Here is a 57,099-nt window from a genome sequence, read left to right as displayed (position 1 = left end):
CGCGCCACCACCGCCTCAGCCCTTCGCGCCAGTGCCGATGCCCGGAGGAATGCCCGCGATCTCGGCCGCCGAGTTCGTCCAGCGTTTCGCCAAGGGCGCTGGACTTTCGACCGATGCGCTCGGCTGGCAGGATCCCGGCGCCTTCGCCGAGCAGCTCGGCGGCCTGATGCGTCTCGTCGCGATCGAATTGAAGCAGCTGCTCGCCGCCCGCGCCGAGAGCAAGCGCATCGCCCGCAGCGCCAACCAGACGATGATCCAGGCGCAGGACAACAACCCGCTGAAATTCTCACCGACGGTCGACGACGCGCTGCAGCTCATCTTCGGCAAGCCGAAGAGCGGCTATCTCAGCGCGCAGAAGGCTTTCGACGAGAGTTTCCGCGACCTCAAGGCCCACCAGATCAAGACCTATTCAGCCATGCAGCACGCCCTGCGCATGCTGGTCGAGGATCTCGACCCGCAGGCGATCGCCGAGAGCACGGCGCAGGAGCGCGGCCTCGATTCGCTGCTCGGCTCGCGCAAGGCGAAGATGTGGGATTCCTATGTCGCTCGCTGGGAGGCCAAGACCGCCCCCTATGAGGACGGCCTCGTCGACGCCTTCATGCTCTATTTCGCCGAATGCTACGACCGCGGCGGGAAATAGCCACGGCGCGATGGCTCGGTCACAGACCAAGCTTCGCCGCGACCGCCGTGATCTCGATGTCGTGGCCGGGCGAGGCGAGCTTGGCCTCGACGGTGGCGCGGGCGGGCGCGGTGCCGGCCGGCACCCAGGCATCCCAGACGGCGTTCATCTCGGCGATCTTCGAGATGTCGGTGAGAAAGATCTGGACGCTCAGGATGCGCGTCTTGTCGCTGCCGGCAGCCTCCAGCGTCTCTTCCAGCAGCGCCAGGACCTCCGTCGTCTGCTCGCCGAGCGGGCGACCTTCCGTCTTCTCGGCGACATGGCCGGCCAGGAAGACGATGCCGTTGAAGATCGCGGCATCGCACCAGCGCTGCGTCACTCCGATGCGTTCGATGGCCATGGTCGGTATCCTCTGCTGAACTGGGGCGGGGCGGAGTTGCCCGCGCCGCGCTCGTCCTAAAGCATCGGCCCGAAAAGTGGCATGCGGTTTTCGGGCGAAGCCGATGCGGGAACAACGCCCCCCGTCAGCCGCCGATGATCACCGTGGTCAGGCCCATCGTGATCTTGTTCGGCGGCCCGACCGCCTCGATGATCGTATCGCCGACCCGGCAGGCCGAGAGGTTGTTGATCAGCACGGTCTGCGAGCCGTCGATGACGACGCCAGGCCCATGCGGCGGCGCTGGCAGGAGCGTCAGACAATTGTGGATGTCGGCACCGCCCGCGGCGCCGGTGATCATCGAGCCCATGCTGGCGGCCGCAGTGGCCTTCGCAGTCTCCTCCGCAGCCTTGGCCGCGGGTGCTCCCGGTGTGCCTGCGGCTGCGAGCGTCGCGGCCTCCGCCGTCGTGATCACGGCGTCCGAAACCTGTCGGGCTGCCTGGATCGCGGCCGCAGCAGCCGCCGAGACGCCGCGCCAGGCCGGCAGCCCGCCGATCAGCACATTGGGACTCCCCGGTCCCGGCTGGAGGATGCCCGGCAGCGGATGCAGCACCATGTCGAGAATTCGTGCGGCTGGACCTGTCGGCATCGTCGGCTCCTGCTGATCGCCGCCATCGGGACGCGGCCGCAGTCGGTGCAGCCATCCATGTTCATGTTGGCAACGGATTCGATCCTGATCGACTGCCCGCGATCGCGCAACGGCGCATCATTCAAGTTGATGACGGCGGCCGGTTTCCTGCGCCCTAGCATTCACTTGGTGACGCTTGTTGGTGACCCGTATAAGGTTGCCCACATGCCTTTGAGTGAGCGAGACCCGGATGTCGTGGTACAGCAAGGTCGTCTGGTCGGAAGGGCTGTTTCTCAGGCCGCATCACTTCCAGCAGAACGATCGGTATCTTGAGAACCTGCTGGAAAACCGCGTCCGGCATGTCACCCCTTACCCATGGGGATTCTCGGTGTTGGAGATCGACCGCGATCTCGCCCAGCAGAGCCGGATCGGCCTGCGTCGCGCCGTCGGCGTGATGCCGGACGGCACGCCCTTCGCCATGCCCGACAACAGCCCGCTGCCGCTGGCGATCGAGGTTCCAGAAAACGCCGCCGGCCAGATCGTCTGGCTGTCGCTGCCGCTGGCTTCGGCCAACACCCGCGAGGTCGAGGACGCGCTGAACGGCAGCGCCAGCCGCTTCGTTCCCGCGACCGAGATGCTGATCGATTCGACCGCCTCGCTGCGGATCGAGGAGGAGATCGACATCGCCCATCCGCGCCTGACGCTGGAACTGCGCAAGACCGCCAAGGCCGGCTATGTCGGCCTCGCGCTCGGGCGCATCCTCGAGGTGCGCGACCGCGCCATCCTGTTCGACGAGAAATTCGCGCCGCCCGTCCTCGTCTGTTCGGCCTATCCGGTGATCGAAGGCTGGCTCGACCGCGTCATCGGCTGGATCGACAACAAGCTGGAGGAACTCGCCCGCTACGCCGCCGACCCGACCGCCGGCGGCGGCCTGCAGAGCGCCGACTACTTCATGCTGCAGCTGTTGAACCGACAGATCCCGGTGCTGAAGCATCTGCGCCAGTCGCGCTATGTCCATCCCGAGCGGCTCTTCGTGACCTTCGTGGCGCTGGCCGGCGAACTCGCGACCTTCACCACGGCCGAGCGGCGCGCCCGCGACTATCCGGCCTATGACCATGACGATCTGGAAACCTGCTTCACGCCCGTCGTGCGTGACATCCAGGACTTCCTCTCGGCCAATCTCGGCCGCCGCGCCATCCGTCTGGAGATCACCGAGCGCGCGCCCAACGCCTTCATGTCGACGATCCGCGACCGCAGCCTCGTTCGCAACGCGACACTGGTACTGGAAGTCGCGGCGCGTCGCCCGCTCACCGAGATCCAGGCGCAGTTCCCGCAGCTCTTCAAGGTCGGCCCCAACACCAAGATGAACGAGATCGTGCACGCCCATTTGCCGGGCATCAGCCTCGTCCACCTGCCGACGCCGCCGCCGCAGATCCGCGCGCTGACGGACCATGTCTATTTCTATCTCGACCGGACCTCGCCGCTCTGGCCCGAATTCTCGACGGCGAGTTCGATCGGCATGCACTTCTCCGGTGACTGGCCCGATCTCGAACTGGAGCTCTGGGCCGTGCTCGAGGGCAGGCGATGAGCGATCCGGGTTCGCCCTCCGATCCGTTCGGCCGTTCCGACCGAACCATCATCAGGCCGAACCCGGCCGGCCGCCGTGCGCCCCTGCCCTCCCGCCCGGCGCAACCGGCGCCGGCGGCGCCGACGCCCTATGCGCCGCCGCCGGTCGCCTCGCCCGGCGTTCCCGGAACAGGCGAGGAATGGCTCTCCGCCGCCCCGCCGATCCCGCAGCGCCCGGCGCCACCGCCTCCACCCGTCTCGGGCGGGCCGATGCCGGGGCGCGAGCAGCTGCTGACGCCGAACGCGAACCCGCTGCTGCGCGCCGCCGGGCCGCTGCTGCTGCTGCTGGGGCGTCTGCGCTCATCCTTGAGCAGTGCTCCGCCAGCGCAGTTGCTCGGACAGGTTACCGACACGATCGAGGCCTTCGAGCACGAGGTCCGTGCCGCCGGCGTTTCCGCCGAACAGACGCGCACTGCCAAATACATCCTCTGCGCGGCGGCGGACGACATCGTCCAGAACATCCCGGGCGAGGACCGGCATGTCTGGACGCAGTACAGCATGCTCTCGCGCTTCTTCGGCGAGCGTGTCGGTGGCGTGCGCTTCTTCGAAGAGCTCGACCGGGCCAAGGCCGACCCGTCGGTGAACTACGACCTGCTCGAGATGATGCATGCCTGCCTGGCGCTGGGCTTCCAGGGCATCCATCGCACGTCTTCCGGCGGCGCCGCCAATCTGCAGATGATCCAGCGCAACCTGTTCGAGACGCTGCGGCGGGTGAAGCAGCCCGACGCCGAGCTGTCGCCGCGCTGGCGAGGCCAGGCGATCGCCTCTCAGGTGGCGCGCTTCAAGGTCCCGGTCTGGTCGGTCGCGGCGCTCGCAGGTGTCGCCGTGCTCGGTCTCTATTTCGTCTTCCGCTTCCTGCTCTCGGGCAATGCGGAAGCCGCTGCCACGGCCCTGCTCTCCGTCCACCCCAAGGGTGAGCTCGGCATCGTCCGCAAGGTCTTCTCGGCGCCGCCGCCGCCACTCCCGCCGCCGCCCGTGCCGCCCAAGGTCTGCGGCGCGGTACAGCCGCCGATCGTCTGCCAGGTCACGCCCAACGTGATCATCGTCAGACTCGTCGACATCACCCTGTTCGAGCCGGGGCAGGCCGCCGTGCGCGACGAGTTCCGGCCACTGATCGAGCGGATCGCGACCGTGCTCGAAACCGAGGGCGGTACCGTCAAGGTTCTCGGCCACACGGACAACGTCCCGATCCGCACCGCCCGCTTCCCCTCGAATGTCGAGCTCTCGCAGGCCCGGGCCAAGGCGGTGGGCGAGCTGTTGAAGACGAAGCTGAGCAAGCCCGATCGGATCAGCTTCGAGGGCAAGGGCGCCGACGTCCCGATTGCCCCCAACGCCACCCGCGAAGGACGCGCCAAGAACCGGCGCGTCGAGATCGTGATCCAGCGCAACGTCTGACGGAGGCTCAAGCGGATGAACCTCGCGACCTGGCTCAGGATCGGCGCGATACTGCTGGGAACGCTGGCGCTCGCCCTGCTCGTCTGGTTCGGCGCGCCCTTCCTTGCCGTCGGCGAGGTCAGGCCGTTCGAGTCGGTCTGGGTGCGCCTGCCCCTCGTCGTCCTGCTGGCGCTCGGCGCGCTCGCCTGGATCGCCGTGATCGTGATCCGCCGCCGCCGCGCGACCGCTGCGCTGACCGAGGCGCTGGAACAGCAGCAGGAATCGACCGGCGATGCCGCGGCCCTCTCCGGCGCCATGCACGACGCCTTGGCGACGCTGCGCCGTGCCCGCGGCACGAAGGGCGGCGACTACCTCTACGACCTGCCCTGGTATGTGATCATCGGTCCGCCCGGCGCTGGCAAGACGACGGCGCTGGTCAATTCCGGGCTGAAGTTTCCCCTCGCCCGCGGCGGCGCCACACCCGCCGCCATCGCTGGCGTCGGTGGCACCCGCTACTGCGACTGGTGGTTCGCCGAGGAAGCGGTGCTGATCGACACCGCCGGCCGGTACACCACGCAGGACACCGACACCAAGGCCGAGAAGGCGAGCTGGTTCGCCTTCCTGGACCTGCTCAAGGCCAACCGGCCACGCCAGCCGATCAACGGCGTCATGGTCGCGATCAGCGTCGAGGACCTGCTGACCTCGAGCCCCGAGGAAATCGCCGCCCACGCCGACGCGATTCGCAGCCGCCTGCTCGAGCTGAACGAGCGGCTGAAGGTCGATTTCCCGGTCTATGCCGTGTTCACCAAGTCGGACCTGATCGCCGGCTTCAACGAGTTCTTCGGCTCGCTGTCCGAGCCACAGCGCCGCATGGTCTGGGGCCACTCCTTCCAGACCACGGACAAGACCCGCAACATGATCGGCGACGTCGCGCCCGAATACGACGCGCTGATCGAGCGGCTGAACGAACGCCTGCCCGACCGGCTCCAGGACGAGGCCAACCCGACCGCGCGCGCCCAGATCTTCGGATTCCCGAGCCAGATGGCGACGCTGAAGCGCTCGATCGTCGATTTCCTCGGCCGCGTCTTCGAGCCGACGCGCTATCACGCCAATGCGACGCTGCGTGGCTTCTACTTCACCTCCGGCACGCAGGAGGGAACGCCGATCGACCAGCTGATCGGGGCGCTCTCGCGCAATTTCGGCAGCGACCATGCCAGCGCCGGCGCCTATTCCGGCCGCGGCAAGAGCTATTTCCTGACCGACCTGATCCAGAAGGTGATCATCGGCGAGGCCGGCTGGGTCTCGACCGATCTCGGCGCCGCGCGCCGGACAACGATGCTGCGCGTCGCCGGCTTCGCCACTGTCGCGATTGTTTCGCTGGTCGCGCTCGGCCTGTGGTGGATGAGCTTCTCGCGCAACAGCGACCTCATCACTGCGACGAATTACGGCCTCTCCGACTATCGCAGCAGCGCCGCCCCCGTGCTGCAGGAGACCACGATCTCGGACCGCAACTTCAGCCGCGTGCTGCCGCTGCTACACAAGCTGCGCCACATGCCGGCGGGCTACGCGACCCGTGAAGAGCCGACCCCGGTCTCCGCCACCTTCGGCCTCAGCCAGCGCGACCGGCTCCAGACCGCGACGGAGATCACCTACCAGCAGGCGCTGGAACGGATGCTGCGCTCGCGGATCATCTTCCGCCTGGAGGAACAGCTCGAGGCCAACCAGAACAATCCGGGCTTCGTCTACGAGGCGCTGAAGGTCTACATGATGGTCGGCGGGCAGGCAAAGCTCGACCGCGATCTCGTCACCGCCTGGATGCGGCTGGATTGGGCCGAGAACCTGTTCCCCGGCGCCGCCAACGCCAAGGGCCGCGAGGCGCTGGAGGAGCACCTCGTCGCGATGCTTGATCTCGACGACGGCGACACCGAGCCTCTGGTCAAGCTCAACCAGTCCCTGATCGAGAACAGCCAGCGCACGTTGCGCCGCCTCAGCATCGCGGAGCGTGCCTATGAGTTGCTGCGCACCCAGGCGCGCGCGCAGAGCCAGAAGGATTGGGTCGCCGCACGACGCGGTGGCTCCGACGTCCGCCTGGCTTTCGAAGGCGTCGCCGGCGAGGATCTCGACGCGATCCGCGTGCCCTATTTCTACACCTATGACGGCTTCCAGAACGCCTTCGTCGACCGCCTCGGCGATATCGGCGACCGGATCGAGAAGGAGCGCTGGGTGCTGGGCGAGAATGTCGACCAGCAGGCCATCATCGCGCAATACGCGACGCTGTTTCAGGACCTTCTGAAGCTCTACAGCCGCGACTACGTCGCCGCCTGGCAGCGTACGCTCGCGCGCCTCAAGCTGCGCCCGCTCAACGCTGACAAGCCGCAATATGTCGCGCTGAGCGCCATGGCCGCGCCGACCTCGCCCTTTAAGCAGATCCTCGAATCCGTCCGCGACGAAACGCAGCTCACCAAGGAACGCCCCTCGGCGAAGAAGGCGGCGGCGCAGGCTGCGACCGACGCCCTTGAGAAGCGCGCCAGCGATGCGCTCAGCCGGCTCGGCACGAACCTTCCGCTCAGCGCACCCGGTGTCGAGCGCGTCCTCGGCGGCGGCGGTAACGAGGCGCTCGGTGCCGACATCGAAAGCCAGTTCAAGCCGTTCCATGTCCTGGTCGAGGGCGATCTCGGCCGCCGACCGGTCGACCAGCTCCTGCAGATCCTCGCAGAGATCAACCAGAACCTTGCCATCGCCGCGACCAATCCAGCGCAATCGGCAGCCGCCAATGCCGCGCTCGTGCCGCTGATCGCGTCGTTGCGCGCGAACTCCTCGCGCTATCCCGCGCCCTTCGGCGCCATGGTCGTCTCTGCCGTCAACGATTTCGAGGGCGACGCGACCGGCGCGACCGTCGCCCTGCTGCGCCAGGCTCTGGGCGATCAGGTCAGCCGCGTCTGCACGGAGATCCTGAGCAACCGCTATCCCTTCGTGAAGGCGAGCGCGCGCGACGTGCCGCTGGCCGATTTCGCCCGGCTCTTCGCGCCCGGCGGCATCATGGACAAGTTCTACAAGGAGCGGCTGGAACCCTATGTCGACAGTTCCAAGGCGCAGTGGAACTGGCGTGTCGAGAGCCGCGTCGCCCGCGCGCTCTCGCCGACGACGCTCCGCGAGTTCCAGCGCGCCAGCGAGATCAAGGAAGCCTTCTTCCCGACCGGCGGCAACCTGCCCTCCTTCCAGATGATCGTGGTGCCGACCGCGCTCTCGGCCGACGCGGCCAGCGCCAAGCTCGAGATCAACGGCTTCACCGTGCAGAGCCAGCAGGGCGTCAACACGCCTGCGCCGGTGATGTGGCCGGGCGCCGGCATCGGCCGCACCGCGATCACGCTGACGCTCGGCGGCGGCAGTGCTGGCGGCGCCTTCGGCGGCGGCTTCTTCTCCAGCGGACCGAGCGCGCCCTCGGGCGAGGTCAAGCTGTTCGAGAAGGACGGCGTCTGGTCCTTCTTCCGCCTGCTTGATGCCGGTTCGGTGCTCAAGCAGGGCGACAATGTCGGGCTGACGCTCGCGGCCGGCGGCCGGCAGGTCGGGTATTCTTTCGGCGTCGGCTCGCTCAAGAACCCGCTGATCCTGCCCGCCTTGCGGGAGATCCGCTGTCCGACGGGGATCTGAGGCGATGGCATGCGGCCTGTTCGGAAAGCTGCCGGGCAAGCGCGACTTCATCGCCGTGAACGCGCCCGCCACCTTCCTCAAGGTCTATGAGGCCTGGCTCCAGGGCGGGCTGACCGCGAGCCGTCTCGAACTCGCCGGCGGCTGGCAGCAGGCTTTCCTGAACGCCCCGATCTGGCGCTTCTGGATCGGGCAGGCCTTCTGCGGCCAGACGGTCGCGGGCGCCTTCATGCCCTCGGTCGACGGCGTCGGGCGCTATTTCCCGCTGACCGCCTTCGCCATGGCTGAGCCGGGCGGCGCCATCCCGCACCCGGAGCTGGACCCGCAGGATGCGTGGTTCGGCGAGATCGAGGATTTCCTGCTTCAGGCACTCGACGCTGAATCGAGTTTCGACAGCGTCGCTCAGTGCCTGGGCCAGTTGCGCATGCCCAGCGACGCGCTGCTCGCCCCTCCCCCGACCGACATGGTGCGCCTCTCGGACGGTACCATCGTCACCGCGCTTTCGGCTTCCGGCTTTCCCGAGCGGCTGGCGGCGTTGCGCGTCGAGGACCATGCCCGCGCCTATGCGCATGCAACCTGTTTCTGGACTGTGGGCGGCGAGAATTTCGAGCCGCTCGCCCTGGTCGGCCACGGCCTGCCCGATCCCTATCTGTTCAGCGGCCTGCTGACCGGACGGTTCGATGCGTTCCTCCAGCAGCGGCGAGCCGCACCATGAACGACTTCGGCCGGACGACCGCCCCTTTCGAGACCGGCGCGGTCAGCCATGTCGGCCGCGTCCGCAGCGCCAATGAGGACAATCTGGTCGTACGGCCGGAGTTCGGCGTCTGGGCCGTGGCCGATGGCATGGGCGGCCACGAAAACGGCGCTCTGGCCAGCGCGACCGTGGCGGCCGCAATCGAGCGCATAGGCGCAACCCAGTCGGCTCCTGAGTTGCTGGCACGGCTGGAGGAAGGCGTGCTCGAGGCCAATGCCGAGCTGCGCCAGCGCATCGCCGACAATGGCGGTGCCCCGATGGGCTCGACGCTCGCGGTCCTGCTCGTCCACGACCGGCATTTCGCCTGCGTCTGGTCCGGCGACAGCCGCATCTATCTCATTCGCGCCGGCCAGATCGCGCAGATCTCGCGCGACCACACCGAGGTCCAGGACATGGTCGAGCGCGGCGTGCTCACGCCGGCCGAGGCCAGGAACTCGCCACGCCGCCACGTCATCACCCGCGCCATCGGCGTGCACGACATGCCCGAGCTCGATCTCGACTCGGGCGAGATCGAAAGCGAAGACGTCTTCGTGCTCTGCTCCGACGGCCTGACCGAGCATGTCGCCGACGACGAGATCCTGCGCGCCGTCGAGGATGCCGGTGCGCAACAGGCCTGCAACGCCCTGTTGGCGCTGACCTTGCAGCGTGGCGCGCGCGACAATGTCACGGTCATCATCGTCCGCTATCATCAGGACGATTCCCGGAACACGCAGTGGATGCCCAATATGCGCATGCAGGGGAACGACACGCCATGAGCGACTCCGAGCGCACCGTCATTGCGCCGCGCGCCGGTGCCGTCTCCGTCGGCACGACGCTGAACGGGATCTACGAGATCGAGCGCCTGATCGGCGTCGGCGGCATGGGCGAGGTCTACAAGGGCCGCGCCATTCAGACCGGAGACGCCGTGGCGATCAAGATGATCCGCCCGGAAATGGCACGCGACGAGGCGGCGCTGGCGCTGTTCCGGCGTGAGGCGGCAGCGCTCCACAACCTCTACAACGAGGCGATCGTCCGCTACTACGTGTTCACCATCGATCCGGTGACGCAGGCGCCCTATCTCGCGATGGAGTTCGTCGACGGGCAGCCTCTGTCGGAGCGCATCAAGCAGGGTCCACTCAGCCTGGAGGAGGCGGATGTGCTGCGCCGGCGCATCGCACCCGCCCTGCATGCCGCCCACCTGCTCGGCATCATCCACCGTGACATCTCGCCGGACAACATCATCTTGCCCGGCGGCAATTTGGCGCGCGCCAAGCTCATCGATTTCGGCATCGCCCGCTCCAGCATCCTGGGCGAAGGCACGGTGATCGGCTCCGGCTTCGCCGGCAAATACAACTACGTCTCGCCCGAGCAGCTCGGCCTCTATGGCGGCGACGTCACCGGCCGCTCCGACATGTACAGCTTCGGTCTCGTCCTGGCCGAGGCACTGACCGGCAAGGCGCTCGACATGGGTGGCACCCAGGTCCAGATCCTCGACAAGCGCCGCCGCGTGCCCGATCTCTCGCTCGTCGATGCGCGCATCCGCCCGCTGCTGGCGAAGATGCTGGCGGCCGACCCGGCAGAGCGCTTCGCCGACATGTCCGAGGTTGCCGCCTGGCAGCCGAAGGGCGCCCCCGCCAGGCCGGCGCCCAGCGGCGGCCTGCCGCTGCGCGCTCTGGCCGGCGTCGCGGCGATCGCCCTCATCGCCGCCGGCGGTTTCTATGGCTGGACGCTCCTCGGCCGCGAGCAGCGCCCGCCGAGCAGCCCGCCGCCGGCTCTCTCCGAGACACGCCAGGAGCCGTCCGCTCAGGCGCAGAGCAAGCCGCCGGAGTTGACCGAGCCGGCAACGCCGCCGACCTCGGCGGCTCCTCCGCCTTCGGTGACCCCGCCTCCGGCCTTGTCGGAACCGCCGGCCAGCCCGCCTGCGACGCCGCAGCCGACCCCTCAGATCGGCATGACCACAACGCCGCCGGCCCCGCTTCCGCGGCCGGAACCGAGTCAGCCCGCCGCTCCGAGCCTGCCCGATCCGCGCATGCCGCAGCCCACGAGCACCGAAGCGCCAAGGCCGCCCGCGACGCCGACGCCCCCACCGCAACAGCCGTCGTCACGGCCGGAGGCTCCACCGGCCAGTGCCGGCCGCAGCGAGCCGCCGCCCTCGGCCGCGACGGAACAGCCGCCCCGCACCGCGGCCGAGCGCATCCAGCGCTATGTCGCCACTTACGAGGGCGGGCCCTGCTTCTTCCTCTGGCCGACGGAGCTGTCGGAGCGGCGCGTCGTGCTGGAAGGTTTCGGCAATGCGACCGAACCCTTCGTCACCTTCGACAACGCCTTCAAGGCGGCGCACGGCTTCGAGGCGCAGATTCACCTGCGCCCAATCACGGCGGCGCAGTGCCCTATGGCGGATTTTCTGCGCCAGCTCGGCGACAATATCGACCGCACGCCGCGGCTGCAGATCAATGCCTTCAACATGAAGAGCGGCGACGTGCTGAGCGGCACGATCGACAATGAGGGCGGCCGCAACGTCGCCGTCGTGCTGATCGGCGATGACGGCCTCGTCTACAATCTCGGGAGCTATCTCCGGCGCGACGGCCGTCGCGCCAACTTCAATCTCAAGCTGGAGTCGGCGGCCGGCGGCGCGCCGCGCCCGCAGACTGTCCTGACCTTTGTCAGCGAAGCGCCGCTGCCGGCCCTGTCGGGCCCCAACCCGACGCCCTCGAGCGACTTCTTCGCCAGCCTGAAACAGGACGTGGCGCGCCAGGGCAGCAAGCTTGGACTTGGCGTGAGGTATTTCCGGATCGAGTGAAATTCAGGCGGCCGGGCTGAAGAACTCTGGGAAAACCCGGGCCATTTCAGCATTCACGACGCTGAGCAGCGCCTTCGGAAAGTCCGGAAAGTTGCGCATGTCCACAACGCTGAGGTCGTGCAGCCTGTAGACCTCCTCGTCGAGCAAATAGATCGTATAGAGCTTGCCGTTGTAGCTGTTCGTGTAGTTCGGCATCTTGTCGATGCAGCCGTCGCATGTGCAGGCGGTTCCGCGCGCCTTCATCGCGCGCTGGAACATCAGGATCTGCGCCTTCGTCTTGGGGCCGATGATGCCGTCCGTCGCCAGGGGCCGGGCAGCGGTGCCCTTGCCCTTGCGGAAGGTCACATTCGACGGATGCTGCAGCCAGAGATTGAGAAGATGCTGGACCAGCGTGACGTCGTCGCGGTTGTTCGCCCGGCCGGGCCCGACGCCCATGCCGACGCTCAGCCTGTGCTGGTATCCGCTATTGTCGATTTCGACGATCTTGACCATGGCGCCCTCGGGTGATCCGGCGACGGCTCGTGCCGTCACCACCATCACTAGAGGCGCGCCCGCAGGCGCGCTGTCCCCTGGGGGACAGGCGCCACATCCGCCGCTCAGTCGTCTTCGCGGTAGAGCACACCCCACTCGTCCTGCCAGAGACCCTGCGAATCCTCCACCACGATCGGCGCCTTGATCTCGTTGGCGAGCCCGATGGCCGAACGGAAGGCCTCCTTCGGCTCCATCTCGTCGCTGACGAAATCATTGACGAGATGCCCCCCGGCCAACTCCGCCGGGCAGGCGATGCGGCCGAAGGTCTCGCCGTCGCGCGCGCTCAGGCTGAGGGTGATCGCATCGGCTTGCGGTTCGTCGACCTGCTCGAAACGGTTTACGGCCATGATCCTGGTCTTCCTTTCAGGTGCTGCACTGCCGGCAACACCGGCAGGTCTCGAAAAGTCGTCGGTCATTTCTTCGCCGGCGGACGATTGCCGGCTTGCGCCCCGCCCGGCCTGACGGCGCTGTAGCGGTCGAGCCGGACCTTGATCATCTCGTTGAACTTCCGGTGGACCTCGGAGACCGAGAGCGTCTTGGTCTCGCCGCCTGCCTCGGCATAGAAGATCGGCCGGTTGGCCTGGGCGGGACGCGGCAGCAGGTCGGCCGCCTTGATGTCCGGCTTCTCCTCCATCGTCTCGATGAAAGTCTGGGCGGCATCCGGCCCAAGGAAATGGATCAGGTAGATCTCGCCGCCGGTGAGATGGCGCCCCATCGCCTTCTCCAGACGAAGCGTGTCGCGCTTCAGCATCTCGCCGGCTAGCAGCGCCGAGAGATAGGGCTCGCGCCTGAGGTCGAGGATGCGCTGGCGCTCGGCGGCGTCCGAGACGAAGAACTGCTTGCCGTTCTTCCCGATCAGCTTCGTCTCGGCCGCGAGCCCGTGCCTGGCGCCGAATTCGCTGACGACCCCGAGCCAGGTCTGCTCGATGAACTGGTAGAGCCCCGTCGCCGAGGAGGTCTTGGCCTGGACCGAGGTCGAGAATGAGGATTCCTTGTCCGCGACCGCCATCAGGAGCGTCGGGTCGGCGCCGACGACCTTGCCGGCCCGCACGATCGTCTCGACGAGGTGCCGGCGAATGCGGATCGGGCCGAAGGTCAGGAGCTGCTCCGGGTCACCGCCGCTGGTGATCGGTGCCTTCGGTATCTGCGAGCGAGGTCCCGGCCCCGCTTGCCCAGGAGACAGCTTTGGCGGCACCAGCAGGATATTGGATGGCGGCAGCGCTAGGGCGACCACCGGCACCTCTTGCGGAACCGACACCTGCTCCTTGATCTCCGCCAGGGTGGGATCGCTGTTGATGGCGAACTCCGTCGCCTGCCGCGCCGCTTCCAGATCGCTCTCGACCGAAGAGAGGATCAGCGACGGCCGTGCAGCCGCCTGCAAGGCCGGCGCAGCCAGGATCGCGACCATCTCCGGATCCGGCGGCGTCTCCTCCTGCCTGAGCTTGGCCAGTGCAATTCCGAGGACCGCAGCCGCGATGCAGCCGATACCCGCCACGACGCCGACCATCATCATCCGCCCGGACATCCCGCCGCGCGCCGTCGGCGCTGCCCCGAACGCTGGCGGCACAGGCTTTCCAACGGCCGCCTCAATGCTATCCGACCTCGCTTTGGTCGCCCTCGCCTGCCCGGGGGGTTCTGCAACCCTGGAGACCTTGGCGGCCGTTGCCGCTGCGGGCGCTCCCCTGTCCCCGGCGACGCGGCGATGCACCGCCTCGAACCAGCCATTTCCCTCGGCTTCGAGCGCCACGAGTTCGTCGACCAGCCGGCGCGCGGTGATCGCCGGCACCTTCGCCTCCCGCTCGATCAGGCCGGGAGCCGCCTTGCTGCCCTGTTCCGCGATGATCTTGAGGGCGAAGAACCAAAGCTGGAGCGGCGTGCGGCGGTTGTCGAGCACCGTGCCGGCGCCGGGCTGGATCATGTAGTTGCAGTGATTGCAGGCGAAGGCGCGCAGCTTCGGCCGCGGCTCGAACGTCGCCGGACGCCCGCAGGCCGGGCAGGTCAAGCTGCTGCCGCCATGGCGCGCGCGCATCAGCGCGTCGAGGCAGGCCTCTTCGGGAAATACGGCCTGGAACTGCTTGAAGCGTTCGCTCATCGGCCAGCCTCGACCCGGCCGGCCTCACGCGCGCGGAGCATCGGCGGCCTCGCCTGCCGAAGCCTCAGGATACGCGCGTGGCGTCGCCGGGACAATGTCGCCTCCTACCCGTCAGCCATGGAGCAGGCCCAGCCTCGCTACGTCCTTGAGATGAACAGCAATCTCCTCGGCCGTGGCGCGCCGGGGCAGGTCGTCGACATCCGCGCCCGAGCCATGTGCCTCGTGGAGAAAGGCGTTCAGATCGCTCAACAGGCGCTCGCGCGTGCGAGAGCCGTCCAGCAGGCAGACGAATTTGCGCACGATGACGCCATCGAGCCTCACCATGCGATGGCGCAGGTCGGTCACCTCGCCTGTCGTCGTCGCCTGCCAGCGCGCCACTTCGCTCGCCAGCGGACGCTCGGCGATGACGGTCGTCAGCGGCGGCGGCGCGAGCTTGACGTCGAGCAGGCCCGACCTGAAGATCGCCAGTAGGGCCTCGTCCAGCCTTGCGACCTGCGCGTCGAGATCAGGACCGAGCTCATCGCCGACATCCGCCACCGCCAGCGCGACGAGTTCGTCGAAGGCGACGCTCGCAGGCCAGATCTCGCCGAGCCGGCGCAACGCGGCCTTGCACAGATGCAGATCGACGGACAGCCGCACCCCCTCGCCGAAGTCGAAGCGGTCGACGCCCGGCTTGCACTCCTCTCCGTCCGCCGGCTCGACCAGCCGGACATGGGCCGCGACGTAATAGGGCTTCAGCGCGCCGGACTTGATGCCACGGCGCAGCGGAATGCCCTGCCGGCAGAGCAAGGTCTCGCGGAAAGCGCGGCCGATCAGCAGATCGAGCGTCTGCTCGCGCAACACCGCCTCCTCGACCGGGATGCCGGCCAGCATGGCCTGGGCCGGCCCCTTCGCAGCGCCGTACATGTTGGGAAAGGATGCCTCGGCGAGGAATTGCAGTCCGTGCCGCTCGGCTGCGCCCAGTACCTCGTGGAGGGCGAAGGCGCGCGCTCCCGGATTCAGGTCGTCATGGTAGAGGACGTTGTCGGGCGTGTCGTTGAGCTGCTCGAGCCGCTGCCTGAGCGCCGCGCCGTGGAAGGTCTGTGGGTCGCTCGCCTCGGCGAAGGCCTTGAGCGAGGCGCGGGCCACGCGGACACGCTCCTCCGGGCCGGAGATGTCGCGCGTCGCATACAGCATGACGTCGCGTGCGAGATCGCGCATCCGGCAGCCCGGCAGTGCATTGTAGCTGACATAGGCAATGCCTTGTGGCGAAAGCAGTTTGTCGAAGAGCGCGATGATCTTCTCGCGCACCACATCCGGCACCCAGGAATAGACGCCATGAACCAGGATGTAGTCGAACCGGCCGAGTTCCGAACCGACATCCATGATGTCGCGATGGTGGAACTCGAGGTTGCCGAGCCCGAGCTCGGCACTGGCGGACCGGGCGTGCTCGATCGCGCTTCCGCTGAGATCGATACCGACGAACCGGCTGCCCGGATACTGCGCCGCCATCGGGATCAGATTGCCGCCGCGACCACAGCCCAGTTCGAGAACGCGCATCGCCTCCGGCCCAGCCGCTTCCATGCCGTGGAAATGCGCGATCGTCGCAAGCCGGGCCGGGTGGGTCTGGGCGAAGGAATGCCCGGGATAGGCGACGGCGTCGTAAGGATTGATGGCCGTGTCGTTCATCCGCGTCGCGTGCCTCGTCGTCCCTGAATGGGCTCGGCTGCATGGGAGCCCGCCGGCGGGCGTCGCGCCTCATCCATTCGAAGGAGTGCGCTGAAAAGCGCCGGAGTCATGCCCAGGCTCAGCAGCCGATCACCTTGAACTCCACCCGGCGATCGAGTGCGTCGCTGGCGTCGTCCTTGCCGGTGCCGACGATGTTCTCCTTGAAGCCGCGGCCGGTCGCAATCATCCGGTTGCGGCCGTCCGGCATGCCGGTCAGCAGCAGGTCCATGATGAACTGCGCCCGCGAAACGGACAGCCGCTCGTTGAGGTTGGGCATGCCGGTACGCGAGGTGTGGCCGACGATCTCGAGGCAAGCCCCCTTCTGCTTGGCGCGCGTCGCGATCTGGCTCAGCCACATCGGATAGGGTTCTGTCGTCTGCGGGTTATCGACGAACTGGGTCGTGCCCGGCCGGAACAAGAGCTTCACCATCAACTGGTCGGTGCTCAGCCCGTAATCCACCAGATCGCCGAAAGCCTCAACGGAATCATCGCGCCGCCCGAGCTTGGCGCTGGCGAGATAGGTGCCGACCCGGACACGATGCTGGTCGCCGCCCGGCAGCCGCCGCGCCGTGCGGTAGAAGGCCAGCGCCTCGCGGAAGCGCTGCGCCTCGTACTCGGCGATACCGTCATTGATGAGGGCGTTGGCGGTCAGGCGGTCGACATAGGCCGGATCGAGCCCGCCGCCAAGCGGCGTGCCCTGGCAGGTCTTCACATAGGCATCGGTAGCCTGATCCTTCGCCCAGACCGGTGCGTCGCGATAGTACTGCGTCGGCGTGACATCGACATTGTCGAGCGTCGAACGCGCGACCCCTTTGGACACCACCGTGCGCGATTTCAGGTCCGCCAGCGTCAGGCAGATCCGGAAGGCGTCGCGGGGCCCCTCGCCACCCTGGTTGTTGATCGCCGTCAGCGTGCCGACCAGCACCACGGGGTCGCGGGCCAAAACCTCCGAGCTGAAGGGCTGCACGACGAAGCGCGGATAGGATTTCCGGACGATCTCGATCAGCGTCTGCTGCATCGCGCGCGTACCGGCCGACTGTGCGCCCGAGGACGCGTCGATCAGCGGGTCTATCACCAGTTCGACGCGATCCGCAGCGAGATTGGCCTTGCCAAAGAGGTCGTTCGCCGCCCGTTGCAGCGCCTCCGGATAGGGCACTGGCGTCGGCGGCGCCGGCTGCGCCTGAGCCGCAAAGCAGCCGACCATCGCAGCCGATGCGGTCAGGATTCGCAGAAGGCGAAGCCGGCGAGCGTCACGGCAAAGGCGAAACATCGACCACATGGGTTATCTGCCAGTCATGTCAGCGGGCCGGGGGGCCGGATGCGACGCTCCGACGTCGGAAGGACATGGCGATCGGGCGATCAGCGGCACAGCTGCAACTGCTCCTTCGCCTGGGGCGTCAGTTCGCCGAGCTGCGCGCGCAGCAAAATCTCGCTGCACATCGCGGCGCTCGGCGCGCGCGGATTCTGCGTCCGAACCGTCTGCGGCCGGGGGGCGACGACGGGAGCGGGCGCGGCCGCCTCCGCAGTCGGCCTTTCGTTCAGGGAACGCTCGGTCGGCGGTGGCGGGGCATTCAGCGAGAGGCTGGGCTGGACCGGCGCGGACATGGTCAGCGTACCCATCCGCGCCGCCATCGCCTGTTCGAGCATCAGGCGTTCATCGGCCAAACGCCGTTTCTCGGTTTCGAGCGAGGCGAGTTCGCGCTCGCGCCGCGCGACCTCCTCGGCCAGCCGCTCGCGCTCGGCCCTCTCCTGGACAGGAACTGGCGCCGGCCTGAGCGTCCCTGCGGCCGGCACCTGCGGTCGCGTCGGCGCATTTGGTTGGGCGACGGCAGCGGCCGGCGCCGCCTCGTTCTGGCGCTTTGCGAGATCGGTCGCCGCCTGCTGGCGGACCTTCTCGGCGCGCTCGACCCGCTCCAGCAGGGCCCGCTCGCGCTCGGCGAATTCGCGCGCCAGCAGATCCCGCTCCTGCGTCTCCGCGGCACGGCGCTCGATCAGGTCGAGCCGCGTGCGCGCATCGATCGTGAAGAAGCTCGTCGGATAGCGCTGGATGAAGGCGTTGAACGCCGCCGGGTCGTCGCTCGCCCGGATGCGGCGCCAGACGTCGCTGTCGGTCTCTTCCCGGTTGAGATAGAAGTCGCCCAACAGCGACAGCGACAGTTCCGGCGTCTGCCGACCGTTCGTCGCGTCATAGACGCTCTTCTGGACACGCCGGAACATCGTCGCGACCTCGAGGCCGGGCTGCTCGATCTCGCGCACGAGCGCGGCGGTGAAAGGACTGTTGCGGCCGATTCCGTCGGCCGCGACGTCGTTCGCCTGCGTGGCATAGGCGATCACCATGCCCTGCGCCCGGGCAACCGGGGCGAGGCCGTTGCCGACGGAGAAGCTGCGCGTCGCCTGCCGCTTGGCCAGCTGGCTGACGAACGGATTGTTGCGGCAGGCGTCGAGCACCATGATCTTGACGCCCTTGGAGAAGTTCAGGGCGGTCATGACGTCGTTGAGCCGCGTCGTCTCGTACTGGACGCTGACCTCATCCTCGACCCGCGCCTCGACCGGCACGAGATAGTTCTCGCCGTTGAACTGAAAACCGTGGCCGGCATAGTAGAACATCACAGCATCGGCATCCTGCGCCAGGCGCGCGAAGCGCGTCACCGCCTGGTCCATGCCGCGCTTGTCGAGATTGACGCCGTCGACCACCTCGAACCCGACCTTGCGCAGCGCTGCGGCCATGTCGCGGGCGTCGTTGACGGTGTTGGGCAAGACGGGGGCGTTGCTGTAGCCGGAATTGCCGATCACGAGCGCCACACGACGTTCGGTTGCTGCCGCCGGCACCGCCAGCAGCTGCATCGCGAGACCGATCAGCACACAGAATCTGGCGACGAGGCTCATGAAGTCCTTCCTTAGGTGAAGCTAGCGCAACACCTTGCAAAAATCCAGTCCGCGCAAGCTGTTCCGCGCGTGACTGGCATCGTTCAAGTTGTCGAGATCCGGGCTATTCGACTTGCCCCTGCGACACCGCACTGATAGCTTTTCGCAAGACTGGAATGCGTGAAAGGGACAAGCCGATGCGAAGGGTTCGGCTCTGCCTCGTGCCGGCCGTCCTAGCATGGGGTTTCGGAGCGCTCGCCACGGCCCTGCCCGAGCCTGCCTTCGCCCAGGAAAGGGCGCGGCCGCGCAGCCCCGCGCCAGCCAATGCCCGGCTTGGCTTCATCGACCTGGCGAACAATGCCCGCGTTCCCGGCAAGCTGACGGTCCGCTTCGCCCTGACCGGAATGGATGTCGCCCCGGCCGGCCCGCCGCAGCGCAATGCCGGCCATCACCATCTCCTGATCGACACGGAGTTGCCCCCGCTCGACCAGCCGATTCCGAGCGACTTCAACCATATCCACTTCGGCGGCGGCCAGACCGAGGCCGAGATCGCGCTGACCCCGGGCAAGCACACGCTCCAGCTCCTCTTTGCCGATCATGACCATGTCCCGCACAACCCGCCGGTCACGTCGGAGAAAATCACCATCGAGGTGACGGCCGAGGCCGACGAGAAACCGCGCTCGGTCGCGGCGCCGGGCGCCCGGGTGTTCTTCGTCGATCTGGCCGATGGTGCGACGATCCCGACCCGTTCGCGGATCCGCTTCGGCGCCGAGGGCGTATCCCTGACCCCGGCCGGGACGAAGAGCGCGAACGGCGGTCACCACCATCTTCTCGTCGATACAGAGCTGCCGCCGCTCGACCGCGAGATTCCCAGCGACTTCAACCATCTGCATTTCGGCCGCGCGCAGACGGAGGCCGAGCTGACGCTGCCGCCCGGCGAGCACACGCTGCAGTTGCTGATGGGCGACCACGACCATGTCCCGCATGATCCGCCACTGATGTCGCCGCGCATCAAGGTGCGGGTGGTCGAGGGCCAGCAGGTCGCCTCCGCCGTCCAGCCCGCCTCCCCCGCCGGCCCGGCGACTGGCAAGCCGGCGCTGACACCCGCGCCCAATGACGCGGTCGTCTACTTCGTCTATCCGCGCGACGGCGATGCGATCTTCCCGAACACGACCATCCGCTTCGGCCTGCGCAACATGGGCGTGGCACCGGCCGGCGTCGCCAAGGCGAACACCGGCCACCATCACCTCATCATCGACGCGCCGACGCCGCCGCTCGACCAGGCAATCCCGGCCGACCTCAACCATATCCATCTCGGCGGCGGCCAGACCGAGCGCAAGATCACGCTGCCGATGGGCGAGCACACGCTTCAGCTCATCCTCGCCGACGAGAACCACGTGCCGCATGATCCACCGATCATGTCCGAGCGCATCACTGTGCTGGTGGCGCCGGGCGGCAAGCGACCGGTGAGGCGTCGATGAACCTGCATCACTCCCTGCCTCACCGGATGCGTGACCGCGTTGCGAGACCGGCCCATCGCAGCGTCGCGGGATTGGCGCTGATTGCCCTGTTGCCTCTGTCCGGCACGGCCTGGGCCCAAGCCGCGCCGCGCCAGCCCGCTCCCAAGGGCGCTCAGGTCTATTTCCACTACCCGCTGGACGGATTGCGCGTGCCCGAGCGCTTCACGGTTCGCATGGGGCTGAAGGAGATGGGCGTCGCGCCGGCAGGAACCCAATGGTCGAACACCGGCCATCACCACCTGCTGATCGACACCGATCCCGGCCCGCCCGACCAGCCGATCCCGGCGGACTACAACAATGTGCATCTCGGCAACGGCCAGACCGAGGTGGTCGTCACCCTGCCAAAGGGCAAGCATACCCTGCAGCTTCTGCTGGGGGACCATAACCACGTCCCGCATGATCCCCCGGTGATGTCGCGCAAGATCACTGTCTATGTTCGTTGAAGTGATGACGATTCGAGCGAGGAGCTTCCCGAGCGGAATGAAGAGCGTCATGTCCTGGTTGCGCCATCTGTCGCTCGCCCTCTGCACCCTGCTGCTGGTCGTTGCCCCCGGCCTCTCGCAGGATGGCGCCGCCCGGCCGGACCGTGTCGCGCTGGTCATCGGCAATACCGCCTATCCACTGGCTCCGGTGGCCGATGCTGCATCCGACGCCCGCGCCGTGGCCGCAGCGCTGCGCGAGGGCGAGTTCGACGTCGTCGTCGCCGAGGATGCCAATGGCCCCGGCCTGCAGGATGCGATCGCGACCTTCGCCGGCAAGCTCAGGCACGGCGCCCATGCGATCGTGTTCTATTCCGGCCATGCCGTGCAGTTGCGCGGCCGCAACTTCCTCGTGCCCGTCGATCCGCGCCTGCGCTCCGCCTCGGAGATCTCCCAGGCGGCCGTCGATCTCGACATGCTGCTCGACGCGCTCATCGTGGCGAGGCCGGCGAGCGCGCTCGTCGTGATCGATGCCAGCCGCGACAATCCCTGGGAAGCTGAGCTCGCCGGCCAGTCCAAGGGTCTGGTCGCGATCGAGCGCATGGACGCTGTCAGCGTGATGTTCACCGCCGCGCCCGGCCGCACGGCCACCGATGCCGGCGCCCGCGGCAACCCGGCAGTCGACGAATGGGTCAAGGCGATCCGCACGCCCGGGCTCGATATGACGGCCGCCCTGACGCGGACTCGCGAGGCGGTGGCACGTGTGACGCGGCGCGGCCAGCAGGTCTGGATCTCTTCGGAGCCGCCGGCCGGCTTGGTCGTCACGCCGATCGCGCGCCCGGCCCAGATCGCCCAGACAAGCCGGGCGGTCATCCCGCTGCCGCCGATGGAATCGCCGGCCGCGCGGCAGGATGCCTATGAGCTCGCCTTCTGGGAATCGATCCGCTCGAGCGAGAATCCGGCCGAGTACCGCGCCTATCTCAACGCCTATCCCAATGGCCGCTTCGCCGGGCTGGCCAAGACGCGCGAACAGCAATATGCGGCCAGGCAGCCTGCCGTCGCCGCACCTCAGCCAGCGCCCGCACCGCAGCCGGCGCCGTCAGCCCCCGTCGCGTCGGTACGCGAGCCTGCTCGGCCGCCGGCCTCCGCGCCTTCGTCGCCAGCCTCCTCCCCGGCGAGGACCGTGCGCGATTGCGAGGGCTGCCCGGAACTGACGCTGATCCCGCCCGGAACATTCGAGATGGGGGCGAACGAGCTCTACGAGTTCGAGAAGCCCGTCCACGCCGTCGCGATCCGCAACGGCTTCTACATGGGCGTGCGCGAGGTCACCTTCGAGGAGTGGGACGCCTGCGTCGATCAGGGTGGCTGCACGCATCGGCCCAACGATCGCAATCTCGGCCGTGGCAAGCGCCCGGTCACCGATGTGCACTGGAACGACGCCAACGCCTATCTCGCCTGGCTCTCGACCAAGACCGGTCGCAGATACCGGCTCCCGAGCGAGGCGGAATGGGAATATGCCGCGCGCGCCGCAACCACGACGATCTATCCCTGGGGCGCCACCATGGTGAAGGAGCGAGCCAACTGCGTCGGCTGCAACGATCCGACGCGCCGGCAGGCGGTCGAGGTCGGCCAGTACCCGGCCAACGGCTTCGGGCTCTACGACATGGCCGGCAACGCGGCTGAATGGGTCGCCGATTGCTGGAGCGACAGCTACCGCGCGACGCCACGCGACGGCAGCGCCTTCACCGCCCCCGGCTGCCGCGAGCGCGTGCTGCGCGGCGGCTCCTTCAACAACGACCCGCGCTATCTGCGCTCGGCCGCGCGCTTCAAGTACGAGGCCGATGTGCGGTTCTACACCAACGGTTTCAGGGTGGTCCGCGAACCCTAGCGGGCAGCTGCCGAGCCCGGCTCCTTGAACCAGAGCCGCAGCGGAATCTGCCCCTCGCCACCGCATGTCACGAAGGTATGCGCCGTCTCGGACAGCGTGCCCGAGAACGAGCAGGACGAGCCGGCCAGCGACATCTGCGCGGAATAGCGCTTGCCGCGCACGCTCATGCGGATATGGCCGGCCTTCTCGGGTGTCTCGCCCGGCCCGCAGACCGCATTGTGCTTCATCAGCAGCGATCCCGCGAATTCCGCAGCCGAGGCTCCGCCGGCCTTCTCCTCGGACAGCACCGCAGCGACATCCCATTCACCGAGATAACCGAAGCGGCCCGCCAACTCCCGCGCCTCGACGCCACCGCCGATGCCGATCGGCAACAGCATCGCGATCGCCCCGGCCACCTTCATGCCGCTCTCCCTGCTGACGCCGGGGAGCCTATCATTGCGAGTGGCGCCGGCAACCCGCGCCGGCATCGTCCGGCGCGTCGACGCCTCCGGCCGAATCGGCCGCACGGACTGCCGCGGCGGCACATGCGTCGAACAAGAGTTGGGAATCCCCACCTGATCTGCAGTCGGGAAAGCTGGAACGGGGTAGAAGACACCCCGTCATGCCACTGCCGATAAAGGGAAAAATTGGAGCGGGTACCGGGAATCGAACCCGGGTATTCAGCTTGGAAGGCTGCTGCTCTACCATTGAGCTACACCCGCGCTCCCCCGAAATTCCCCAGCGGCGGACGGAAGTCAACCCGTCGCGCGCAGACGCCCCCGAGTTTCGTGCATCACGCGCCGCGCGACGCCTTGTCGCCGCGGAAATAGCCGAGCAGCCGCAGGGCATTCAGGGTGACCAGAACAGTGCCGCCGGTATCGGCGAGGATCGCGACCCAGAGCCCCGTCGCGCCGATCACCGTGGTGACGAGGAACAGCCCCTTCAGCCCGAGCGCGATCGCGATGTTCTGCCGAATATTCGCCATCGTCGCCCGCGCCAGCCGGATCAGCGCGGCGACATCCGCGACACGATTGTGCAGGAGGGCCGCATCGGCCGCCTCGAGCGCGACGCTCGTGCCGGAGCCCATCGCGATGCCGACATGGGCGCTGGCCAGCGCCGGCGCGTCGTTGATGCCGTCGCCGACCATCGCGATGCGCGTTGAAGCGGCCATCGACTTGATCGCCTGGGCCTTGTCGGAGGGCAGCATCTCCGCCTTCGTCTCGATGCCCAGCGCAACGCCGATCGCCGCGCCCGCCCGCTGGTTGTCGCCGGTCATCATGATCGGGCGGATGTCGAGTGCCTTCAGCGCCGCGATCGCGGCAGCCGAATCCGGGCGCGGCTCGTCGAGGAGCGCCACGATACCGACGGCTCGCGCGCCATCGACGACGACCACGACGGTCTTGCCCTCGCCCTCCAGCCGCGTGATCGCGCCCGTCGCGTCGGCCGACAGTGGCGCCCAGTCAGCTGCATGGCGTGGTGCGCCCACGAAGACGGCGCGATCCGCGATGGTGCCGGCCATGCCCTTGCCGGGCACTGCAGCGACATCCTCAGCCTCGATTTCCAGGAGGCCGTCGGCATCGGCGCGCGCGACGATGGCTGCCGCCAGCGGATGGCTGGAGTGCCGTTCGATCGCTGCGGCCAGCGAAAGCACCTCCCCTTCTCCGCCAACCAGCGCCACGACATCGGTCACCGCCGGCTTGCCCAACGTCAGCGTGCCGGTCTTGTCGAAAGCGACAGCCTGGATTCCCGCGAGGCTTTCCATCACGGCACCGCCCTTGATCAGCAAGCCGCGGCGGGCGGCGGCGGCCAGGCTCGAGGCCACGGCGGCCGGAACCGAGATGACCAGCGCACAGGGACAGCCGATCAGCAGCAGCGCCAGGCCGCGATAGAGCCACTCGCTCCAGTCGCCTCCCGCCAACAGCGGCGGCAGGACGGCGACGAGCACCGAGAGGCCGACGATGAACGGCATGTAGAGCCGCGAGAAGCGGTCGATGAAGCGTTCCGTCGGCGCCTTGGCGTCCTGCGCCTCCTCGACCAGCGCGACGATGCGGGCGATGATGTTGTCCTGCGAGGCGCGCTCGACACGAATCTTCAAGGCGGCGTCATGGTTGATCGTGCCAGCGAAGACCTCGGAACCCGGTTCCTTGGCACGCGGCACGGATTCGCCGGTGATCGAGGCTTCGTCGACGCTGGACAGCCCCTCGATCACCGTACCATCGGCCGGAATGCGGTCGCCCGGCCGCACCAGAACGATCTGGCCGATGGCGAGCGTGGCCGCCGGCACCTCGCTGAGGCGTCCATCGACTTCGAGCAATGCGGTCTGCGGCACGAGATCGCCGAGCGCGCGGATGCCGGCACGCGCCTTGTTGGCCGCGACGCTTTCCAGGACCTCGCCGACGCAGAACAGGAATACGACGATGGCGGCCTCCTCGGCTGCGCCGATGAACAGCGCGCCGACAACCGCGATCGTCATCAGCATTTCGATCGTGAATGGCGCTCCCGCGCGGGCCGAGGCGATGGCCCGGCGCGCCACCGGCGCCGCCGCGATCAGGCTGGCGGCAACGAAAAGCGGCTCATGCCAGCCGGGGGCGACGACGGAGGCCAGGTAGGCCAGCACGACCAGCCCACCCGAGACGATCACGAGACGGCCCTTGACCTGGCGCCACCATGCGGCGGGCGCCTCGCGTTTCGCCAGCGGCGCGCCGCCCGGCGCGGGCTCGAGACGGCTGGGCTTGTAGCCGAGCGTCCCGATCCGGCCCTCGATCGCGGCAGGCGGGGTCAGCCGCTCGTCGAGCACGAGGGCCAGCGTCTCCTTCGTGATCGAGATCTGGATGTCCGACACCCCCGGCAGGCGCTCGAGTGCAGTGCGGATCGTGTTGGCGCAGTTCCCGCAATCCATGCCCTCGACGCGCCAGGTCAGGGCGCCGGCCGCGAGCGAAGCCCATCCCGCGGCGGGCTCAGCAAGGTCATGGGCCCTCCCATGGCCGTGGTTGTGGCCGTGATCATGACCGCAGCACGATCCAGGGGCTTCCACGGCCGCCGCGGCAGGTTGCCCGGCGGCCTGAACCTGCGCGTGATCATGCCCGCTGCAGCAGGATGAACCCGGGCTGTGGTCGTGATGGACGCCGCGATCGTCGGATTTGGTCATGGGTCACCGGTGCTCTGTGTCTCGAACCGGTCCGGACCATAATCCCTGTAGTGACTACAGGTTCAAGCACTTTCTTGGATCGATCGACGCAGCCCGGTGGACGCGACCGGCCGCGCGCCGGCCTCCCGGCTGGCATGTGCCGCGAGCGGCGGGCGAAAACGCTTCAGCCGCAAGGCGTTGGCGACCACGCTGACGCTGGACAGCGCCATGGCGAGGCCGGCGAACATCGGCGACATCAGGATGCCGTAGGCGGGATAGAGCACGCCCGCCGCCACCGGGATCAGCACCGCATTATAGCCGAAGGCCCAGAACAGGTTCTCGGCGATGTTGCGGATCGTCGCCCGCGACAGCGCGACCGCATTCGCTACATTGCGCAGATCGCCCGACATCAGCACGACATCAGCGCTCTCGATGGCAATGTCCGTGCCGGTGCCGATGGCGAGGCCGACATCGGCCTGAGCCAGTGCCGGGGCGTCATTGATGCCGTCGCCGACGAAGGCAACACGGCCCCCACCCGCCTGCAGCCGCTTGATCACCTCGACCTTGCCGGCCGGCAGGACTTCAGCGAACACCTCGTCGATCGGCAGGCCAGCGGCGATCGCCTCGGCCGTGCGGCGATTGTCGCCCGTGATCATCACGATACGGATGCCCAGCGCCCGCAGCGCCTGCAACGCCTCGGGACTCGTATCCTTCAGCGTATCCGCCACCGCGAAAACACCAGCGAGCCGCCCGTCGATCGCTGCATAGAGCGGCGACCGGCCCTGATCGCCCAACCTCGCCGCCACCGCCGCGAAGGTCGAGATGTCGATCCCCTTCTCCGCCATCAGCCTGTCGGCCCCGACCAGAAGCGCCCGCCCCTCCGCGATCGCCGAGACCCCGAATCCCGGCTCGGCCGCGAAGTCGTTCGCCTGCGGGACCGCCAACCCGCGCTGCCGCGCCGCCGCGACGACGGCCTCGGCGATCGGATGCTCCGAAGCCGCCTCCGCCGCCGCGACGAGGCGCAGCACCTCATCCTCGGCAAAGCCGTCCGCCACGACGATATCGGCGAGCTCCGGACGACCTCTCGTGATCGTCCCGGTCTTGTCGAGCGCGATGATCGTGACGTCGCGCAGCGCCTGCAAAGCCTCGCCGCGCCGGAACAGGACGCCCATCTCGGCTGCCTTGCCGGTGCCGACCATGATCGAGGTCGGCGTCGCCAGCCCCATCGCACAGGGGCAGGCGATGATCAGCACCGCGACCGCATTCACGATGGCCAGCGAAAGCGCCGGGCTCGGCCCGAACACCATCCAGACGAGGAAGGTCAGGAGTGCAGCGGCCATAACCGCCGGCACGAACCACATCGTCACCTTGTCGACGATCGCCTGGATCGGCAGCTTCGAGCCCTGCGCCGCCTCCATCGTCCGGACGATCTGGGCCAGCAGCGTGTCGGCGCCGATCTTGGTCGCGCGGAACCGGAACGAGCCGGTCTTGTTGACCGTGCCGCCGATAACCGTATCGCCAGCCTCCTTCTGCACCGGGATCGGCTCGCCGGTGATCATCGATTCATCGACGAAGGACGAGCCGTCGACGACTTCGCCATCCACGGGCAGCCGCTCGCCCGGCCGGACCACGATGACGTCACCAAACCTGACCTCTTCGACGGGGACATCCTGTTCGCGCCCGTCGCGCAGGGTGCGCGCGGTCTTGGCCTGCAGCGTCAGCAATTGGCGGATCGCATCGCCGGTGCGTCCTTTCGCACGGGCTTCCGCATAGCGTCCGAACAGCACCAGGGTGACGATCACCGCCCCCGCCTCGAAATAGGTGTAGTCGAGCCCGGCCGGCAGCAGCGCCGGCATGAAGGTCGAGACCACCGAATAGAGATAGGACGTGGTCGTCCCCAGCATGACCAGCGAGTTCATGTCCGGCGCGCCGCGCAACAGCGCCGGCCAGCCCTTGCGGTAGAATTGCAGCCCGGGCCCGAACTGGACGAGGCTCGCCAGCAGGAACGCCATGATGCGGACATTGGCTTCGCCGATCGAGCCGGCCAGCCAATGGTGCAGCCCGTCGAACAGATGCGCGCCCATCTCGACCACGAGGATCGGGAGCGTTGCGATGGCGGCGACGATCAGGGCGCGCCGCAATCCGGCCAGCTCCGCCTCCCGCACCGCCCGGTCGCGGTCGGTCTGCACGGCGGCATCGATGATGGGCTTGCCCGGATAGCCGGCCTCAGCGAGCGCCGCGCTCATCGCGGCGACCGTCTCGGCACCGCCGACATAGCGCGCATGGGCGCGGCCGGTGGCAAGATTGACAGTGCTGTCGATAACGCCCGGAACAGCCTTCAAGGCTCGCTCGACTCGACCGACGCAAGAGGCGCAACTCATGCCCTCGACGGCAAGGTCGACCGTCTCCTCCCGCGGCTCGTATCCGGCCTTGCGGATCGCATCGAGCAGGGGCCGCGTCGCGCCGCCCTCGCCAAACGTGATGCTGGCGCGGCCGGTCGCGAGATTGACGGCGGCAGCCTCGACACCGGGCACGGCCAAGACAGCCTGCTCGACACGCCCGACGCAGGACGCGCAGCTCATCCCGTCGACGGGAATGACGATTCGTGCCGCCTGTGCACTGCCCTTGACCTCGCTGACCGCCCTTGCTTCGGTGACAACCATCTCGCCTTCCAGACCCATGCCCAAACCCTGCCCTATAGATAGGAAGGCAAGATGGGGCTTCCCATGATGGGAAGGTCAAGGGCTTGGGAAGACCGACAAGTCTCAGGTGATGCGGCGGACGCTGGCCGCGATCTCCTCCGGCTCGAACAGCCGCTTCCAGTCCGGCTTGAGGATCGTTTCCTTGCCGAAGACGATCGCCTTGTTGCAGGCGTCCGAGAACACGCCCTGAACCTGCTCGAAAGTGACAGCCGCGAGGATGTTCATGTGGCCGAGCAGGAAGTCGCGCGCCGCCTCGCGCGGCACACCACGGGCGATCGCCTCCTCCATCGCCTCGCGCATCGCATCCAGCAGCGTCGCGCAGACGGTTTCCGACAGCCCCGGCTCGAGGATCGCCATCTGTTCGACGGTGACGCGATGCGAGCGCATCACCGGCGCCCAGATCGCCCGCGCGACCTCCTCGCCCAGCGCATAATGTTCCTCCGGCCCCTGCATCAGCGCGCTGACGATATGCTGCTTGGCGGCGATGCCGCCGAAATGGTCCGCCTTGGCGGCCGGGTCGGTCTCGTCGTTGAAGATCGGCGGATGGCAGGGATGCGTCACGAAATAGGTGATGTCCGCCCGCTCCGGCAGATGGCCGGCATGGGGCGCGGCGGCGTCGAGGATGACGACGATCGTGCCCGATGCGAGCTTCGGCAGCAGCGTCGTCGCCACCGCCCCGACATGCGTATCGGGCACGGCCAGAACGACGACCTCGGCTCCCTGGATCGCGCTGTCGGCATCGACGCAGGCGACCCCGAAGGCCTCGCGGACCCGCTCCTGGCCAGCCGGGCTGACCTCGACATGGCGCGTGGTGAAGCGGGATTTGGCGAGGTTGCGGCCGAGCCGCATGCCCATTTTTCCACCGGCACCGAACAGGGCGACCACCGTCATCTCGCATCTCCATATCGGCTTGAACTGGTATGATGAGTTGATCCCATGCGCGTTTCATGCTGTCAATCTGGTATGATGACATCATGAGCTTGATGAGATGGAGACGACCGTGGATACGGGGCAGCGCGTCGAGGCGGACTACTGGCTGGAGACGCCGGGCGACCCGCGCCGTACCGCCGAGGCGATGGCCGGCGAGCAGTCGAGCGGCACCTTCATCGCGGTGCCCGGCGAGACGCCCGAGCTGACCGCGCGTGCCGCCGCGCGCGTCGAGCGCCTCGAACTGCTCGACCGCGCCGACGGGCGAGCCCTGCCCGGCGCGACCTCGGACATGCCGGCCCCGAAGGATGGATATCGGCGGGCCAAGGTTACGCTGTCCTGGCCGATCGGGACTATCGGCGCCTCGCTGCCGAACCTCGTTGCGACCGTCGCCGGCAATCTCTTCGAGCTGCGGCAGGTCAGTGGCCTGAAGCTGCTCGACATCCGCATGCCCAACGCCTTCGCGGAGGCCTATGCCGGGCCACGCTTCGGCATCGCCGGCACACGGCGACTTGCAGGTGTCGCCAGCGGTCCGCTGATCGGCACGATCATCAAGCCAAGCGTCGGCTTCGGGCCGGAGGAAACGGCGGCGCTGGTCGATACGCTGTGCCGCGCCGGGATCGACTTCATCAAGGATGACGAGCTGCAGTCCGATGGCGCGCTCTGCCCTTTCGAGGCGCGCGTCGATGCGGTGATGCGCGTGGTCGAGGCCCAGGCCGATCGCAGCGGCCGCAAGACCATGGTCGCCTTCAACCTGACCGGCGATCTCGACCAGATGAAGCGCCGCCATGACCATGTCCTGCGCGCCGGCGGCACCTGCGTCATGGCGAGCCTGAACTCGGTCGGCCTCGTCGGCATGATCGAACTCGGTCGCTTCTCGCAACTGCCGATCCACGCCCATCGCAATGGCTGGGGCTATCTCTCACGCAGCCCGGCCCTGGGCTGGGACTACACCGCCTGGCACAAGCTCTGGCGGCTGGCGGGCGCCGACCACATGCATGTCAACGGCCTCGCCAACAAGTTCAGCGAACCGGACGACAGCGTCATCGCCTCGGCGAAGGCATGCCTCGCGCCCCTCTTTACCGACCGCGCTGACGCCATCATGCCGGTCTTCTCCTCCGGCCAGACCATCCGCCAGGCGGAAGGAACCTGGCGCGCGCTGGGTACGACCGATCTGATCTTCGCCGCTGGCGGCGGCATCCTCGCCCATCCGGACGGCCCCGCCGCCGGCGTTGCCGCCCTGCGCGATGCCTGGGACGCGGCGGTCGCTGGCGTGGCTCTCAATGAGAAGGCCAAGGCCAGTCCAGCCCTCGCCGCAGCGCTGGGCCGTTATCGATGACGGAGGCGCTGCCGCCCGGCCCGCTGCTCGCCTACTACGGCGACGACTTCACCGGCTCGGCTGCCGTGATGGAGGTGATGAGCTTCGCCGGGCTGGATTCGGTGATGTTCCTCGGCCCGCCATCGCGCGAGCGGCTGGCGGCCTTCGCGGATCGGCGCTGCATCGGCATCGCCGGTATCGCCCGCTCGAAATCCCCGGAATGGATGGATGAGCAGCTGCCGCCGATCTACGAGGCGCTCGCCGGCATCGGCGCACCGCTGATCCACTACAAGGTCTGCTCGACCTTCGATTCCGCACCGCAGATCGGTTCGATCGGCCGCGCCATCGATCTAGGCGTCGCCGCGCTGGCCCCGGAATGGGTGCCGCTCGTCGTCGCAGCGCCCGCCATCGGCCGCTACCAGCTGTTCGGCAATCTTTTCGCAGTCGTCGCCGGCACCGGCCACAGGCTTGACCGCCATCCCGTCATGGCGCGCCACCCGGTCACCCCGATGGACGAGGCCGATCTCGCCCGCCACCTCGCGCGCCAGACCGCACGGCGGATTGGGTTGATCGACCTCCCGGCGCTCCAGCGGGGCGAGGCGCACTCGGCTCTGGCCGCCCAGCAAGGCGACGACGCGCCCGTCATCCTGTTCGACGGGGCAGACGAGCCAAGCCTCGCCGCCGCAGGCAGCCTGATCTGGCGCAACCGCGAGGCCTGCCGTTTCGTCGCTGGGTCGCAAGGAATCGAATATGCGCTCGTCGCCTACTGGCGCGAGGCCGGCCTGATCCCGCGCTCCCCGCCAACCCTACGGGCGAACCCGGTCGAGCGCATCGCCGTCGTCTCGGGCTCCTGTTCACCAGTGACGGCAGGACAGATTCACCATGCGCAGGCCCACGGCTTTGCCCCCATCCGGCTGGATGCCACCCGTGCGGTCGATGCAGCGGCGTGGCAGGCCGAATGCGGCCAGGCGACATCCGCCGCGCTCGTCGCGCTCGGCCGCGGCGCATCGCCATTGGTCTTCACCGCGCTAGGCCCCGACGATCCGGCCGTCCCGGCCCTGTCCGAGGCTTGCAACAGCGCCGGCGCCAGCATGGCGGATGTCAATGACAGGATCGGCGCGGGTCTCGGCGCGATCTTGGGCGCCGTGCTGGACCAATCAGGTCTCTCCCGCGCCCTCATCGCAGGCGGAGACACCTCCGGCCACGCCACTCTGGCGCTTGGCGTCGATGCATTGTCGGCCATCGCCGAGATCGCGCCGGGCTCGCCCCTGTGCCGCGCCTATGCCGCCGAGAGCCCCCGCGATGGACTTGAACTGGCGCTGAAAGGCGGCCAGATCGGCGGCGCCGACTATTTCTCGGCCGTCCGGGCGGGCGGCCCGGCCAACCTGCCCTGATGGACCGAATGAGCGAGCCCGTAACGCCATGAGCACAGAGCCGATCCCGCGCCGCAAGCTTTACCAGGAGGTGCTGGATCGCCTGATGACGCGCATCAATGCGGGCGAGTTCACACCGGGCGAGCAGCTGCCCTCGGAGCGCGAGCTGATGGATGCCTATGGCGTCGGCCGGCCCGCGATCCGCGAGGCGCTGCAGCAACTCGAACGCTCGGGCATCGTCACCATCAGCCATGGCGAGCGCGCCCGCGTGCTGCTGCCCACCGCAGAGGCCATGGTCGGCCAGATGGCGGAGGCCGCCCGCTATCTCCTCAGCGTCGAGCCGCGGACCCTTGAGCATCTCAAGGAGGCCCGCATCCTCCTGGAGGCCGGGGTTGCGCGCCTCGCGGCACAACGGGTCGATGCAGACGCCCTGGCCCTGCTGCGCGCGAGGCTCGACGACCATCGCCAAGCCAGCCTCGATGACTTCCTCAGGAGCGATATCGCCTTCCATCGCCAGATCGCCGTGATGAGCGGCAACCCGGTCTTCCCGGCGATCGTCGAGGCGATGCTGACCTGGCTGGGCGCCTATTACCGCACGCTGGTGCGTGCGCCCGGGGCCGAGAGGCTGACGCTGCAGGAGCACCAGCGCATTTATGACGCCATCGCGGCGGGTGACGCGGACGAGGCGGCACAGGCCATGTCCGACCACCTCAACCGCGCCAATGCGCTCTATCGGCGCGGCGCCACAGACGAGCTTACCGAAAACCGGCCCTGAGCCGAGGCGACCGCCACGCCTCAGCGCATCGGCGGCGCGTAGAGCACGCCACCCGTGTTCCAGAGCTGATTGAGCGCGCGCGGGATGGCGAGCTTGGTATCGGTGCCGAGATTGCGCTCATAGATCTCGGCATAGCTTCCGGTTGCCTTGACCGCGCGGACCGCCCAATCGGCATCGAGCCCGAGCGCCTTGCCGAAACCGCCCTCGGCCCCGGTGAACCGGCGCACATCGGGCTTCTGCGATTTCAGGGCCTCGTCGAGATTCGTCGCGGAAATCCCGAGTTCCTCGGCGTTGATCAGCGCGAAATTCACCCATTTAACCACGGTGAACCAGGGGAAATCGTCGCTGCGGACAACCGGCCCCAGCGGCTCCTTCGAAATCACGTCGGGCAGGACGATCGCATCCGCGGGCTTGGCGAGCTTCAGTCTCTCGCCATAGAGCGCGGACTGGTCGCGGGTCAGCACATCGCACTGCCCTGACTCGAACGCAGCAAAGGCTTCGGAGGACTTCGGAAAGGCCTTCTCCTCATAGGTCATCGAATTGGCCCGGAAGAAGTCGGCGAGATTGATCTGGGTGGTCGTGCCGGCCTCGACGCAGATCTTCGCCTTGTCGAGCGCCAGCGCGCCATCGACCTTGAGCGCGCGCTTCGCCAGGAAGCCCTGCCCGTCATGATAGGTGATGCCGGCAAAGGCGAGGCCAAGCTCCGCCTCGCGCCCGAGCGTCCAGGTGGAGTTGCGCGAAAGCAGGTCGACCTGGCCAGCTTTCAGCGCATCGAAACGCTGGCTGGCGGTGAGCGGGGTGAAGGTGACCTTCTGCGGATCGCCCAGCACCGCCGCCGCGAGCGCACGGCAGAAATCGACGTCGAAGCCGGCCCACCGGCCCTGCGCATCCTTCTCGGAGAAGCCGTTCAGTCCCTCGCTGACGCCGCAGGAGAGCGTACCCCGCTGCTTGACCGTCTCGAGCGTGCCGGCCCCTGCCGGCGCCGACAGGACAACCGCCAGCACGCCGGCGGCGAGGCCGAGCGAACGGAGGCGAAAACGTGAAGCCTTCGACATGACATGTCCTCTCATGGCCTGGCCTGCCCGGCATCGGCTGCGCGGGTGGCGCCTGCGTTACAATGTGGCTTTGTGGCGGATGATGACCTTTGTCCCGAGCGGCACCCGCTCGTAGAGATCGGCGACATCGCCATTGGCGAGCCGGAAGCAGCCCGACGAGATCGCCTGCCCGATGGTCTCCGGCTGGTTGGTGCCGTGGATGCGGAACACGGTCGAGCCGAGATAAAGGGCGCGGGCGCCCATCGGGTTGCCGGGGCCACCGGCCATGAAGCGCGGCAGATAGGGCTGGCGCTGCAGCATCTCCGGCGGCGGACGCCAATCCGGCCATTCCGCCTTGCGGCTGATCTGCACCTGCCCGGACCACTGGAAGCCCTCGCGGCCGACACCGATGCCGTAGCGCAGGGCACGCCCGTTCCCCTGCACGATGTAGAGGAAGCGTTCCGCCGACTGGATGATCACGGTTCCCGGCGCTTCATTGGACCGAAACAGCACCATCTGACGGGCATAGGGCCCTTCGGTAATGGAAACCTCTTCGGTGGAGACGCGGCCCGGCTCGTCGCCGATGTCCATAGTCTCCTGAATCGCCGCCGGCGGCCGGGATTGCGCGAAGGCGGGCGATGCCATCGAAAGGCCCGCGACCAGCGCCGCACCCATCAGTCCGAATGCCGGCAGGGTTGTCCAACGTGTCATCATCGGTTCTCCAAACTCAACGGCAGCGCGCATAGATGAAGGTGCCGTAGCGGCGATTGGCATCGGGATCGACGAAGCGCATCACCAGCATCGAATCCGTGGCCGACAGGATCTCGCGATCCTGCGGATCGCCGGCAGGCGCCTCGAAGCCGAGGAAGGTTCTGCCGCCCGGACCGGCCTTGAGCCGGAGCTCGTAGATCTTGGCATCGTCGGCGACATGCATCATGACGCCGTCATCCGGGCCCTTCTTGATGACATAGGGCTGATTGCAGCCAGCCTTGGCCTGCGCCTCGGTGCGCTTGCGATCCTTCTCTGTGTGGAAGGAGGCGATGCCCCAGCTCCCGATCAGCTTGTCGAGCCCGATATTGGTCGGCGCCATGATCGCAGATGCCACCTGTGTCTGTCCCGCTCGCGTTTCGTCGCCGCCGGATAGGCAACCGCCCAGCGTCATCGCGACACCCAGGGCGAAGAGCGGACCGGCCGCCGAATGCCAATGCTTGTACTTGTCTCTGCTCGACACCATCCACCCCCCGTGCAGGCTTGACCTGGCGCTATTTCGACCGACAGCGAGGGAAATAGGGCATGGTTTTGCCGGGAGGGCAATCGCCCTTCTGACCACGGCGGAGGCCGGATACGCGGATTGGTCCGTATCAGTGCTCGCGAAGACGTTGACGCCGAGGCCGCTTACGTGAGCCCGCCATCGACGTGCCAGACCTGGCCGGTGACGTAGGAGGCAGCCGGCGAGGCCAGGAAGGCGATCACCGCCGCGACCTCCTCCGGCCGGCCGCGTCGGCCGATTGGAATGATGCCTTCCATCCGCGCGATTGCCTCGGGGGAAAGCTTGCTGCCGCGTCCCTCATCCTTGCGAATCAGGCCGGGCGCGACTGCATTCACGGTGATGCCGTCCGCCGCCAGCTCGCGCGACAGGAGCCGAACCAGCGCCTCCAGTGCCGCCCGGCTGGTCGCCGTGGCCGCGAACGCATCGAGATCGTTGCGCAGGACATGTGCGGTGAATGAAGAGGTCGCGACGACGCGCGCATCGGTCGCCGTCGCGAGCAGCGGCTTGGCCTTGCGCACAAGGCGCAGGAAGGCGATCACCGCCTCGTCCATCACCCGGCGAAGATCGTCGTCGAGCATCGCCATGGGGCCGCCGCGATAGGCCGCGCCCGCAACCGGGATCAAAGCGTCGAGCCTGCCGAAGGCCTCCGCCGCTGTCGCCACCGCCCGTTCGGCGACGCCGTCCTCGCCGAGGTCGCCGAGGCAGGTCGCGACGCTCGCCCCCCGCTCCCGTGCATGAGAGGCGACGTCATCCAGCCCCTCCGCATTGCCACGGGTGTGAAGCATCAGCCCGATGCCGGGCGCGGCCAGCAGCCGCGCGGTCGCCCGCCCGATGCCGCTCGCCGCCCCGGTGATCAGATAGACACGCTGGAGCTCGGCCATGCGGATGATCCCCTCTCGCTGCTTGGCTCCTCCGCGGCGAGTCCGCGGCTTGCTGGAGCAGGACCCGGCCAAGTTGAATCAACCTGACAGGATCCCGCCCTAAACTCTTGATAGATAAAGCGCGCGCGGATCAAGCGGCGTTTCGGGTTTCCTCGGCAAAATCGAGCTTGGCCTGGTCGGCGCCGCGCGTTTCCTGCGCCAGGCGCGAGCCCGCCCGGGTGGCGAGGAAGTCGCGCAGCGAAGCGTCCTCCTGCCGCACGAATCCTGCCTGCGGCAGCTTGCCAGCCAGGAAAAGCTCGACCATGGCGACGCAGCCGGCGGCGGTGGTGAGCTGGATCGCGCTCATCTCCTCGTTGCCGTCATAGCGCAGGACGACGCTGTCCTCCTCCAGGCGCCCGGCCTTCTCGCCGATGCCGGTGACGAAGATCACGACCACATCCTTGCGCGTGAAGGGCGCGGCTTGCTTGAGGATGCGCCGCATCGTCTCCTTGTCGCCAGCCAGATCGAGGCCGCGCAGCAGGAGCTTCATGATCTCGGCATGGCCGGGATAGCGCAGCGTCTTGTAGCTCATGTCGCGGACCTTGCCGGCCAGCGTCTCGGTCAGCGTGCCGAGCCCGCCCGAGGTGTTGAACGCCTCATAGGCGACGCCGTCGATCATCACGCCTTCCAGCCCTTCGAGCGCCGGCACCAGGATCGGCTGGCCGTCGAAGACGATCTCGCAGGGATTGCAGTATTCGTTGATCAGCCCGTCCACCGACCAGGTGACGTTGTAGCGCAGCGCATTGGTCGGATAGAGCGGCAGCGCGCCGACGCGCATCTTGATCGTCTTCACCGTGTCGAAGCGCGCCGCCATGTCGGCGCCCAGGATGCAGATGAAGCCCGGCGCAAGCCCGCATTGCGGCACCAGCGCGACATTCGCACCGCCCCCGATTTCCTTGATGTAGGCGGTCGTCGCGACATCTTCGGTCAGGTCGAAATAATGCGTCCCGGTCTCGACCGCGATGCGGGCGATGCCCTTGTTCAGGAAATACGGACAGGCGCTGACGACGATGTCGCGATCAGTCAGGAAGACGCGCAGCCGCTCGAGATCGGACGCGTCGACCGTCTCGGTCGCAAAGCCCTGCCCCGCCGCCAGGGCAAGCTGGTCCGGCGCCGCGTCGGCAAGGGTGACCTGATGGCCCTGCTTGGCGAGCATTCCGGCAATGATCACGCCAATCTGCCCGGCGCCGAGCACTGCGGTGCGCTTGGTTTCCGTCTTCATCGTCCCGTCTCCGAATTCACCGCCCCGAGGTGTCCCTCTCCCCGGTCTCACCCTTTGGTTATTCGGGAGCCCGGCGGCGGCATAAAGTTTCAGAACGACGAACTGCGCAGGAGTATCAGCGCATTATGAGGGGGAATGCGCGATTTTATAGGAAAACTATAAATGCCCCGGGCGCGCGCCCGCTCCGGGGAGCTTGGAGCGCCAGCTTCCGCTGGCCGATCACCGCTCGAACTTGCGGGCCAGAAGGATGGAGGAGGTCGTGCGGCGAACGCCTTCCATCTCCGCGATCCAGTCGATGATTTCGTCGAGATGCGTCGAGGTCGTGCAGCGGATCTTGACGAAGAGGTCGAAAGGCCCGCTCAGCGTATAGCATTGAATGACCTCGGATCTTTTCCGCAGCGACGCGATCACGTTGGCCTGCTGCTTGACCTCGAGCTCGACCATGATGATCGCCGAGAGTGTGGTGTTGTGCGCGTCGTCCTTGCCGAGCACCGTCGTATAGCCGACGATCGCCCCCTCCCGCTCGAGCCGGCTAAGGCGCCCCTGCACGGTCGCACGCGAAACCCCGAGTGCCTTTGCGACCTCCGCCAAGGGAATGCGCGCATTGGCGGTCAGGATATTGATCAGTTCTTGATCTTTTCGGGCATCCGACGGCCTGGCCATTGACCTGCATCCCTCGCTGATTTTGCTCGGATACGCAGGTAAAACAATCCAGTGCGATTGGAAACAGCGGCACTCTCGCCAAGCGTTTCCTCGCGAGCGGACAACCTCGATCTACAGGGTCTGCGTGACCTTCCGGAGATGCGGCGGCCTGTCGGGATCCAGCCCGCGGGCGACGGCGAGCGCAGCGACACCGCCATAGAAGGCGCGCACCTGAACCAGCGGCGCCAGCGCGGCGGGAACGTCGGGCGGCATCGGCAAGGCAGTGGTGGCTGGCGCTCCCTCGCCGGCATAGGCGACGGCGCCGCCGAACCCCGCAAAGGCTGCGGCGACCGAGAGCGTGCTTTCACTCCCCTCATCCGCCGGATCGAGCACAAGCACCGGAAAGCCGGGGCCCGCAAGAGCCATCGGCCCATGCAGCACTTCGGCGGCGCTGAAGGCCTCGGCGTGGATACGGCAGGTTTCCTTGAACTTCAGCGCCATTTCCTGGGCGATGCCCAGCCCGAGTCCGCGGCCGATGACATAGAGGCTAGAAACCTGACGCAAAGCAGCCAGTGGGGTCGACCAGTCGCAAGCGCCAGCCTCGGTGAGAAGCCGTGGTGCCCGCTCCAGGGCGGACCGCAGCGCCGGATCCTCGCTCCAGGCCGAGACGAGATGCAGGAAGGCGATGCAGGTCGCAAGGAAGGTCTTGGTCGCAGCAACGCTCTGTTCCGCTCCGGCATGGAGCGGCACCAGCACGTCCACGAGCTCGGCAAGCGGGGACGCCTCGTCGTTGACGAAGCCCACCACGAGCGCGCCGCCGCGCTTCGCCGCTTCCGTCAGCCGCAGCGCATCGGGGCTGCGGCCGGATTGCGAGACCGCGATGAAGAGGGCGCCCGAGAGATCGAGGCTGCCGCCATAGACCGAGGCGAGGCTCGGCCCGAGCGAGGCGACCGGAAGGCCGAGCGTGCGCTCGATGAGGTACTTGCCATAGGTCGCGGCATGGTCCGACGAGCCGCGTGCGCATGTCGCCACGAAAGTTGGCGGCTTGCGGCGCAGGCGTTCCGCCAGCGCTTCCACCGTCTCCGAGTTGGCCGCGAACTGGCCGGCGGCGATATCGGCAGCTTCGGCGGCTTCGCGGGTCAGAAGGGCTTCAGGCATCGACGCGATCATGGTTTGCGAGCAGGTCCTGGCTGATTTCGGCGACGCGCTCGCGCGACAGCCTGACGCCGGCACCGCCTACACCCTGAACCGAAAGGGTGCCGCATGCGATCCCCTCCGCGAGGGAGCGTGCCGGCGACCGGCCCGCAAGCCACGCCGTCAGGAAGCCGGCGTTGAAAGCGTCGCCTGCCCCCGTTGTGTCGAGTACCGGCCCGCCCTGTGGCGCCGGCAGAGCGAGGCTCGGCTCGCACCCGTACAGCCGTGCACCCTGGTCGCCATCCTTGATGACGACCAGCGGGAAGTGCTGTGCGAGCCTGCGGCCGGCCTGATCGAGGTCCTCGCAGCCAGCAATGGCGCGTGCCTCCGCCGCATTCGGCAGGAATATGTCGGTACCGGCAGCGCGCCGGACGAGCTCGGGGTCGCGGATCCAGGCATCGTCCCAGCTTGGATCGAGCGAGATCGTCAGGCCGGCTTGCTTGGCGGATGCGACGAGGTCCGGGATCTCGGCGAGTGTTGCGAATTCGGCGATGTGAAGGTGGCGCACGGCAGGATCGGCCAGCGCCGCCTGCAACGTCGCGGGGCGGGCGGTGCCAGCTCTCCGGGACAGGAAGGCGCGCTCGCCGCCCTGCACCATCACCACCGTCGGCTGCGGGCCGGCGTCAGGCGCACGTTCGAGCCAGCGCAGCTCGACGCCGCTCTCGGCCAAAGCAGGCGCGATCACATCGGAGAGCGGGTCGGTGCCGACGCGCGAGAGCAAGGCCGCCGACGCGCCGAGCGAGGCCAGATGTGCCGCCGTGATGAAGCCGCCGCCGCCCGGCACCACCGAGACCTCGCGCGCGAACCGCTCCTCGCCGAGTTGCGGCAGCGCGTCGAGGCCCCGGAAGACGATGTCGCAATAGAGCCGACCGATACTGACGACGAGATGTCGTTCCGCGCTCATAGCGCGCGCTCGCTCGCGGCATCGAACAGGGTCAGTGCCGAGACGGGCGCACCAAGGCGCACGGTCTCGCCCACGGCTGGCGGCGTCTTGGTGGAAGCCGAGGCCAGGATGAGACCCCCGCCATGTTCGACATGCACGAAGGTCTCGGAGCCCAGCGGCTCGATCACAGCCACGGCGCCGCTCAGGACGAGGTCGGCCGGCTCATCTGCGGCCAGCACCCGCAATTGCTGCGGCCGAACGCCGACGAGGAGGTCGGCCGGGACTGGCCCCCTGGCAGAAGGCAGGACAACCGCCTGGTCGCCGAGGGTGAGCGTCGTGGCCCCCGCCGACGTCGCAGCCTTCGCCGGAAGCAGGTTCATCGTCGGCGAACCGATGAAGCGCGCCGTGAAGACATCGGCCGGCTTCTCATAGAGCTCCATCGGCGCACCGACCTGCAGGATGCGGCCGTCGCGCATCACCACGATGCGGTCGGCCAGCGTCATCGCCTCGACCTGATCATGCGTGACGAAGACGATGGTGCGACCGAGGCGCTGGTGCAGGCGCTTGATCTCGAGACGCATTTGGGCGCGCAACTGCGCGTCGAGATTGGAGAGCGGCTCGTCGAAGAGGAAGGCGGCGGGATCGCGCACCATGGCACGGCCGATGGCGACGCGCTGGCGCTGGCCACCCGACAACGCCGAAGGCTTGCGCTCCAGCAGCGCCTCCAGCCCGAGGATGCGCCCGGTCTCCTCGACGCGGCGACGCTTCTCGGCCTTGTCGAGCTTGGAGGTATACAATCCGAAGCCGATGTTCTCGGCGACGCTCATATGCGGGTAAATCGCGTAGTTCTGGAACACCATGGCGATGTTCCGCTCCTTCGGCTCGAGCCGGTTCACCGCCCGCCCGCCGATCGAGATCGTCCCGCCGTCGATCTCCTCGAGGCCCGCGATCATGCGCAGCGTCGTCGACTTGCCGCAGCCGGACGGACCGACGAAGACGATGAACTCGCCATCGGCGATCGTGAGATCGATGCCGTGGACGACCTGCGTCTTGCCGTAGCGCTTGACCAGGCCTTGAAGCTCGATTCCAGCCATCAGGCCGCTCCCATCAGATCAGCAAAGGCGGCATCGAGTTCATGCCGCGCCGAGGCCTCGCGCGCCGCAACCGCCGTCGCCGCGCGCTCGGCCGCGTCGAGTGCCTCGCGATAGCTCGCCAGTGCCGCTGCCAACGCCTGCGGTCCGGGACCTCCGAAACGCTCGCGCACGGCGACGAAATGCTCGGGCGAGACCGCCTGCGCGAACTCGCCCGGCGTCAGAGCCGGCTCGCGGCCGGCATGCCTGCGGAACGCCTCGGCGAAAGGCCCGAAACCGTCGCGCGGCAGGTCCCCATCCTTCGCCACGATGGCCCGCGCCACATCGGCTGCGATCTCATGGGCCGCGCGGAAGGAAAGGCCCTCCTGGCGCACCAGCGTGTCGGCGAGCTCGGTGATGGTGATGCAGGAGCGCCGGATGTTCTCGGCGACCCTCCGGCCGTCGACACTCATCGAGGGCAGCAGGGCCGCCAGCAAATCGAGCACGCGCTCACCGGTGGCGAAAGCCTGGTAGCCGGCCTCGTTGGTCTCGCCTTCGGCGTCGTTCATGTCGGTGAAGGGCGTGTTGTGGACGACGTCCCGCACCAGCCGCGCCCGCGCCACGCTCTGCGACGCGAGGTGGCGCAGATGCTCGATCGGCACCGGGTTGCGCTTCTGCGGCATGATCGAGGAGATCTGCACGAAGGCGTTGGGGACATAGAGCTGGCCGACCTCGAAGGCCGTCCAGACCTGAAGGTCCTGGATCAGCCGGCCGAGATGCAGGAAGACGAGCTCGACCGCCGAGTAGGTCGCGGTGACGTAGTCGATTGCGGCAATGCAGCCATAGGAGTTCTGCAAGGGCGCGGAGAAGCCGAGCAGATGGGCGACGCGCGCCCGATCGAGCGGGAACCCGGAGGTCGTGATCGCAGCCGCCCCCATCGGCGAGAGATCGAGCAGCTGGCGCGCCTGCACAAGCCGCTCATGATCGCGCAGCATCACCTCGATGGCAGCAGCGAGATAATGCCCGAAGGTCGTCGGTTGCGCCGGCTGGCCATGCGTGTAGGCGACGATCAGCGTCGCCTTCTCGCGCTCGGCGAGGCCAAGCGTGGCCATGATCAGCGCGCGCAGCTTGGCCGCGAGCCGGTCCAGCTTCGGCTTCAGGGCGAGCTTGAACAGGGTGTGGTCGATGTCGTTGCGCGAGCGGCCGGTGTGGAGGCGGCCGGTGTCGTCGGCAGGCAGGCGCTTCTTCAGCTCCGCCTCGATCAGGAAGAAGAAATCCTCGACTTCGCCGGTGTAGCTCAACGCGGCCGGGTCGATCTGCGCATCGATCTCGGACAGCGCGCGGGCGATCCGGCCTGCGGTTGCGCGCGGCAGGATGCCGGTCTCGGCCAGCATGACGAGATGGGCGCGGTCGATGGCGCGGAAGCCCTCGACATGGTGCGTCTTCGCCCCGTCAAAGAGCGGGCGCAGCACGGTCTCCTTGTAGACCGGATCGGGAAAGACGGACGCGTCGCGCGCCCTGGGATCGTCATGCTTGGTCATCTGGATCAGCCCTTGAGCCCGGCGAGCACGACGCCGCGCACGATGTAGCGCTGGAGCAGCAGGAAGACGGTCAGCGTCGGCAGCGTCGCGAGCGCGGCACCGGTCATGATCAGCTCCCACTGGACCTGCGATTCCACCGCAAAGCTCGTGAGGCCGACGGGGAGCGTGTAGAGCTCCTTGCTCGTGGTCACGATCAGCGGCCAGATAAAGGCGGTCCAGTTGCTCAGGAAGGTGAAGATCGCGAGCGCCGAGAGCGCGGGCGTCACCAGCGGCAGCGCGATGCGCCAGAAGATCGCGAATTCGTTGAGGCCGTCGATGCGCGCGGCTTCAAGGAAATCGTTCGGGACTGTCTCAAAGAACTGCTTCATCAGGAAGGTGCCGAAGGCCGTCATCATGCCCGGGAACATGATGCCCCAATAGCTGTCGAGCCAGCCGAAGTTCTTGGCCATGACATACCAGGGGATGACCAGCATCTCGGTCGGGATCATCAGCGTCGAGAGAATCGCGATGAAGACGAGATAGCGACCGCGGAACTGGAACTTGGCCAGGGTGTAGCCGACGAGGCTGTCGAAGAAGACGTTGGACAGCGTCACCACCGTCGCAATGCCGAAGGAATTCAGGAACCAGCGCAGGAAGCGGCCGTCTGACAGCACCGTGACGTAGTTCTCGAGCGTCGGATGCGCTGGGAAGAAGGCGAGATCGTAGATCTCGGAGGAATCCTTCAGCGAGGTCGCGAACATGAAGGCGAGCGGCGTCACCATCAGCAGGCCGCCGCCGAAGAGCAGCAGCCAGGCAATGACGCGGCCGGGCTCGAAGCGCAGCGCCATGGGGGATGCAAGAGCGCTCATCAACGGTCCCTCAGCAGCCGGAGCTGCAGCAGCGAGACGGCGAGCAGCACGAGGAAGAGCACGACGGTCTGGGCCGCGGCATAACCCATGTCGAAGGAGGAGAAGGCCGTCTGGTAGATCATCAGCACGAGCGGCTTGGTCGCATTCAGCGGCCCGCCGGGATCGCTGCTCGTCTGGCTGGTCATGTTGTAGACCTGATCGAAGATCCGCAGGAATCCGATCGACGAGAAGACGACCAGGAAGACGATCGTCGGCTTGAGCAGCGGCAGGGTGATCCGGCGCAGGATCGTCCAGTTGGAGACGCCATCGATGCGGGCGGCCTCGTAATAGGTCGTCGGGATCGCGCGCAGACCGGCCATGAAGATCACGACCTGGAAGCCGAGCCCCGCCCAGATGGCAGGCGCCAGAACGGCAGGCAGCGATTGCGTGGTCGAGCGCAGGAAGGGCTGCTGGGCGATGCCGAGCCAGGCCAGGATGTTGTTGAACAGGCCGATCGGCACCGGCTGGTAGAACCAGCGCCAGACCCAGGCCATCGCCGCTGCCGTCGTCAGGAACGGCAGGAAATACAGCGCCCGTATGAAGCCGTGCAGGAAGCGCACCCGGTCGAGGTGATAGGCGATGATAAAGGCGAGCAGCAGGCTGATCGGGGTGCCCAACAGGAGATAGAGCGCCGTGTTGCGGAAGACCTGCCAGAACACGGGATCGGCCATGAGCCGCTTGAAATTCGCCATCCCGATGAATGAGGGCTTGGTCAGCAGGTTCCAGTTGGTGGTGGCGATCCAGAACGCTTCCAGCGTCGGATAGAAGCGCACCACCGCATAGAACAGCACCGGCACTGCCAGGAACGACCAGGCCCAGAGGACCTGCTTCTGGCGCATGCCGAGGCCCGACCAGAGGCGGGCGCCGGACCGCGCATCGACACGAGACGAAGAGACGTTCATCGCGACAACCCGATCCGGCGTCCGGTCCGCATCACTTCTTGTAGAAGCGGTCGAGGATGGCCTGCTCGGCCTTGGCGGCGTCAGCGAGGGCCGCCTTGGCATCCTGGTTCTGCAGGAGCACGCGGTTGATCATGTCGAGCGAGACCTGGCGCTGAGCCATCTCGTCGACGAAGACCGTGGCGTGCGAATAGCCGAGCGCCTTGAGGAACGGCCCGTAGACCGGGTGGTTCAGGTTCTTCTCGGTCTCGGCTGCTTCCTTGCGCGCCGGCAATTCGCCGACGGTCTCGAGCCAGAGCTGCATCGCCTCGGGCGTGGTCACGAAGGCGAGGAACTTCTTGGCAGCTTCCAGCTTCTCGCCGGTCGGCTTGGTGGTGATGGCGTTGACCCAGTAGCTGGCGAAATTCGCCTTCTTGCCGTCGGCCGAGGCCGGGAGCTCGGCGACGCCCCATTCGAAGGCCTTGATGCCGCCGAAGGCGCCGAGACGGAAAGAGCCGTCGATGGTCATCGCGGCGCGGCCGGCGCGGAAGGCGGCCTGGCCCTCGTCCATGAAGCCGACCTGGCCGACCTTGTGGGTGCGCTGGAGATCCGCATACCAGTTCAGCGACTTGGCGCCGGCCTCGCTGTTGTAGGTCACGGTCTTGTTGTCGTCGCTATAAGGCTGGCCGCCATTCTGGCGCAGCAGCGTCTCGCGCCACCAATGATAGTCCTGGCCGGGGAAATCGAGCGTGATGCCGGCGGAGAGCATGTTGCCGGCGCCGTCGCGCTTGGTCGTCTTCTTGGCCATGTCGAGCAGTTCCTCGACGGTCTTGGGCGGCGTATTCGGGTCGAGCCCGGCCTCCTGGAACAGCTTCTTGTTGTAGAACAGCGCGAGCGAACGCACCGCGGTCGGCAGCGCGTAATACTCGCCGTCACGCTTCATCGCGGAGACGATCGGATAGAAGTCCTTCTCGATCATCGCCGGCGGAAAGGCGTCGCGTGGCAGCGGCTGGATGAACTTCGCGCCGACGAAATTGTCGAGCCAGCCATAGAAGAGCTGCACGACGTCCGGGCCCTGGCCGGCCGGCATCGCCGCGGCGATCTTGGTCTGGTAGTCGGCGTAGGGGAAGGTCGTCTGCTTGACCTTGATGGTCGGGTTGGCGGCCTCGAAGCGCTTGATCAGCTCGTTCATCGCCTTGACGCGCGCGTCGAAGACGTACTGCCAGTACTCGATCTCGACGGTCTGGGCCTTCGCGCCGGCGATCGCGCCGACAGAAACCATCAGACCCAACAGCATTCCGCGAAAGCCGCGCATGACCCTCTCCCCTGTTCTGGCGACGCCCTGCCCCTGCCGCAGCCATCGAGCCCGGCATTGAGGACGCTCGGCCATGATCGTCATCCCGCCGTCACCTCGCTGTCAACCGATTAATTCACTTGAGTTGGATTAATTGCCGGCGCAGGCTGACCTTCCGCAAGCTCACCTGCCACTCATGCCTCATCACCGTCAGCCACCGTCACCTCCGCCCTCGCGCAGCGTCGCCGTGGGGACCAATCCGGAACGGACGCGCAGCCACAACCGCCGCGTCGTGCTGGAGACGGTTCGACAGCACGGCCTGCTCGGCCGCTCCGACATCGCCGCGCTGACGCGGCTGACGGCCCAGGCGGTTTCGAACATCGTCGCGGAGCTGGTTGCGGAAGGCTTCCTGGTGGAACAGGGGCGGCGGCGTACGGCGCGCGGCCAGCCCCCGGTCGAGCTCGCGGTCAACCCCGATGGCGGCATGACCGCAGGGGTAGAGATAGCCACCGACCACATCACGACGGTGCTCGTCGATCTCGCGGGCAAGATCAGGGCGCAGCGCATCGCGCCGCTCGGCGATGTGACGATCGAGGGTGTCCAGAGGCTGGCCGCGACGGAACTGGCACAGGCACGCGGCGCAGCCGGCCTGCCGAAGCGCCTGCTCGGCTGCGGCGTGGTGATGCCGGGTCCCTTCGAGGTCGAGGGCATGAGCTCAGTCGGCTCGTCACCCCTGCCCGGCTGGGCAGGGCAGGATGCTGGACAGCTCCTGACCGAGGCGCTGGGCACGCCCGTGACGATCGAGAATGACGCGACGGCAGCGGCCGTCGGCGAGCATCTGCATGGGCTCGGGCGCAATCTTCGGCATTTCTGCCAGATCTATTTTGGCGCGGGCCTGGGTCTCGGCGTGATCATCGCCGGCCAGCCCTATCGCGGCGCTTTCGGCAATGCCGGCGAGATCGGCCATATCCCGGTGGTATTGCGCGGCCTCGCCTGCGCCTGCGGTCAAGAGGGCTGCCTCGAGCGCTACGCCTCGGTCCACGCGCTGACCGAGACATTGCGAGCGGCTGGGGTCGCGAATCTTGAGCCCGACGAGATCACGAAGCTCTACGGTCAGGGGCACCCGGCCCTCCTCGGCTGGATCGAGCAGGCTGCGGGGCTGCTCGCGCCGGTCATCGCGATGCTGGAGAATCTGTTCGATCCCGAGACGGTGATTCTCGGCGGCGGCATGCCCGAGGGCGTCATCGATGCACTGATCGCCGCGATGTCGCCGCAGCCGATCTCCGTCGCCAACCGCCCGGGCCGAACGATCCCCCGCGTACAGCGCGGTGCGACAGGGCGCCTGACAGCGGCGCTCGGCGCGGCAGCCCTGCCCCTGCTCGACACCATCACCCCGAAACTCGACCGCGTGGCCCTGGTTCAGGACGAGGCGACGGCCGACGGGACGGGACCCGCGGTCTGATCAGGCGCACGAAGATCGTCCGGTCCGATGGGACCGTGCCATCGTCGTGGAAGAGACTGGAAATTTGGAAAGGGCGGCTTGGCGCCGAGAAGAAACTGCGAAGCCGTGCCGCCTGGCGCGACGTGACTTCACAGTTCTGATTGGGATGGTGGGGGAAGCAGGACTCGAACCTGCGAAGGCATAGCCAGCGGATTTACAGTCCGCCCCCTTTGCCGCTCGGGACATTCCCCCGCCCGCGCCGCTTGCGGCCAGGCCGCAGGCGATCTCTCGTGTCACTTGCGTGACGGCGACAGGCGCGGCCGGACTTATGGTGACGGGGCCGCGCCCTGTCAACGGCAAAAAGCCGCCTGCCCCATGGTCATGTGGAATTCAAAAGGCAATTCCCTACTGGCCAAGCTAAGTTTGTCATGTCAGGGCATGCGCCCGCGACCAAGGAGAAACCCAATGCCCGCGCCGTTTCGACCCAGACCGGACCGAAGCGGTCGGCCGCGCCAAACGAGCCCGCGGCGCGCCGACGGCACGCTGCACCATCGCCCCGGCGATATCGACGAGGCGGTGCTGTACGGCGTCCACCCCGTCATCGAGGCGCTGCGCAACCCGAACCGGCGCTATCGTCGCCTGCTCGCCACCGAGAACGGCCTGAAGCGGCTGCAGGAGGAAGTCGGCGACCTGCCGCTCCAGGCCGAGATCGTGCGCCCTTCCGAGATCGACCGACTGCTGACACCCGATTCGGTCCATCAGGGCCTCTATCTCGTCTGCGATCCCCTGCCCTCGCCCGATCTCGACAGCCTGCCCGACGATGCGGTGGTGCTGGCGCTCGACCAGATCACCGACCCGCACAATGTCGGCGCGATTCTGCGCTCGGCCGCTGCCTTCGCCGCCGCCGCGGTGATCGTCACGATCCGGCACTCGCCGGCCGCGACCGGCGTGCTGGCGAAATCGGCCTCCGGCGCGCTCGAACATGTACCGCTGATCGCCGTGCGCAATCTCGGCGATGCGCTCGAACAGCTCGGCAAGCGCGGCTTCCAGCGCATCGGCTTCGATTCGGACGGCGACGTCGCCTTCGACGACGTCACGCTGACCCGGCCGCTGGTCATGGTCATGGGCGCCGAGGGCAAGGGCCTGCGCCAGCGCTCGCGCGAACTCTGCGATCAGGTCGCACGGCTGGAGGTGCCCGGCGCCATCACCAGCCTCAACGTCTCCAACGCCACCGCCATCGCGCTCTACGCCGCCAGCCGGCGCCGCTGAGCCACGCTCAGCGGCCAGGCACGATCAGCAGCAGCGCGCCCGTCTCGGCATGGGCGAAGCGGCTGCGGCGGATCTGCCGCGGCTCCGGATCGCCGATCCGGATGACGCGCGTCGCCGGGCGGTCGCGGCGCCCCTCGAGCCGATAGATCGTCGGCTGCGGCGTCGGCGCGCGGGCGATTCCCGTGCTGGCCGGCATGAACTCGAACGAATTGGGATCGATCGAGCGCTGCGGACCGTCATCATCGGACGGCGCTGCGTATGCGGAACCCTGGCCGGCCGGATAAGGCCAGGGACCGAAATAGCCCGGATAGGCCCAGGGACCGACATAGCCAAACGAGGTGAAACGGCCGCGGTCGTGCCGGCGCCCGAAGCGCTCGTCATGGACGCGAGCCCCATCGTTCCGAATCCAGGGACCGCGCGAAAGTCTGTGCTGAACGCCGGGAGACAGCCTTTGACGAATGCCGGGCAGGTGGTGGACGCCGCGGGAGGCCACGTTCACGGCTCTCGGCGCGCTCGCGAAGAAGCCGCTTCCGGGCCCTGCGGCCTCCGCCACACCGATCGGCATCAACAATGCAGCCAAGAGCAGGCCGAGGCGAATCGTTCCGGTGCGCGACATGGCGCTCCTCCTCATCCGCATCTGAAGGCCTCCGAGCAGGCAGTATAAGCAGATCAGCCGCATTGGGAAGCCGTTCCAACCGGCCGCATCGACAATCATACGAAAGTCGGCCCCACCGGAAAATGGGCCGCAACCATGCTCGCAACTGCAATATCCGGCCAAAAGCGGCGGTTTCTTAGACGAAGTGCTTGATTGCCGATTGGTCGCCCCGCGCGCATCACTTCGCGTCGGATCGGAATGCTGAGTCTGCGGACTTGAGCGACGAGCATGCTGGCATCGCGCCGTCAGAAAGCGAGCCAGGCAAAGGGCAGCGCGGATCGTCCCGCTGTCGGGGAAATCGCAGGGGAGACAACGCCATGAGCATGGCTGCAAACGTACCGGGGGCGAAGACCGCGCCACGCCCCATGACCAAGGAAGAAAAGCGCGTCATTCTCGCATCGTCGCTCGGCACCGTCTTCGAGTGGTACGACTTCTATCTCTACGGCTCCCTCGCCGTGATGATCGGCGCGCACTTCTTCTCGGCTTTCGACGCCAACACCCGCGCCATCTTCGCACTGCTGGCCTTCGCCGCCGGCTTCCTCGTCCGCCCCTTCGGCGCGCTGTTCTTCGGCCGCCTGGGTGACCTGATCGGCCGCAAATACACCTTCCTGGTCACGATCGTGATCATGGGCGCCTCGACCTTCCTGGTCGGCCTGCTGCCCAGCTACAACTCCATCGGCTGGATCGCGCCGGTCATCCTGATCGCGCTTCGCATGCTGCAGGGCCTGGCGCTCGGCGGCGAGTATGGCGGTGCGGCGGTCTATGTCGCCGAGCACGCCCCGGTCGGCCGCCGCGGCTTCTACACCTCCTGGATCCAGACCACCGCGACGCTCGGCCTGCTGCTCTCGCTGATCGTCATCCTGGTCATCCGCGTCAACATGGGCGAGGCCGAGTTCGCCGCCTGGGGCTGGCGCATTCCGTTCCTGCTCTCGATCTTCCTGCTTGCCATCTCGGTCTGGATTCGTCTCCAGATGCAGGAATCCCCTGCCTTCAAGAAGATGAAGGAAGAGGGCACCGGCTCGAAGGCGCCGCTCTCCGAGGCCTTCGGCCAGTGGAAGAACGCCAAGATCGCGCTGATCGCCCTCTTCGGCCTGACCATGGGCCAGGCCGTCGTCTGGTACACCGGCCAGTTCTACGCCCTGTTCTTCATCCAGAGCATCCTGAAGGTCGATCTCTACTCGGCCAACGTGCTGATCGCCTGGGCCCTGATCATCGGTACCGGCGGCTTCATCTTCTTCGGCGCGCTGTCGGACAAGATCGGCCGCAAGCCGATCATCCTGGCCGGCTGCCTGATCGCGGCGCTGACCTACTTCCCGCTCTTCGGCGCCCTGACCCGGGCGGCAAACCCCGGCCTTGCCGCGGCGCATGAGAACGTCAAGGTCCAGGTCGTCGCCGATCCCGCCACCTGCGGCTCGGTGTTCGATCCGGTCGGCGTGCGTACCTTCACGCAGCCTTGCGACATCGCCCGCCGCACGCTGGCCCAGCAGGCCATCGTCTACACCCAGGCGCCGGCTCCGGCGGGAACCCCTGCCAAGGTCACCGTCAACGGCAAGGACGTCGCCATCGACGCCACCTTCGCGGCGACGATCGCCAAGGAAGCGGTTGCGGCCGGTTATCCCGCCCCGGGCGACGCCCGCATCGTCAAGACCGGCTTCTTCGGCGCGCTCTTCGGTGGCCAGTCGCTGACGGTCATCGCGATCCTGACCGTGCTGATCGTCTACGTCACGATGGTCTACGGGCCGATCGCGGCGGCGCTGGTCGAGCTGTTCCCGACCCGCATCCGCTACACCGGCATGTCGCTGCCCTATCACATCGGCAACGGCTGGTTCGGCGGCCTGCTGCCCGCCACCTCCTTCGCGATGGTGGCCGGCACCGGCGACATCTTCTACGGCCTCTGGTACCCGATCATCTTCGCTCTCGCGACCTTCGTCATCGGTCTGCTCTTCGTGCCGGAGACCAAGGATCGCGATATCATGACCTACGACAACTGAGCCACGGCGCAGTTCCGTAAGACGACCGGGCCCCGCCTTTCCGAAGGCGGGGCCTCTTCTTTCGCGGCAGCCGGCCGACCGATGATCTTGCCCTGAGAGGCCCTGGCTGGTAACCGCTACCGACGCGACGCCGCAGGCAGCCAGCCGAGCGGGGGAAGCGGGTCATGCGCCTGGGTGGCGCAGCGATCACCAAATACCGAGTAGGGGCCGAAACTTGGGACCCACGGGCCGGCGTAGCACAGCGGTAGTGCAGCGGTTTTGTAAACCGAAGGTCGGGAGTTCGATCCTCTCCGCCGGCACCATCTCACCACCCCGTCCGTCCGCCCTGCACGAACCCTCGATATGCTTGCCGCAACCTGTGCAGGGGGCAGTTCGGCCTGTATCTTGCCTGACCGACGCAGCGATCAAGCGGATCGCCGGCCCAGAACACGCTCAGAATGCAAGAACCTGAACATCTCCTCGCCCTCGCCGATCGCTGCGAAGCCACTGCCAAGCCGGACCGGGCGCTTGATGCTGACATCTATGAGGCGCTGGGCTTCACCGTCCGCCGCAAGCCGAAGCATCTGGTCAGCCGGCGGGCGCCGGCGGGCGGCATCTACCTGCAGGGCTCGCTCTGGAAGGCGCTCGGCACCGTGAGCGGCAATATCGACGTCGCTGTCGGGCTGCTGCGGCAGAAGGCGCCCGACTGGCGCTGGAGCCTGCAGTGCATCGCCGATGAGGACAGCGCCGTATTCCAAGCGCTCGTCGCCGAATGCTCGGCGAGCGGCACGATCGGCGCATTGGCTCTCTGTGCGGCAATGCTGCGCGCCTTCGCCCGCAGCGAGGCTGGTCCAGGCAGCCGGTGACGCCCCCCTCGCGCGCCAGACTCCGCTGCTCACGAAAACTTGACCTCCGCCGTGACTGTGCGACGGCGCGCGGCGATTGAACCCGGCGCGCCGCCCGCTAGGGTCTCGCGCAGGCATCAGCCGAGCTGAGGGGAAAGCCATATGACCGATTTCAACCTGTCGCGCCGCGGCGTGATCGCGGGCGCCGGCATGGTCGCCGCTGCCGCCACTTTGGACCTGCCTGGGCTTAGCCCGGCCTATGCGCAAGGAGCTCCCGTGAACCAGGCCCCCGGATTCTATCGCTACAAGGTCGGCGACATCACCATCACCGCCATCAATGACGGCTTCGCCCGCCGGCCGCTCGAGGGCTTCGTCCGCAACGCCGAACTCGCCGACGTGAAGAAGGCGATGGCGGAATCGTTCCTGCCTGCAGACGCCCTCAACATCACCTTCACAACGCTGGCGATCCAGCATGGCGGCAAGCTCACGCTGATCGACACCGGCAACGGTGATTCGGGCGCACCGACCTCGGGCGCCTGGGCGGCCAATTTCAAGGCCGCCGGCTTCGATGCCAAAGATGTCTCAACCGTCGTCTTCAGCCATTTCCACGGCGACCACATCAACGGCTTCCGCCTGAAGGACGGAACCGCGCTGTTCCCCAACGCCGAGGTCATGGTGCCGGCGGCGGAATGGGCCTTCTGGATGGATGACGCCAAAGCGAGCGCCGCCCCCGAGGCGATGAAGGGCGCGTTCGCAGGCGTCCGCCGTGTCTTCGGCCCCGTCGCCAAGGACGTGAAGCAGTTCGAGGCCGGCAAGGAGATCCTGCCCGGCATCACCGCGATCGCCGCGCCGGGCCACACGCCGGGCCATACGGTCTTCGCGGTGGCCTCGGGCGCCGGCAAGTTGATGGTCATGTCGGATACGACCAACCACCCTGCCCTTTTCGTGCGCAACCCCGACTGGTCGGCCGTCTTCGATATGGACGGCCCGCAGGCCGCCGCGACACGCCGCAAGCTGCTCGACATGGTCTCGGCCGACAGGATGCAGGTCGCCTTCTACCACGCCCCCTTCCCGGCGACCGGCTATATCGCGAAGTCCGGCAGCGGCTTCGAGATGGTGCCGGTGCAGTGGAGCACCGCGATCTGACGCCGCACCGATAGCGGCAGACACGAGAAGGCCGGGGGCAACCCCGGCCTTTTTCGTCGGGCCGCGCCGGCGCTTTTCCGTCGCTGCCGGCTCGCGATCCGCCCGCCGCCCATGCTAAGGCACGGCTGCGCCGCCATGGCGCGCCGCCTCAGGACCAGTGATGACCGAGCGTTTCCAGGCCATCTCCTTCGTCGCCAGCGAGACTCCGGAGGCGCAGGCCGCACTGGCCAAGCTGACCGAGCGCTACGGCAATGCCGACCCAGCGACGGCCGACGTCATCGTCGCACTCGGCGGCGACGGCCTGATGCTGCAGACCCTGCATCGCTTCATCGGTACGGGCACGCCGATCTACGGCATGAATCGCGGCTCCGTCGGCTTCCTGATGAACGAGTTCCGCGAACGCGGCCTGCGCAAAAAGCTGTCGGAGGCGCAACGCAGCGTCGTCCACCCGCTGTCGATGAACGCGATCGACAAGGACGACAACGAAGTTCGCGCCGAGGCGATCAACGAGGTCTCGCTGCTGCGCCGCTCCTACCAGGCGGCAAAGCTGAGGATCTCGATCGACGGTCAAGTCCGCTTGAGCGAGTTGGTCGCGGACGGCGTATTGCTGGCGACACCGGCCGGCTCGACCGCCTACAACCTCTCTGCTAATGGCCCGATCCTGCCGCTGGATGCGCCGCTGCTGGCGCTGACGCCGATCTCCGCCTTCCGCCCCCGGCGCTGGCGCGGCGCGCTCCTGCCCGATCAAGCCAAGGTGACGATCGACGTCCTGGAGGCCGAGAAGCGGCCGGTCAGCGCGGTGGCCGACCACGTCCAGATCGACAATGTCGTCCGTGTCGAGATCGAGATCGACCGCACCGTCGATCTCGTCATGCTGCACGACCCCGGCCACAGCCTCGACGAGCGGATCCTGCGCGAACAGTTCGGGTATTGAACCGGCACGAGGCCCGGCTTCGCGGGCAGGCGCCCTTGCGCGGAGGCATCAACTGGCGGAAGCAGCCGCTCAGGCCGCCTGCCTGAGATCCTCGATGTCGAGTTCGACCAGCAGGGCCGGATCGGCCTCGACGAGATAGGCCAGGGCGGCGTCGTCGGCGAGCGAGTCCGCCATAGCCCTCGCCTCCTCGCGCGCAGCCTCCGCATCCATGCGGCGCAGCAGGCCCATCAGCGCCTCAGTGCCCGCGCCGTCCAGCGCCTCGCAGGCGATCAGCACTTCGCGCAGCAAGGAACGGTCGAGTCCGCTCCGCCGCCCACCGGCATCGAAGCCACGCGCGTTCAGCGCCATGATGGCGGCGGTGAAGGCGGGCTGGAGCGAATCGGGCAAGCCTGCCTTGCGGTAGAGCGCCTTGAGGCCCGCGCCACGACGATCGCGCAGCAACGCTGCGACACGCGGCGGCGGCAGGTCGGACAAGGCAACGAATGCCGCCTCCGCCAGAGCCGGCTCTCCGCTGAGCAGGGAGCGCAGCATCAGGCCGGGCGTCAGCCGCCCGGTGACCCGCAACACGTCGACGATGGCCGGCGCGTCGCTCTCCTCGCCCCCCGCGGCGAGCGCGACCGCGACGCGTTCGGTCGATTCGCGCGCGAGCCTCGCACTCCGCTCCGGCGTCAGCCAACCGCAGCCCGTCACGAAACTCGCCAGAGCGTCCGAGACCTTGGCGGCGATCGATTGCCTCAACCCGACCGGCAGATCGGCGCGGGCCAGCAGCGCTTCGCGCAAGGCACCGCAATCCCCGGCCCGCTCGACCATGCGCTCCAGCGAGAAATCCGCGATATCGGCGGTGCGGTTGCCCGCCAGCGTGACCAGCGCCTCCTCACCGCCGACCTCCGCCAGCGCCGCGCTGACGCCAGCAGAGAGAGCCGGGCGCATCGCAATCGCGCGCTGGGCCAGCACATCCCCGATCGCGGCTGCGTCGACGAGATCGGCTTCGGTCAGCACGGGCGAATGAGCCAGCATGAGGGCGGCGACATCGCTCTGATCCGCGATCAGCCCGAGAACGAGATTGCGCGGCGCGCGCGGCGCCGATGCCATCTCCTCGGCGATGGCGCGACGCACACGCGGCGACGGATCGTCGATCAGCGCGACCAGCGCGGTCTCTGCTTCGGCGCGGTCCTCATCGGCCATGCCGGAGCGCAGATAGGCCCCGGCCAGAGCGGCCGCGCCGCTCGCGCGATCCTCGGCATTGGCGGTGCGGGCCCAGAGCAGAAAGCGGCGAACGATCACGTGCCACTCCGCTGTGTCATGAAGGAGGAGAGATCGAGCGGCGCACGGCGCGACCGACCAGCCGGCCGCTCCTGGGCGGCAGCCGTGGGCTGCGTCAGCTCGACCGGCCGCGAGGGCGGCAACGGCGCGTTGACCACCTTGGCGGCCGGCGCGTTCGAGGTCGACGCGTTGGCTGCGGCGGCATCCGACGCCGTCGGAGCCGTCGCCGTCGCGTCGGATTTCGTCTGGCGCGGGAAATAGCGGTCGGCAGCATCCAGAGAGGCCGTTCGCGTGCCATCGGCACGCGGCGTCGCCCAGAGATTGGCAACGGCCGGCGAAACCGGCCCACGCGAGCCTTCGGTCGAGAACAGGCCGATCAGCCCCTTGGCCCGGCCGGGCTGGAGCGCCGCCGCGATCTCGGCTGGCTTGTCGCCCCCGTGCGCAGCACTCGCCCCCTGAGCCGCGGCGGATTTGGCCGACGTCGCTGTCGCCGCCGCAAGCTGCGTGTTGGCATGGCTCGCGGCGAGCACGCCATAGACCTCCTGGGCGCTGCGCGCCCGACCGGTCTTGTCGAAGAAGATGCCGCGATTGGCTGCGGCGGCTTCTGGAAAATCCTTCGCCGCGCTGCGTGTCGGGTCGTTGCTTGCCGCCTTGATCAGATCGGACGCGCCGCGCGCGCCGAGCACATGCGCCATGTAGAGCTCGCCGGCATGGGGCTGGCGGCCAAGCGCGGTCGTGAGCTGCTCGCGGTTCTTCTGGGTCAGGGCACCCGCCATCACGGCGGCGACCTGCGGGTCCTTGCGCAGCTCGAGAATCTTCTCGCGAGCCGCGGGGTCCGCGACCGTCAGGCGGCCACCCGTATCGCTGATCGCGTCGGCATAGCTGGAGAGCCCCTGCTTGGGCCCTTCCTGCTTCACCATCGACAGCCAGGTCTGCTCGATGAACTGGAACAGGCCGGTCGCGCTCGAGGTTTTGGCCTTGGCGTCGGGCTCCAGCGAGGATTCCCGCTGCGCCGTCTTCAGCAGATAGTCGAAGCCTGCTCCCGTCTTCGCCGCGCCGTCGCGGATGGCGCTGACGACCGGATTGGCCGGCTGGGCTTCTCGCGTCTGCGGGGTGGTGAAGAGGAACATCGAGACTCTCAGGCGAACCCGCCGCCAGCGGCCTGCCGCATGACGTTGCGGCGCTGTGTGGAGAGTGGCCCGATTATGGTAAGCGAACGGTTAATCGGGAGGAATCGCCGGCGCATTGCGCGAAGATGCGGAACCGTTTTTTTGCATCGGCAATGCTCTATGACTCCTGGAAGCGACCGCGCTTCGCAGCCGGACCGGCTTGTCCGAATGCGACGCGATCGAAGGCGGCCCAACTGCCGCGACAGCGTGACGGAGGATGTCGATGCCTGAACTGAAGCGCCACAAGCGCGGCGGGATCTATTTCGAGGATTTCGAGGTCGGCGCCATCATCGAGCACGGGCTCACCCGCACGGTGACGCAGATGGACAACATGCTGTTCTCGAACATGACCCTCAACCCGCAGCCGCTTCATATCGATGCGCATTTCTGCGCAACCGAGACGGAATGGGGCAAGCCGCTGATGAACTCGCTGTTCACGCTCGGGCTGATGATCGGCATCTCGGTCAACGATACGACGGTCGGCACGACGATCGGCAATCTCGGCATGACCGACGTCACCTTCCCAGCGCCGCTCTTCGAGGGCG

Annotated in this window: 48 protein-coding genes and 3 tRNA genes (2 of these 51 cut by a window edge); 21 read left to right on the top strand and 30 right to left on the bottom strand. The window is 67.7% G+C overall.

Annotation, left to right across the window (positions count from 1 at the left end):
* Positions 1–640: the 3' end of a type VI secretion system-associated FHA domain protein TagH gene (tagH, locus tag VGN82_RS25700; protein WP_327529903.1), read on the top strand. It extends 746 nt beyond the left edge of the window; 640 of the gene's 1,386 nt are visible here — the last part of the coding sequence; the start codon falls outside the window, past its left edge; the stop codon is at positions 638–640.
* A gap of 19 nt (positions 641–659) precedes the next feature.
* On the opposite strand, the gene VGN82_RS25695 is transcribed toward tagH, so the two are convergent.
* Both VGN82_RS25695 and VGN82_RS25690 read right to left on the bottom strand, forming a co-directional pair.
* Positions 660–1,019: a RidA family protein gene (locus VGN82_RS25695; RefSeq protein ID WP_327529902.1), complete on the bottom strand. Its 360-nt coding sequence runs from the start codon at positions 1,017–1,019 to the stop codon at positions 660–662.
* A 124-nt stretch (positions 1,020–1,143) separates the two neighbouring features.
* Positions 1,144–1,644 (bottom strand): PAAR domain-containing protein, encoded by a 501-nt coding sequence (locus tag VGN82_RS25690; protein WP_327529901.1) that lies wholly within the window; start codon positions 1,642–1,644, stop codon positions 1,144–1,146.
* Between the two features lie 229 nt (positions 1,645–1,873).
* Between VGN82_RS25690 and tssK the strand changes: the two genes are divergently transcribed.
* From tssK to VGN82_RS25660, 6 genes are read left to right on the top strand one after another with little or no spacing between them, the layout of a single operon-like run.
* The gene (gene tssK, locus VGN82_RS25685; RefSeq protein WP_327529900.1) at positions 1,874–3,211 is read left to right on the top strand and encodes a type VI secretion system baseplate subunit TssK; all 1,338 of its coding nucleotides are present in this window, start codon (positions 1,874–1,876) and stop codon (positions 3,209–3,211) included.
* Positions 3,208–4,644, top strand: a complete 1,437-nt coding sequence (gene tssL, locus VGN82_RS25680) for a type VI secretion system protein TssL, long form (RefSeq protein WP_327529899.1) — start codon at positions 3,208–3,210, stop codon at positions 4,642–4,644. The genes tssK and tssL overlap by 4 nt, the downstream gene beginning before the upstream one ends.
* A gap of 15 nt (positions 4,645–4,659) precedes the next feature.
* The gene (tssM, locus tag VGN82_RS25675) at positions 4,660–8,274 is read left to right on the top strand and encodes a type VI secretion system membrane subunit TssM (protein ID WP_327529898.1); all 3,615 of its coding nucleotides are present in this window, start codon (positions 4,660–4,662) and stop codon (positions 8,272–8,274) included.
* Between the two features lie 4 nt (positions 8,275–8,278).
* Positions 8,279–8,986, top strand: a complete 708-nt coding sequence (gene tagF, locus VGN82_RS25670; protein ID WP_327529897.1) for a type VI secretion system-associated protein TagF — start codon at positions 8,279–8,281, stop codon at positions 8,984–8,986.
* On the top strand, positions 8,983–9,780 hold the full coding sequence (locus VGN82_RS25665; protein ID WP_327529896.1) for a PP2C family protein-serine/threonine phosphatase: 798 nt from the start codon (positions 8,983–8,985) through the stop codon (positions 9,778–9,780). The genes tagF and VGN82_RS25665 overlap by 4 nt, the downstream gene beginning before the upstream one ends.
* Positions 9,777–11,804, top strand: a complete 2,028-nt coding sequence (locus tag VGN82_RS25660) for a serine/threonine-protein kinase (RefSeq protein WP_327529895.1) — start codon at positions 9,777–9,779, stop codon at positions 11,802–11,804. The genes VGN82_RS25665 and VGN82_RS25660 overlap by 4 nt, the downstream gene beginning before the upstream one ends.
* A gap of 3 nt (positions 11,805–11,807) precedes the next feature.
* Here the strand turns inward: VGN82_RS25660 and VGN82_RS25655 are convergent, their stop codons facing one another.
* The 6 genes from VGN82_RS25655 to VGN82_RS25630 all read right to left on the bottom strand — a co-directional run bounded on the left by VGN82_RS25655 (position 11,808) and on the right by VGN82_RS25630 (position 19,020).
* Positions 11,808–12,296, bottom strand: a complete 489-nt coding sequence (locus VGN82_RS25655) for a peptidoglycan-binding domain-containing protein (RefSeq protein WP_327529894.1) — start codon at positions 12,294–12,296, stop codon at positions 11,808–11,810.
* A gap of 104 nt (positions 12,297–12,400) precedes the next feature.
* Positions 12,401–12,682, bottom strand: a complete 282-nt coding sequence (locus VGN82_RS25650; protein WP_327529893.1) for a hypothetical protein — start codon at positions 12,680–12,682, stop codon at positions 12,401–12,403.
* Between the two features lie 65 nt (positions 12,683–12,747).
* Complete coding sequence (locus tag VGN82_RS25645) at positions 12,748–14,427, bottom strand: transglycosylase SLT domain-containing protein (protein ID WP_327529892.1); 1,680 nt, start codon at positions 14,425–14,427, stop codon at positions 12,748–12,750.
* Between the two features lie 111 nt (positions 14,428–14,538).
* The gene (locus tag VGN82_RS25640; RefSeq protein WP_327529891.1) at positions 14,539–16,095 is read right to left on the bottom strand and encodes a class I SAM-dependent methyltransferase; all 1,557 of its coding nucleotides are present in this window, start codon (positions 16,093–16,095) and stop codon (positions 14,539–14,541) included.
* A gap of 118 nt (positions 16,096–16,213) precedes the next feature.
* Positions 16,214–17,338, bottom strand: a complete 1,125-nt coding sequence (locus tag VGN82_RS25635; RefSeq protein WP_327529890.1) for an OmpA family protein — start codon at positions 17,336–17,338, stop codon at positions 16,214–16,216.
* Positions 17,339–17,493: 155 nt separating this feature from the next.
* Positions 17,494–19,020 carry a caspase family protein gene (locus tag VGN82_RS25630; RefSeq protein ID WP_327529889.1) on the bottom strand — a complete coding sequence of 509 codons (1,527 nt, stop codon included), beginning with the start codon at positions 19,018–19,020 and terminating at the stop codon, positions 17,494–17,496.
* A 176-nt stretch (positions 19,021–19,196) separates the two neighbouring features.
* On the opposite strand from VGN82_RS25630, the gene VGN82_RS25625 reads away from it, so the two are divergent.
* From VGN82_RS25625 to VGN82_RS25615, 3 genes are read left to right on the top strand one after another with little or no spacing between them, the layout of a single operon-like run.
* Positions 19,197–20,480 carry a DUF4399 domain-containing protein gene (locus VGN82_RS25625; RefSeq protein ID WP_327529888.1) on the top strand — a complete coding sequence of 428 codons (1,284 nt, stop codon included), beginning with the start codon at positions 19,197–19,199 and terminating at the stop codon, positions 20,478–20,480.
* A complete protein-coding gene (locus VGN82_RS25620) occupies positions 20,477–20,962 on the top strand; it encodes a DUF4399 domain-containing protein (RefSeq protein WP_327529887.1) in 486 nt (161 codons plus the stop codon). The genes VGN82_RS25625 and VGN82_RS25620 overlap by 4 nt, the downstream gene beginning before the upstream one ends.
* A 49-nt stretch (positions 20,963–21,011) precedes the next feature.
* Positions 21,012–22,826, top strand: a complete 1,815-nt coding sequence (locus VGN82_RS25615; RefSeq protein WP_327529886.1) for an SUMF1/EgtB/PvdO family nonheme iron enzyme — start codon at positions 21,012–21,014, stop codon at positions 22,824–22,826.
* Here VGN82_RS25615 and VGN82_RS25610 read toward each other — a convergent pair.
* The 5 genes from VGN82_RS25610 to VGN82_RS25590 form a co-directional block, all read right to left on the bottom strand.
* A complete protein-coding gene (locus tag VGN82_RS25610; protein ID WP_327529885.1) occupies positions 22,823–23,227 on the bottom strand; it encodes a hypothetical protein in 405 nt (134 codons plus the stop codon). The genes VGN82_RS25615 and VGN82_RS25610 overlap by 4 nt on opposite strands.
* Positions 23,228–23,453: 226 nt before the next feature.
* Positions 23,454–23,527, bottom strand: a tRNA-Gly gene (locus VGN82_RS25605).
* A gap of 71 nt (positions 23,528–23,598) precedes the next feature.
* On the bottom strand, positions 23,599–25,704 hold the full coding sequence (locus VGN82_RS25600) for a heavy metal translocating P-type ATPase (RefSeq protein ID WP_465247926.1): 2,106 nt from the start codon (positions 25,702–25,704) through the stop codon (positions 23,599–23,601).
* A gap of 311 nt (positions 25,705–26,015) precedes the next feature.
* Positions 26,016–28,595 (bottom strand): heavy metal translocating P-type ATPase, encoded by a 2,580-nt coding sequence (locus VGN82_RS25595; RefSeq protein WP_327529883.1) that lies wholly within the window; start codon positions 28,593–28,595, stop codon positions 26,016–26,018.
* A 102-nt stretch (positions 28,596–28,697) separates the two neighbouring features.
* Positions 28,698–29,525: a phosphogluconate dehydrogenase C-terminal domain-containing protein gene (locus tag VGN82_RS25590; protein ID WP_327529882.1), complete on the bottom strand. Its 828-nt coding sequence runs from the start codon at positions 29,523–29,525 to the stop codon at positions 28,698–28,700.
* 97 nt (positions 29,526–29,622) lie between these two features.
* On the opposite strand from VGN82_RS25590, the gene VGN82_RS25585 reads away from it, so the two are divergent.
* The 3 genes from VGN82_RS25585 to nanR are packed head-to-tail and all read left to right on the top strand — an operon-like array spanning position 29,623 to position 33,027.
* Entirely contained in the window at positions 29,623–30,900 is a 1,278-nt protein-coding gene (locus VGN82_RS25585) for a ribulose-bisphosphate carboxylase large subunit family protein (protein WP_327529881.1), read from the top strand.
* Positions 30,897–32,273 (top strand): four-carbon acid sugar kinase family protein, encoded by a 1,377-nt coding sequence (locus VGN82_RS25580; RefSeq protein ID WP_327529880.1) that lies wholly within the window; start codon positions 30,897–30,899, stop codon positions 32,271–32,273. The genes VGN82_RS25585 and VGN82_RS25580 overlap by 4 nt, the downstream gene beginning before the upstream one ends.
* 28 nt (positions 32,274–32,301) lie before the next feature.
* On the top strand, positions 32,302–33,027 hold the full coding sequence (gene nanR, locus VGN82_RS25575; RefSeq protein ID WP_327529879.1) for a transcriptional regulator NanR: 726 nt from the start codon (positions 32,302–32,304) through the stop codon (positions 33,025–33,027).
* Between the two features lie 20 nt (positions 33,028–33,047).
* Here nanR and VGN82_RS25570 read toward each other — a convergent pair whose 3' ends face one another.
* From VGN82_RS25570 to VGN82_RS25510, 13 genes are all read right to left on the bottom strand, one after another.
* A complete protein-coding gene (locus VGN82_RS25570; RefSeq protein WP_327529878.1) occupies positions 33,048–34,082 on the bottom strand; it encodes an amino acid ABC transporter substrate-binding protein in 1,035 nt (344 codons plus the stop codon).
* Between the two features lie 57 nt (positions 34,083–34,139).
* Positions 34,140–34,772: a L,D-transpeptidase gene (locus VGN82_RS25565; RefSeq protein WP_327529877.1), complete on the bottom strand. Its 633-nt coding sequence runs from the start codon at positions 34,770–34,772 to the stop codon at positions 34,140–34,142.
* 16 nt (positions 34,773–34,788) lie between these two features.
* A complete protein-coding gene (locus tag VGN82_RS25560; protein ID WP_327529876.1) occupies positions 34,789–35,292 on the bottom strand; it encodes a hypothetical protein in 504 nt (167 codons plus the stop codon).
* A gap of 164 nt (positions 35,293–35,456) precedes the next feature.
* Entirely contained in the window at positions 35,457–36,212 is a 756-nt protein-coding gene (locus VGN82_RS25555; RefSeq protein ID WP_327529875.1) for an SDR family NAD(P)-dependent oxidoreductase, read from the bottom strand.
* Positions 36,213–36,342: 130 nt separating this feature from the next.
* A complete protein-coding gene (locus tag VGN82_RS25550) occupies positions 36,343–37,473 on the bottom strand; it encodes a saccharopine dehydrogenase family protein (RefSeq protein WP_327529874.1) in 1,131 nt (376 codons plus the stop codon).
* 219 nt (positions 37,474–37,692) lie between these two features.
* On the bottom strand, positions 37,693–38,136 hold the full coding sequence (locus VGN82_RS25545; RefSeq protein ID WP_327529873.1) for an Lrp/AsnC family transcriptional regulator: 444 nt from the start codon (positions 38,134–38,136) through the stop codon (positions 37,693–37,695).
* 111 nt (positions 38,137–38,247) lie between these two features.
* Positions 38,248–39,273: an SIS domain-containing protein gene (locus tag VGN82_RS25540; protein ID WP_327529872.1), complete on the bottom strand. Its 1,026-nt coding sequence runs from the start codon at positions 39,271–39,273 to the stop codon at positions 38,248–38,250.
* A complete protein-coding gene (locus VGN82_RS25535; protein ID WP_327529871.1) occupies positions 39,266–40,213 on the bottom strand; it encodes a carbohydrate kinase family protein in 948 nt (315 codons plus the stop codon). The genes VGN82_RS25540 and VGN82_RS25535 overlap by 8 nt, the downstream gene beginning before the upstream one ends.
* Positions 40,210–41,286, bottom strand: a complete 1,077-nt coding sequence (locus tag VGN82_RS25530) for an ABC transporter ATP-binding protein (protein WP_327529870.1) — start codon at positions 41,284–41,286, stop codon at positions 40,210–40,212. The genes VGN82_RS25535 and VGN82_RS25530 overlap by 4 nt, the downstream gene beginning before the upstream one ends.
* Entirely contained in the window at positions 41,286–42,803 is a 1,518-nt protein-coding gene (locus VGN82_RS25525; RefSeq protein WP_327529869.1) for an argininosuccinate lyase, read from the bottom strand. The genes VGN82_RS25530 and VGN82_RS25525 overlap by 1 nt, the downstream gene beginning before the upstream one ends.
* A 5-nt stretch (positions 42,804–42,808) precedes the next feature.
* A complete protein-coding gene (locus tag VGN82_RS25520) occupies positions 42,809–43,651 on the bottom strand; it encodes a carbohydrate ABC transporter permease (RefSeq protein ID WP_327529868.1) in 843 nt (280 codons plus the stop codon).
* Positions 43,651–44,592 carry a carbohydrate ABC transporter permease gene (locus VGN82_RS25515; protein WP_327529867.1) on the bottom strand — a complete coding sequence of 314 codons (942 nt, stop codon included), beginning with the start codon at positions 44,590–44,592 and terminating at the stop codon, positions 43,651–43,653. Before VGN82_RS25515 ends, VGN82_RS25520 begins: the two co-directional genes overlap by 1 nt.
* A 31-nt stretch (positions 44,593–44,623) precedes the next feature.
* A complete protein-coding gene (locus tag VGN82_RS25510) occupies positions 44,624–45,883 on the bottom strand; it encodes an extracellular solute-binding protein (protein WP_327529866.1) in 1,260 nt (419 codons plus the stop codon).
* 175 nt (positions 45,884–46,058) lie between these two features.
* On the opposite strand from VGN82_RS25510, the gene VGN82_RS25505 reads away from it, so the two are divergent.
* Positions 46,059–47,324: an ROK family transcriptional regulator gene (locus VGN82_RS25505; RefSeq protein ID WP_327529865.1), complete on the top strand. Its 1,266-nt coding sequence runs from the start codon at positions 46,059–46,061 to the stop codon at positions 47,322–47,324.
* 146 nt (positions 47,325–47,470) lie between these two features.
* On the opposite strand, the gene VGN82_RS25500 is transcribed toward VGN82_RS25505, so the two are convergent.
* Positions 47,471–47,555: transfer RNA gene (locus VGN82_RS25500), tRNA-Tyr, on the bottom strand.
* 186 nt (positions 47,556–47,741) lie between these two features.
* On the opposite strand from VGN82_RS25500, the gene VGN82_RS25495 reads away from it, so the two are divergent.
* The gene (locus VGN82_RS25495) at positions 47,742–48,572 is read left to right on the top strand and encodes a TrmH family RNA methyltransferase (RefSeq protein ID WP_414644390.1); all 831 of its coding nucleotides are present in this window, start codon (positions 47,742–47,744) and stop codon (positions 48,570–48,572) included.
* A 7-nt stretch (positions 48,573–48,579) separates the two neighbouring features.
* On the opposite strand, the gene VGN82_RS25490 is transcribed toward VGN82_RS25495, so the two are convergent.
* On the bottom strand, positions 48,580–49,188 hold the full coding sequence (locus tag VGN82_RS25490; RefSeq protein ID WP_327529863.1) for a hypothetical protein: 609 nt from the start codon (positions 49,186–49,188) through the stop codon (positions 48,580–48,582).
* 356 nt (positions 49,189–49,544) lie between these two features.
* Between VGN82_RS25490 and VGN82_RS25485 the strand changes: the two genes are divergently transcribed.
* From VGN82_RS25485 to VGN82_RS25465, 5 genes are all read left to right on the top strand, one after another.
* Positions 49,545–51,218 (top strand): MFS transporter, encoded by a 1,674-nt coding sequence (locus tag VGN82_RS25485; protein WP_327529862.1) that lies wholly within the window; start codon positions 49,545–49,547, stop codon positions 51,216–51,218.
* Between the two features lie 227 nt (positions 51,219–51,445).
* Positions 51,446–51,520 (top strand) — tRNA-Thr (locus tag VGN82_RS25480).
* A 135-nt stretch (positions 51,521–51,655) separates the two neighbouring features.
* Positions 51,656–52,063, top strand: a complete 408-nt coding sequence (locus tag VGN82_RS25475) for a hypothetical protein (RefSeq protein WP_327529861.1) — start codon at positions 51,656–51,658, stop codon at positions 52,061–52,063.
* Between the two features lie 141 nt (positions 52,064–52,204).
* Positions 52,205–53,188: an MBL fold metallo-hydrolase gene (locus tag VGN82_RS25470; RefSeq protein ID WP_327529860.1), complete on the top strand. Its 984-nt coding sequence runs from the start codon at positions 52,205–52,207 to the stop codon at positions 53,186–53,188.
* Positions 53,189–53,348: 160 nt separating this feature from the next.
* Positions 53,349–54,122 (top strand): NAD kinase, encoded by a 774-nt coding sequence (locus tag VGN82_RS25465; protein ID WP_327529859.1) that lies wholly within the window; start codon positions 53,349–53,351, stop codon positions 54,120–54,122.
* Between the two features lie 69 nt (positions 54,123–54,191).
* Here VGN82_RS25465 and VGN82_RS25460 read toward each other — a convergent pair whose 3' ends face one another.
* Positions 54,192–55,406: a DUF2336 domain-containing protein gene (locus VGN82_RS25460; protein WP_327529858.1), complete on the bottom strand. Its 1,215-nt coding sequence runs from the start codon at positions 55,404–55,406 to the stop codon at positions 54,192–54,194.
* Complete coding sequence (locus tag VGN82_RS25455; protein ID WP_327529857.1) at positions 55,403–56,515, bottom strand: lytic transglycosylase domain-containing protein; 1,113 nt, start codon at positions 56,513–56,515, stop codon at positions 55,403–55,405. Before VGN82_RS25455 ends, VGN82_RS25460 begins: the two co-directional genes overlap by 4 nt.
* A gap of 262 nt (positions 56,516–56,777) precedes the next feature.
* Here VGN82_RS25455 and VGN82_RS25450 point away from each other — a divergent pair, with 262 nt between their 5' ends.
* Positions 56,778–57,099 carry the 5' portion of a MaoC family dehydratase gene (locus tag VGN82_RS25450; RefSeq protein WP_327529856.1) on the top strand. Its footprint extends 176 nt past the window's final position, so 322 of the gene's 498 nt are visible here — the first part of the coding sequence; its start codon is at positions 56,778–56,780; the stop codon falls past the right edge of the window.

This window comes from Allobosea sp., from assembly GCF_035999205.1.
Lineage (GTDB): Bacteria > Pseudomonadota > Alphaproteobacteria > Rhizobiales > Beijerinckiaceae > Allobosea.
The sequence above is the reverse complement of the archived record's forward strand: the minus strand, read 5'-3'. Positions and strand labels throughout refer to the sequence as shown.

Excerpts from the sequence above, each read along its gene's own strand:
- VGN82_RS25580 (WP_327529880.1), top strand. The coding sequence starts at position 30,897 with ATGACGGAGGCGCTGCCGCCCGGCCCGCTGCTCGCCTACTACGGCGAC.
- VGN82_RS25585 (WP_327529881.1), top strand. The coding sequence starts at position 29,623 with ATGGAGACGACCGTGGATACGGGGCAGCGCGTCGAGGCGGACTACTGG.
- VGN82_RS25475 (WP_327529861.1), top strand. The coding sequence starts at position 51,656 with ATGCAAGAACCTGAACATCTCCTCGCCCTCGCCGATCGCTGCGAAGCC.
- VGN82_RS25455 (WP_327529857.1), bottom strand. The coding sequence starts at position 56,515 with ATGTTCCTCTTCACCACCCCGCAGACGCGAGAAGCCCAGCCGGCCAAT.
- VGN82_RS25665 (WP_327529896.1), top strand. The coding sequence starts at position 8,983 with ATGAACGACTTCGGCCGGACGACCGCCCCTTTCGAGACCGGCGCGGTC.
- VGN82_RS25635 (WP_327529890.1), bottom strand. The coding sequence starts at position 17,338 with ATGGTCGGCTGCTTTGCGGCTCAGGCGCAGCCGGCGCCGCCGACGCCA.
- VGN82_RS25625 (WP_327529888.1), top strand. The coding sequence starts at position 19,197 with ATGCGAAGGGTTCGGCTCTGCCTCGTGCCGGCCGTCCTAGCATGGGGT.
- VGN82_RS25495 (WP_414644390.1), top strand. The coding sequence starts at position 47,742 with ATGCGCCCGCGACCAAGGAGAAACCCAATGCCCGCGCCGTTTCGACCC.
- VGN82_RS25615 (WP_327529886.1), top strand. The coding sequence starts at position 21,012 with ATGTCCTGGTTGCGCCATCTGTCGCTCGCCCTCTGCACCCTGCTGCTG.
- VGN82_RS25620 (WP_327529887.1), top strand. The coding sequence starts at position 20,477 with ATGAACCTGCATCACTCCCTGCCTCACCGGATGCGTGACCGCGTTGCG.
- VGN82_RS25535 (WP_327529871.1), bottom strand. The coding sequence starts at position 40,213 with ATGAGCGCGGAACGACATCTCGTCGTCAGTATCGGTCGGCTCTATTGC.
- VGN82_RS25530 (WP_327529870.1), bottom strand. The coding sequence starts at position 41,286 with ATGGCTGGAATCGAGCTTCAAGGCCTGGTCAAGCGCTACGGCAAGACG.
- VGN82_RS25485 (WP_327529862.1), top strand. The coding sequence starts at position 49,545 with ATGAGCATGGCTGCAAACGTACCGGGGGCGAAGACCGCGCCACGCCCC.
- VGN82_RS25595 (WP_327529883.1), bottom strand. The coding sequence starts at position 28,595 with ATGGTTGTCACCGAAGCAAGGGCGGTCAGCGAGGTCAAGGGCAGTGCA.
- VGN82_RS25640 (WP_327529891.1), bottom strand. The coding sequence starts at position 16,095 with ATGAACGACACGGCCATCAATCCTTACGACGCCGTCGCCTATCCCGGG.
- tssK (WP_327529900.1), top strand. The coding sequence starts at position 1,874 with ATGTCGTGGTACAGCAAGGTCGTCTGGTCGGAAGGGCTGTTTCTCAGG.
- VGN82_RS25505 (WP_327529865.1), top strand. The coding sequence starts at position 46,059 with ATGCCTCATCACCGTCAGCCACCGTCACCTCCGCCCTCGCGCAGCGTC.
- VGN82_RS25695 (WP_327529902.1), bottom strand. The coding sequence starts at position 1,019 with ATGGCCATCGAACGCATCGGAGTGACGCAGCGCTGGTGCGATGCCGCG.
- nanR (WP_327529879.1), top strand. The coding sequence starts at position 32,302 with ATGAGCACAGAGCCGATCCCGCGCCGCAAGCTTTACCAGGAGGTGCTG.
- VGN82_RS25570 (WP_327529878.1), bottom strand. The coding sequence starts at position 34,082 with ATGTCGAAGGCTTCACGTTTTCGCCTCCGTTCGCTCGGCCTCGCCGCC.
- VGN82_RS25690 (WP_327529901.1), bottom strand. The coding sequence starts at position 1,644 with ATGCCGACAGGTCCAGCCGCACGAATTCTCGACATGGTGCTGCATCCG.
- VGN82_RS25630 (WP_327529889.1), bottom strand. The coding sequence starts at position 19,020 with ATGAGCCTCGTCGCCAGATTCTGTGTGCTGATCGGTCTCGCGATGCAG.
- VGN82_RS25540 (WP_327529872.1), bottom strand. The coding sequence starts at position 39,273 with ATGCCTGAAGCCCTTCTGACCCGCGAAGCCGCCGAAGCTGCCGATATC.
- VGN82_RS25515 (WP_327529867.1), bottom strand. The coding sequence starts at position 44,592 with ATGAACGTCTCTTCGTCTCGTGTCGATGCGCGGTCCGGCGCCCGCCTC.
- VGN82_RS25555 (WP_327529875.1), bottom strand. The coding sequence starts at position 36,212 with ATGGCCGAGCTCCAGCGTGTCTATCTGATCACCGGGGCGGCGAGCGGC.
- VGN82_RS25600 (WP_465247926.1), bottom strand. The coding sequence starts at position 25,704 with ATGGATTGCGGGAACTGCGCCAACACGATCCGCACTGCACTCGAGCGC.
- tssL (WP_327529899.1), top strand. The coding sequence starts at position 3,208 with ATGAGCGATCCGGGTTCGCCCTCCGATCCGTTCGGCCGTTCCGACCGA.
- VGN82_RS25545 (WP_327529873.1), bottom strand. The coding sequence starts at position 38,136 with ATGGCCAGGCCGTCGGATGCCCGAAAAGATCAAGAACTGATCAATATC.
- VGN82_RS25525 (WP_327529869.1), bottom strand. The coding sequence starts at position 42,803 with ATGACCAAGCATGACGATCCCAGGGCGCGCGACGCGTCCGTCTTTCCC.
- VGN82_RS25610 (WP_327529885.1), bottom strand. The coding sequence starts at position 23,227 with ATGAAGGTGGCCGGGGCGATCGCGATGCTGTTGCCGATCGGCATCGGC.
- VGN82_RS25550 (WP_327529874.1), bottom strand. The coding sequence starts at position 37,473 with ATGAAGACGGAAACCAAGCGCACCGCAGTGCTCGGCGCCGGGCAGATT.
- VGN82_RS25470 (WP_327529860.1), top strand. The coding sequence starts at position 52,205 with ATGACCGATTTCAACCTGTCGCGCCGCGGCGTGATCGCGGGCGCCGGC.
- tssM (WP_327529898.1), top strand. The coding sequence starts at position 4,660 with ATGAACCTCGCGACCTGGCTCAGGATCGGCGCGATACTGCTGGGAACG.
- VGN82_RS25510 (WP_327529866.1), bottom strand. The coding sequence starts at position 45,883 with ATGCGCGGCTTTCGCGGAATGCTGTTGGGTCTGATGGTTTCTGTCGGC.
- VGN82_RS25490 (WP_327529863.1), bottom strand. The coding sequence starts at position 49,188 with ATGTCGCGCACCGGAACGATTCGCCTCGGCCTGCTCTTGGCTGCATTG.
- VGN82_RS25655 (WP_327529894.1), bottom strand. The coding sequence starts at position 12,296 with ATGGTCAAGATCGTCGAAATCGACAATAGCGGATACCAGCACAGGCTG.
- tagF (WP_327529897.1), top strand. The coding sequence starts at position 8,279 with ATGGCATGCGGCCTGTTCGGAAAGCTGCCGGGCAAGCGCGACTTCATC.
- VGN82_RS25645 (WP_327529892.1), bottom strand. The coding sequence starts at position 14,427 with ATGAGCGAACGCTTCAAGCAGTTCCAGGCCGTATTTCCCGAAGAGGCC.
- VGN82_RS25650 (WP_327529893.1), bottom strand. The coding sequence starts at position 12,682 with ATGGCCGTAAACCGTTTCGAGCAGGTCGACGAACCGCAAGCCGATGCG.
- VGN82_RS25465 (WP_327529859.1), top strand. The coding sequence starts at position 53,349 with ATGACCGAGCGTTTCCAGGCCATCTCCTTCGTCGCCAGCGAGACTCCG.
- VGN82_RS25565 (WP_327529877.1), bottom strand. The coding sequence starts at position 34,772 with ATGACACGTTGGACAACCCTGCCGGCATTCGGACTGATGGGTGCGGCG.
- VGN82_RS25660 (WP_327529895.1), top strand. The coding sequence starts at position 9,777 with ATGAGCGACTCCGAGCGCACCGTCATTGCGCCGCGCGCCGGTGCCGTC.
- VGN82_RS25520 (WP_327529868.1), bottom strand. The coding sequence starts at position 43,651 with ATGAGCGCTCTTGCATCCCCCATGGCGCTGCGCTTCGAGCCCGGCCGC.
- VGN82_RS25590 (WP_327529882.1), bottom strand. The coding sequence starts at position 29,525 with ATGACGGTGGTCGCCCTGTTCGGTGCCGGTGGAAAAATGGGCATGCGG.